Source organism: Kitasatospora sp. NPDC004799 (assembly GCF_040609095.1).
GTDB lineage: Bacteria > Actinomycetota > Actinomycetes > Streptomycetales > Streptomycetaceae > Kitasatospora.
Map to the genome: position 1 here is coordinate 1 of NZ_JBEXJK010000001.1, position 56244 is coordinate 56244.

At 72.4% G+C, this 56244-nt stretch carries 54 protein-coding genes and 1 pseudogene (1 of these 55 only partly in view); 15 read left to right on the plus strand and 40 right to left on the minus strand.

The annotated features are described in order from the left end of the window. The 3 genes and pseudogenes from ABZW03_RS00005 to ABZW03_RS00015 all read left to right on the plus strand — a co-directional run. A pseudogene (locus tag ABZW03_RS00005) lies at positions 1–415 on the plus strand (hypothetical protein); the annotation flags it as partial. A 300-nt stretch (positions 416–715) separates the two neighbouring features. Next, the gene (locus ABZW03_RS00010) at positions 716–2551 is read left to right on the plus strand and encodes a 5'-nucleotidase C-terminal domain-containing protein (protein WP_355249730.1); all 1836 of its coding nucleotides are present in this window, start codon (positions 716–718) and stop codon (positions 2549–2551) included. Between the two features lie 73 nt (positions 2552–2624). Then, positions 2625–3194 (plus strand): Uma2 family endonuclease, encoded by a 570-nt coding sequence (locus ABZW03_RS00015; RefSeq protein ID WP_355249732.1) that lies wholly within the window; start codon positions 2625–2627, stop codon positions 3192–3194. A gap of 56 nt (positions 3195–3250) precedes the next feature. Here the strand turns inward: ABZW03_RS00015 and ABZW03_RS00020 are convergent, their stop codons facing one another. The 21 genes from ABZW03_RS00020 to ABZW03_RS00120 form a co-directional block, all read right to left on the minus strand. Next, entirely contained in the window at positions 3251–4708 is a 1458-nt protein-coding gene (locus ABZW03_RS00020) for an aldehyde dehydrogenase family protein (RefSeq protein WP_355249734.1), read from the minus strand. Between the two features lie 49 nt (positions 4709–4757). Then, on the minus strand, positions 4758–5624 hold the full coding sequence (locus tag ABZW03_RS00025) for a helix-turn-helix transcriptional regulator (RefSeq protein WP_355249736.1): 867 nt from the start codon (positions 5622–5624) through the stop codon (positions 4758–4760). A 358-nt stretch (positions 5625–5982) separates the two neighbouring features. After that, complete coding sequence (locus tag ABZW03_RS00030) at positions 5983–7443, minus strand: glutamate synthase subunit beta (RefSeq protein WP_355249738.1); 1461 nt, start codon at positions 7441–7443, stop codon at positions 5983–5985. Beyond that, complete coding sequence (gene gltB / locus ABZW03_RS00035) at positions 7436–12064, minus strand: glutamate synthase large subunit (RefSeq protein WP_355249740.1); 4629 nt, start codon at positions 12062–12064, stop codon at positions 7436–7438. Before gltB ends, ABZW03_RS00030 begins: the two co-directional genes overlap by 8 nt. Positions 12065–12468: 404 nt before the next feature. Next, positions 12469–13206 (minus strand): VIT1/CCC1 transporter family protein, encoded by a 738-nt coding sequence (locus ABZW03_RS00040; protein WP_355249742.1) that lies wholly within the window; start codon positions 13204–13206, stop codon positions 12469–12471. 147 nt (positions 13207–13353) lie between these two features. Further along, positions 13354–14421, minus strand: a complete 1068-nt coding sequence (gene lgt / locus ABZW03_RS00045; protein WP_355249744.1) for a prolipoprotein diacylglyceryl transferase — start codon at positions 14419–14421, stop codon at positions 13354–13356. 119 nt (positions 14422–14540) lie between these two features. Then, positions 14541–15404 (minus strand): thioredoxin domain-containing protein, encoded by an 864-nt coding sequence (locus ABZW03_RS00050; protein ID WP_355249746.1) that lies wholly within the window; start codon positions 15402–15404, stop codon positions 14541–14543. Between the two features lie 51 nt (positions 15405–15455). Beyond that, positions 15456–15914 (minus strand): MauE/DoxX family redox-associated membrane protein, encoded by a 459-nt coding sequence (locus ABZW03_RS00055; RefSeq protein ID WP_355249748.1) that lies wholly within the window; start codon positions 15912–15914, stop codon positions 15456–15458. A 195-nt stretch (positions 15915–16109) separates the two neighbouring features. After that, complete coding sequence (locus ABZW03_RS00060; protein WP_355249753.1) at positions 16110–16313, minus strand: hypothetical protein; 204 nt, start codon at positions 16311–16313, stop codon at positions 16110–16112. A 251-nt stretch (positions 16314–16564) separates the two neighbouring features. Next, the gene (trpA, locus tag ABZW03_RS00065; RefSeq protein ID WP_355249755.1) at positions 16565–17374 is read right to left on the minus strand and encodes a tryptophan synthase subunit alpha; all 810 of its coding nucleotides are present in this window, start codon (positions 17372–17374) and stop codon (positions 16565–16567) included. A gap of 2 nt (positions 17375–17376) precedes the next feature. Continuing rightward, a complete protein-coding gene (gene trpB, locus ABZW03_RS00070; protein WP_355249757.1) occupies positions 17377–18645 on the minus strand; it encodes a tryptophan synthase subunit beta in 1269 nt (422 codons plus the stop codon). Positions 18646–18891: 246 nt separating this feature from the next. Continuing rightward, positions 18892–19698, minus strand: coding sequence for an indole-3-glycerol phosphate synthase TrpC (trpC, locus tag ABZW03_RS00075; RefSeq protein WP_355249759.1), 807 nt, complete (start codon positions 19696–19698; stop codon positions 18892–18894). A gap of 242 nt (positions 19699–19940) precedes the next feature. Then, the gene (locus tag ABZW03_RS00080) at positions 19941–20381 is read right to left on the minus strand and encodes a DUF2752 domain-containing protein (RefSeq protein ID WP_355249761.1); all 441 of its coding nucleotides are present in this window, start codon (positions 20379–20381) and stop codon (positions 19941–19943) included. 102 nt (positions 20382–20483) lie between these two features. Continuing rightward, entirely contained in the window at positions 20484–20747 is a 264-nt protein-coding gene (locus ABZW03_RS00085; protein WP_355249763.1) for an HGxxPAAW family protein, read from the minus strand. A gap of 167 nt (positions 20748–20914) precedes the next feature. Beyond that, positions 20915–21502 (minus strand): TIGR02234 family membrane protein, encoded by a 588-nt coding sequence (locus ABZW03_RS00090; protein ID WP_355249765.1) that lies wholly within the window; start codon positions 21500–21502, stop codon positions 20915–20917. 58 nt (positions 21503–21560) lie between these two features. Continuing rightward, complete coding sequence (locus ABZW03_RS00095) at positions 21561–22052, minus strand: Uma2 family endonuclease (RefSeq protein ID WP_355249767.1); 492 nt, start codon at positions 22050–22052, stop codon at positions 21561–21563. A 21-nt stretch (positions 22053–22073) separates the two neighbouring features. Continuing rightward, on the minus strand, positions 22074–23597 hold the full coding sequence (locus ABZW03_RS00100) for an anthranilate synthase component I (protein WP_355249769.1): 1524 nt from the start codon (positions 23595–23597) through the stop codon (positions 22074–22076). A gap of 40 nt (positions 23598–23637) precedes the next feature. After that, a complete protein-coding gene (gene hisI, locus ABZW03_RS00105) occupies positions 23638–24009 on the minus strand; it encodes a phosphoribosyl-AMP cyclohydrolase (protein WP_355249771.1) in 372 nt (123 codons plus the stop codon). Between the two features lie 39 nt (positions 24010–24048). Continuing rightward, on the minus strand, positions 24049–24618 hold the full coding sequence (locus tag ABZW03_RS00110) for a hypothetical protein (RefSeq protein WP_355249773.1): 570 nt from the start codon (positions 24616–24618) through the stop codon (positions 24049–24051). A 566-nt stretch (positions 24619–25184) separates the two neighbouring features. Then, the gene (locus tag ABZW03_RS00115; RefSeq protein WP_355249775.1) at positions 25185–25682 is read right to left on the minus strand and encodes an NUDIX domain-containing protein; all 498 of its coding nucleotides are present in this window, start codon (positions 25680–25682) and stop codon (positions 25185–25187) included. Between the two features lie 30 nt (positions 25683–25712). Then, positions 25713–27065: a tetratricopeptide repeat protein gene (locus tag ABZW03_RS00120; RefSeq protein ID WP_355249777.1), complete on the minus strand. Its 1353-nt coding sequence runs from the start codon at positions 27063–27065 to the stop codon at positions 25713–25715. A 192-nt stretch (positions 27066–27257) separates the two neighbouring features. Here ABZW03_RS00120 and ABZW03_RS00125 point away from each other — a divergent pair, with 192 nt between their 5' ends. From ABZW03_RS00125 to ABZW03_RS00140, 4 genes are all read left to right on the plus strand, one after another. Further along, positions 27258–27974, plus strand: a complete 717-nt coding sequence (locus tag ABZW03_RS00125) for an ATP-binding protein (protein WP_355249779.1) — start codon at positions 27258–27260, stop codon at positions 27972–27974. Between the two features lie 72 nt (positions 27975–28046). Continuing rightward, positions 28047–29165, plus strand: coding sequence for a radical SAM protein (locus ABZW03_RS00130; protein ID WP_355249781.1), 1119 nt, complete (start codon positions 28047–28049; stop codon positions 29163–29165). A gap of 2 nt (positions 29166–29167) precedes the next feature. Continuing rightward, on the plus strand, positions 29168–29365 hold the full coding sequence (locus tag ABZW03_RS00135; protein ID WP_355249783.1) for a hypothetical protein: 198 nt from the start codon (positions 29168–29170) through the stop codon (positions 29363–29365). A gap of 85 nt (positions 29366–29450) precedes the next feature. Further along, positions 29451–30296 carry a GNAT family N-acetyltransferase gene (locus ABZW03_RS00140; RefSeq protein ID WP_355249785.1) on the plus strand — a complete coding sequence of 282 codons (846 nt, stop codon included), beginning with the start codon at positions 29451–29453 and terminating at the stop codon, positions 30294–30296. A 54-nt stretch (positions 30297–30350) separates the two neighbouring features. On the opposite strand, the gene ABZW03_RS00145 is transcribed toward ABZW03_RS00140, so the two are convergent. Then, positions 30351–30965 (minus strand): GNAT family protein, encoded by a 615-nt coding sequence (locus tag ABZW03_RS00145; protein ID WP_355249787.1) that lies wholly within the window; start codon positions 30963–30965, stop codon positions 30351–30353. Between the two features lie 230 nt (positions 30966–31195). Here ABZW03_RS00145 and ABZW03_RS00150 point away from each other — a divergent pair, with 230 nt between their 5' ends. Continuing rightward, positions 31196–31864, plus strand: coding sequence for a TIGR03085 family metal-binding protein (locus ABZW03_RS00150; RefSeq protein WP_355249789.1), 669 nt, complete (start codon positions 31196–31198; stop codon positions 31862–31864). A 121-nt stretch (positions 31865–31985) separates the two neighbouring features. Then, entirely contained in the window at positions 31986–32765 is a 780-nt protein-coding gene (locus ABZW03_RS00155) for a VOC family protein (protein ID WP_355249791.1), read from the plus strand. A 56-nt stretch (positions 32766–32821) separates the two neighbouring features. Here the strand turns inward: ABZW03_RS00155 and hisF are convergent, their stop codons facing one another. From hisF to hisD, 8 genes are read right to left on the minus strand one after another with little or no spacing between them, the layout of a single operon-like run. Beyond that, a complete protein-coding gene (gene hisF / locus ABZW03_RS00160; RefSeq protein ID WP_355249793.1) occupies positions 32822–33592 on the minus strand; it encodes an imidazole glycerol phosphate synthase subunit HisF in 771 nt (256 codons plus the stop codon). Beyond that, positions 33589–34047 (minus strand): RidA family protein, encoded by a 459-nt coding sequence (locus ABZW03_RS00165; protein ID WP_355249795.1) that lies wholly within the window; start codon positions 34045–34047, stop codon positions 33589–33591. The genes hisF and ABZW03_RS00165 overlap by 4 nt, the downstream gene beginning before the upstream one ends. Next, positions 34044–34769, minus strand: a complete 726-nt coding sequence (priA, locus tag ABZW03_RS00170) for a bifunctional 1-(5-phosphoribosyl)-5-((5-phosphoribosylamino)methylideneamino)imidazole-4-carboxamide isomerase/phosphoribosylanthranilate isomerase PriA (protein ID WP_355249889.1) — start codon at positions 34767–34769, stop codon at positions 34044–34046. Before priA ends, ABZW03_RS00165 begins: the two co-directional genes overlap by 4 nt. Positions 34770–34786: 17 nt before the next feature. After that, positions 34787–35422, minus strand: a complete 636-nt coding sequence (gene hisH / locus ABZW03_RS00175) for an imidazole glycerol phosphate synthase subunit HisH (RefSeq protein WP_355249797.1) — start codon at positions 35420–35422, stop codon at positions 34787–34789. Positions 35423–35452: 30 nt separating this feature from the next. After that, a complete protein-coding gene (locus ABZW03_RS00180) occupies positions 35453–35590 on the minus strand; it encodes a hypothetical protein (RefSeq protein WP_355249799.1) in 138 nt (45 codons plus the stop codon). Positions 35591–35601: 11 nt separating this feature from the next. After that, positions 35602–36195 carry an imidazoleglycerol-phosphate dehydratase HisB gene (gene hisB / locus ABZW03_RS00185; protein WP_049650368.1) on the minus strand — a complete coding sequence of 198 codons (594 nt, stop codon included), beginning with the start codon at positions 36193–36195 and terminating at the stop codon, positions 35602–35604. Positions 36196–36200: 5 nt separating this feature from the next. Further along, positions 36201–37367, minus strand: a complete 1167-nt coding sequence (locus ABZW03_RS00190) for a histidinol-phosphate transaminase (protein WP_355249801.1) — start codon at positions 37365–37367, stop codon at positions 36201–36203. Beyond that, a complete protein-coding gene (hisD, locus tag ABZW03_RS00195) occupies positions 37364–38671 on the minus strand; it encodes a histidinol dehydrogenase (protein WP_355249803.1) in 1308 nt (435 codons plus the stop codon). Before hisD ends, ABZW03_RS00190 begins: the two co-directional genes overlap by 4 nt. Before the next feature lie 91 nt (positions 38672–38762). Here hisD and ABZW03_RS00200 point away from each other — a divergent pair, with 91 nt between their 5' ends. From ABZW03_RS00200 to ybaK, 3 genes are all read left to right on the plus strand, one after another. Then, a complete protein-coding gene (locus ABZW03_RS00200; RefSeq protein ID WP_355249805.1) occupies positions 38763–40343 on the plus strand; it encodes an oxidoreductase in 1581 nt (526 codons plus the stop codon). Positions 40344–40429: 86 nt separating this feature from the next. Beyond that, positions 40430–41158 carry an LON peptidase substrate-binding domain-containing protein gene (locus ABZW03_RS00205; RefSeq protein ID WP_355249807.1) on the plus strand — a complete coding sequence of 243 codons (729 nt, stop codon included), beginning with the start codon at positions 40430–40432 and terminating at the stop codon, positions 41156–41158. 40 nt (positions 41159–41198) lie between these two features. Next, positions 41199–41693, plus strand: coding sequence for a Cys-tRNA(Pro) deacylase (ybaK, locus tag ABZW03_RS00210; protein ID WP_355249809.1), 495 nt, complete (start codon positions 41199–41201; stop codon positions 41691–41693). 90 nt (positions 41694–41783) lie between these two features. Here the strand turns inward: ybaK and ABZW03_RS00215 are convergent, their stop codons facing one another. The 6 genes from ABZW03_RS00215 to ABZW03_RS00240 all read right to left on the minus strand — a co-directional run bounded on the left by ABZW03_RS00215 (position 41784) and on the right by ABZW03_RS00240 (position 48311). Next, on the minus strand, positions 41784–42461 hold the full coding sequence (locus tag ABZW03_RS00215) for a hypothetical protein (RefSeq protein WP_355249811.1): 678 nt from the start codon (positions 42459–42461) through the stop codon (positions 41784–41786). A 166-nt stretch (positions 42462–42627) separates the two neighbouring features. Further along, entirely contained in the window at positions 42628–43437 is an 810-nt protein-coding gene (locus ABZW03_RS00220) for an ABC transporter permease (protein ID WP_355249813.1), read from the minus strand. Then, the gene (locus tag ABZW03_RS00225) at positions 43434–44432 is read right to left on the minus strand and encodes an ABC transporter ATP-binding protein (RefSeq protein ID WP_355249815.1); all 999 of its coding nucleotides are present in this window, start codon (positions 44430–44432) and stop codon (positions 43434–43436) included. Before ABZW03_RS00225 ends, ABZW03_RS00220 begins: the two co-directional genes overlap by 4 nt. 193 nt (positions 44433–44625) lie before the next feature. Beyond that, positions 44626–45942 carry an NYN domain-containing protein gene (locus ABZW03_RS00230; protein WP_355249817.1) on the minus strand — a complete coding sequence of 439 codons (1317 nt, stop codon included), beginning with the start codon at positions 45940–45942 and terminating at the stop codon, positions 44626–44628. 334 nt (positions 45943–46276) lie between these two features. Next, positions 46277–47308, minus strand: a complete 1032-nt coding sequence (locus ABZW03_RS00235) for an aspartate-semialdehyde dehydrogenase (protein WP_355249819.1) — start codon at positions 47306–47308, stop codon at positions 46277–46279. Between the two features lie 115 nt (positions 47309–47423). Beyond that, positions 47424–48311, minus strand: coding sequence for a dihydrodipicolinate synthase family protein (locus ABZW03_RS00240; protein WP_355249821.1), 888 nt, complete (start codon positions 48309–48311; stop codon positions 47424–47426). Between the two features lie 116 nt (positions 48312–48427). Here ABZW03_RS00240 and ABZW03_RS00245 point away from each other — a divergent pair, with 116 nt between their 5' ends. Further along, the gene (locus ABZW03_RS00245; protein WP_355249824.1) at positions 48428–49315 is read left to right on the plus strand and encodes a LysR family transcriptional regulator; all 888 of its coding nucleotides are present in this window, start codon (positions 48428–48430) and stop codon (positions 49313–49315) included. Positions 49316–49373: 58 nt separating this feature from the next. Here ABZW03_RS00245 and dnaE read toward each other — a convergent pair whose 3' ends face one another. After that, entirely contained in the window at positions 49374–52907 is a 3534-nt protein-coding gene (gene dnaE / locus ABZW03_RS00250; RefSeq protein ID WP_355249826.1) for a DNA polymerase III subunit alpha, read from the minus strand. A 157-nt stretch (positions 52908–53064) separates the two neighbouring features. Beyond that, a complete protein-coding gene (locus ABZW03_RS00255; RefSeq protein WP_355249828.1) occupies positions 53065–53865 on the minus strand; it encodes a hypothetical protein in 801 nt (266 codons plus the stop codon). A 154-nt stretch (positions 53866–54019) separates the two neighbouring features. Between ABZW03_RS00255 and ABZW03_RS00260 the strand changes: the two genes are divergently transcribed. Both ABZW03_RS00260 and ABZW03_RS00265 read left to right on the plus strand, forming a co-directional pair. Further along, positions 54020–54439 carry an I66 family serine proteinase inhibitor gene (locus ABZW03_RS00260; RefSeq protein WP_355249830.1) on the plus strand — a complete coding sequence of 140 codons (420 nt, stop codon included), beginning with the start codon at positions 54020–54022 and terminating at the stop codon, positions 54437–54439. Between the two features lie 95 nt (positions 54440–54534). Next, a complete protein-coding gene (locus tag ABZW03_RS00265) occupies positions 54535–55233 on the plus strand; it encodes a hypothetical protein (RefSeq protein ID WP_355249832.1) in 699 nt (232 codons plus the stop codon). A 49-nt stretch (positions 55234–55282) separates the two neighbouring features. On the opposite strand, the gene ABZW03_RS00270 is transcribed toward ABZW03_RS00265, so the two are convergent. Beyond that, positions 55283–55948, minus strand: a complete 666-nt coding sequence (locus ABZW03_RS00270; protein ID WP_355249834.1) for an MOSC domain-containing protein — start codon at positions 55946–55948, stop codon at positions 55283–55285. Between the two features lie 45 nt (positions 55949–55993). Continuing rightward, positions 55994–56244, minus strand: the final stretch of a protein-coding gene (locus tag ABZW03_RS00275; RefSeq protein WP_355249836.1) for an Imm1 family immunity protein. It continues 274 nt past the right edge of the window; only the last 251 of its 525 coding nucleotides appear in the window; its start codon lies beyond the right edge, outside the window; it ends in the stop codon at positions 55994–55996.

The window sequence follows — 56244 nt, forward strand, 5'->3', positions numbered from 1 at the left end:
GTACGGGGTGGGCGCGCTGCTGACGCCCGCCCCGGGGCCCGGCCGGGGGTCCGACCGGGGCCGGCCGACGGCGCTCGGCGGGAGCGCGGCCGCCGGGCCGCCCGTGGAGGCGCGGGAGGCCCGGGAGGAACCCGCGCGTCCGGAGCCCGCGCCCGACCCGGAGCTGGTGGCGCTGGCCGCCTACCTGGACACCGTGCCGCTGCCGCCCTCGGCGGGGGTGGACGGCCTGCTGGCGGCGCTGCGCGCGGCCGGCCCGGGCCCGGTGGCGGAGCGGATCGTCCGGCACCGGCTGCCGGTCGCGGTGGCCGGCTACCTGCGGGCGCGGACCTGGCAGCCGTGGGCGGGGCCGGACGATCCGGACCCGGCGGTGGAGCTGGGCCGCGAGGTCGAGCGGCTGGTGGGCGAACTGCCCTGACCGGCCGTCGGCACCGGACCCACCGAGCCGGCCAGGCCGACCGGGCCGACCGGGCCGACCGGGCCCACCGAGCTGGCCAGGCCGACCGTCATACCATCAGGCTTCTCCCCCGCTCCCGTCACGAACGAGTCGCCAAGATCTCACCTCCCGGACAGGTCAGGGGGCTATTCAGCACCCCGGCCCGCACGGCACACTTCTACGCGCGTCCCTCTACGCGCGTCGACGCGTGCACGCGCACTTCTGTTCACGAACCACCAGTTGACGGTCGATCCGCCGTCGCCCCACTCGGGAGAGTCGTCCATGCCCCTGAACCGCCGTGACTTCGTCACCCGGTCCGCCGCCACCGCCGCCGGCGCCGCCCTGGCCGGTGGCACCGTCCTGGCCGCCGCCCCCTCCGCCGCGGCCGCCCAGCCGGACACGGCGGCCGCCAAGGGCCCGCAGCGCAAGCCGCGCAAGCAGGCCTTCACCGTCATGGGCACCACCGACCTGCACGGCCGGGTGCTCAACTGGGACTACTTCACCGACGCGGTGTACAGCGACAAGGCCCACAACGCGGTCGGCCTCGCCAAGATCTCCACCCTGGCCAACCAGGTGCGCGAGGAGAAGGGCTGGAACCGCTGCCTGCTGATCGACTCCGGTGACACCATCCAGGGCACCCAGCTGTCCTACTACTACGCCCGGGTCGAGTCGATCGACACCGAGGCGAACACCGTGCCGGACCACCCGATGGCCGTCGCGATGAACCTCATGGAGTACGACGCCGCCGCGCTCGGCAACCACGAGTTCAACTACGGCATCCCGCTCCTGAAGGCCTACGAGGACCAGCTGGAGTTCCCGCTGCTGGGCGCCAACGCGCTGCACGCGAAGACCGAGAAGCCGGCCTTCAAGCCGTACGTGATCAAGGAGCTGCGGCTGGGCGAGGGCCGGCCGCTGCGGGTCGGCATCCTCGGCCTCACCAACCCGGGCATCGCGATCTGGGACAAGGCCAACGTCAGCGGCAAGATGGTCTTCCCCGGCATCGTGGAGACCGCCGCCACCTGGGTGCCGCGGATCAAGGCGGCGGGCGCGGACGTCGTCGTGGTCTCGGCGCACTCCGGCTGCGACGAGGCGACCACCTGGGGCGACCAGCTGCCGTGGGCCGAGAACGTCTCGGTCGCGCTGGCGGAGACCGTCCCGGACATCGACGCGGTGCTGGTGGGCCACGCCCACAAGGAGGTCCCGCAGCGCCTGGTCGTCAACAAGAAGACCGGGAAGACCGTCGTGCTGTCCGAGCCGCTCTGCTACGGCCAGCGGCTGACCTGCTTCGACTTCGAGGCCGAGTTCGCGGCCGGCGTCTGGACGGTCACCTCGGTCTCCGCCCGGCTGCTGAACTCCAACACCGTGCCGGAGAACCCGGAGATCACCGACGCGGTCGCCGAGCAGCACAAGAAGGTCGTCGCGTACGTCAACCAGACCATCGGCACCAGCAGGATCGAGCTGTCGATCGCCGACGCCCGGTTCAAGGCCACCCCGATCATCGACCTGATCGGCAGGGTCCAGGCCGACACCGTCAAGGCCGCGCTGGCGGGCGGGCAGTACGCCAAGCTCCCGGTGCTGGCCCAGGCCGCCCCGTTCAACCGCACCGCGGTGATCCCGTCCGGCCAGGTCAAGCTGCGCGACGCCGCGGGCCTCTACATCTACGAGAACACCCTGGAGGCCCGCATCCTGACGGGCGCCCAGCTCAAGGACTACCTCGAGTACTCGGTGAAGTACTACAACCAGCTCGCCCCGGGCGCCCCGGTCGACAAGGAGGCCCTGACCGGCGCCGAGGCCACCCCGGACTACAACTACGACTCGGTCTACGGCCTGAGCTACGACATCGACATCGCCCAGCCGAAGGGCTCGCGGATCGTCAACCTGTCCTTCCAGGGGAAGCCGATCGACCCGGCGGCCGAGTTCGTCCTCGCCGTCAACAACTACCGCGCCAACGGCGGCGGCAACTTCCCGCACGTCGCCAAGGCCAAGCTGGTCTGGTCGAACTCCGACGAGATCCGCAACGCCATGATCGCCTGGGTGAAGGCCAAGGGCACCATCGACCCCGCCGACTTCTTCACCGACTCCTGGCGCCTCGTCCGCGCCGGCCAGCCCGTCTTCTGACCGCCGCTCCCCACCGGAAGGCCGTCGCCCCTCGGCGACGGCCTTCCAGCCTTCCCGGTGGAAGAATGGCGCCATGAGCGAGTTCCAGATCCCAGACCGCCACGCCCGGCTGCTGGCTTACGCGCAGAGTCTGACGCCTCCCAACGGGTGGAAGATCGAGATCTCCGGCGACGAGATCATCATGATGGCCGGCCCCTCGGTGATCCACCAGCGCAACCTGCTGCTCATCCGCAGGCAGTTCGAGGCGCACGAGCCCGCCGGGATGATGCCGAGCGAGAACACCGACCTCACGTCCCCGAACGTCGGCAAGCTCCGCAACCCCGACCTGACGTACATCCCCCTCTCGGCGCTGGAGGAGGGCGGCAACCAGGTCCCCGCCGAGCAGGCGGCCATCGCGGTGGAGATCGTCTCCCCGTCGAACCCGGAGAACGACCTGGTCGGCAAGGTCCGCGACTACCCGCTCATGGCCATCCCGCTGTACCTGCTGATCGACCCGCGGGAGGGCGATCTGACGCTCTACTCCGAGCCGTCCGGCAGCGGCTACCACCGGCAGTGGAACGGCAAGTTCGGCGACCCGGTCCCGGTCCCGGCCCCCTTCGGCTTCGAACTCGCCACCGACGGCCTGCTCCGCTACCCCGCTTGACACCACGGGCCTCCCGGCGGCGACCGCCGGGAGGCCCGTGCCAGCGCACCCCCGGGTCAGAAGGGGAAGACCGCGCGCTCGTGCTGGACGGAGATCCACTTCAGGGTGGTGAAGGCGTCCACCGTGGACTCGCCGTTGAGGCGGCCGACGCCGGAGTTCTTCTCACCGCCGAAGGGCACGCCCGGCTCGTCGGCGATGGTGCCGCCGTTGACGTGGATCATGCCCGTCTCGATCCGCTGGGCGAGCCGCACGCCGCGCTCGACGTTCGCGGTGTGCACCGCGCCGCTGAGCCCGAAGGGCGTGGCGTTGGCGAGCCGCACGGCCTCGTCCTCGCCGTCGAAGGGCACCAGCAGCACGACCGGGCCGAAGAGTTCGTTCCGCAGGATCGGCGCGTCCTCGGCCAGGCCGGTGAGCACCGTCGGCGCCATCAGGCTGCCGACCGTGCCGCCGCGCAGCAGCGCGGTGGCGCCGGCCGCGACCGCCTGGTCGACCTGGGCGGAGAGGGCGTCGGCCTGGACGGGGTTGATCAGCGGGCCGATGTGGGTGGCCGGGTCCCGCGGGTCGCCGACGACCAGCGAGGCGACCTTGGCGACGAACTTCTCGGTGAACTCCGCCTCCACGCGGCGGTCCACCAGCACCCGGTTGGCGGCCATGCAGACCTGCCCCTGGTGGACGAAGCGGCTGAACACCGCGGCGTCCACGGCGTGGTCCACGTCGGCGTCGTCCAGCACGATCAGCGCGCTGTTGCCGCCGAGCTCCAGGACCGTCCGCTTGAAGTGCGCGGCGGCGACGGTGGCGACGTGCCGGCCGACCTTGTCGGAGCCGGTGAAGGAGATCACCTTGGGCACCGGGTGCTCGAGGAAGGCGTCGCCGATCTCGGCGATGTCGGTGATCACCACGTTCAGCAGGCCGGGCGGCAGCCCCGCGTCCTCGAAGAGCTTCGCGATCAGCCCGCCGCCGACCACCGGGGTCTCCTGGTGCGGCTTGAGGACGACGCCGTTGCCGAGCGCGAGCGCCGGGGCGACGGCCTTGAGCGCCAGGAACAGCGGGAAGTTGAACGGGCTGATCACGCCGACCACGCCGACCGGCAGCCGGTAGAGCCGGTTCTCCCGGCCGTGGGCGGGCGAGGCCAGCAGCCGGCCCTCGGCGGCCACCGACAGGTGCAGGCACTCCCGCAGCACGTCCTTGACCAGCGACAGCTCGAAGCCCGCCTTCAGCGCGGTGCCGCCGAGTTCGGCCATGATCGCCTGGACGATCTCCGGCTCGCGCTCCTCCAGCAGCCGCAGCGCGCGCTCGAAGACCAGCCGCCGCTGGTACGGGTTGGCGGCGGCCCACGCCTTCTGGGCGCGCTCGGCGGCGCGGTAGGCCAGGTCGACCTCGTCGACGGTGGCGACGGTGATGGTGGCGAGCTTGTCGCCGGTGTAGGGGTCGACGTCGACGATGTCCCAGGAGCCGCTGCCGCTGCGCCACTCGCCGTCGATGTACTGCAGCGCCAACTCGGAGAAGTACGACATCTGATCCCTCTCATGCACCGACCTGATGGGGAATCATCGTACTGACCTACTACAGCTCCTGGCGCATCGCGTACAGCAGGTCGCGGGTCCGCTCCGGCATCAGGCTGTCGGCGACCAGGTCGTCCATCGCCTGCCGGTACTCGGCCACCTCGGCCGGCTTGTCGAGGTAGAGCGCGGTGGTGAACTGCTCCAGGTACACCACGTCCGCCAACTCGGTCTCGGCGAAGCCCAGGACGGTGAAGGCGCCGCTCTCCGCGCTCAGCCCGGCGTTGCCCAGCGGCAGCACCTGGAGCCGGACGTTGGGCAGTTCGCCGAGCTCCAGCAGCCGGTCCAGCTGGCCGCGCATCTGCTCGGGCCCGCCCCAGGGCCGGCGCAGCGCGGCCTCGTCCAGCACCGCGACCAGCTGCGGTGCCCGCTCGCCGGTCAGCACCGCCTGCCGCCTGAGCCGGACGTCGACCCGGCGCTCGATCTCCTCCGGCCCGTTGGCGTGGCAGCCGGCGGTGACCACGGCCCGGGCGTAGTCGGCGGTCTGGAGCAGCCCGTGGACGAACTGGACCTCGTAGCTGCGGATCTCGGCCGCGGCCTCCTCCAGGCCCAGGTAGTTCTGGAACCAGCCGGGCAGCACGTCCCCGTACTCGTGCCACCAGGAGCTGGCGTTGGCGTCGCGCAGCAGCCCGAGGACGGTGGCGCGCTCCTGTTCGGCCTCGACCCCGTACAGGGTCAGCAGGTCGGCGACGTCGCGCTCCTTGAAGCCGACCCGGCCGAGCTCCATCCGGCTGATCTTGGATTCGGAGGCGCGGATCGAGTACCCGGCCTCCTCGCGGCTGACGCCTCTGGCCTCCCGGAGCTTGCGCAGCTGGGTGCCGAGCAGCAGCCTCCGTACGGTGGCGCCCCCGCCTGCCTGAACCGTGCCCATCGACGTCATCCTCCGCACTCGCCCAGCCCCCCGGCCGTCGGCCGCAGTCTGCCACCTGGCACCGACGAACAACAGCCCACTGTTCGGAAGCCGCCACGGCGGCGGAGAACTCCGACCGTCAGGCCTCGCCGGGCGCCCCCGGAAGGCCCCGCAGGACGCCCCCGGAAGGCCCCGCGGGACGCCCCCGGCGAAGGCCGTCGGGGAACGCGACGGCGCCCGCCCTCCAACTGGTCGGGGAAGAGGGCAGGCGCCAGGAGACCGCGTTGGCCCGGCGACTCTGACGGGGGCAGCGGGTTGAGCTCCCGGCGATGCGGCGCCGGGGGTTCAGGGGTGGGCCGGTCGGAGCGTCCGGGGCCCGTCAGACCACCAGCGGGCGGTCGGTGGGCCGGATCGGCGCGGGAAGCGGGGTCTTGCCGCCGAGGTACCTGTCCACCGCGGCTGCGGCCGAACGGCCCTCCGCGATGGCCCAGACGATCAGCGACTGGCCACGGCCGGCGTCTCCGCAGACGTACACGCCATCGACATTGGTGGCGAACCGGCCATCGCGGGCAATGTTACCGCGCGCGTCGAGGTCCGCTCCCAGCTGCTCCACCAGCCCGTTCCGCACGTCCGTCCCGGTGAAGCCCATGGCCAGGGTGACCAGCTGGGCCGGGATCGCCCGCTCGGTGCCGGGCACCGGCTCGAACCGGCCGTCCTTGAACTCCACCTCGACGAGGTGCAGTTCCTGGACGTTGCCGTCCTCGTCGCCGCTGAAGCGGGTGGTGTTGACGGAGTAGATCCGCTCGCCGCCCTCCTCGTGCGCGGAGGTGACCTTGTAGGTCATCGGCATGGTGGGCCACGGCTGGTGCCCGGGCCGCTCCTCGCCGGGCCGCGGCATGATCTCCAGCTGGGTGACGGAGGCCGCCCCCTGCCGGTGGGCGGTGCCGACGCAGTCCGCGCCGGTGTCGCCGCCGCCGATCACGACCACGTGCTTGCCCTTGGCGCTGATCGGGGACTCCACGAAGTCGCCCTCCTGCACCTTGTTGGCCAGCGGCAGGTACTCCATGGCCTGGTGGACGCCCTTGAGCTCGCGCCCGGGCACCGGCAGGTCACGGGCGGTGGTGGCGCCGGCCGCGACCACCACGGCGTCGAAGCGCTCGCGCAGCTGCTGCCCGGTGATGTCCTCGCCGACGTGCACGCCGGTGCGGAACCGGGTGCCCTCCGCGCGCATCTGCTCGATGCGGCGGTTGATGTGGCGCTTCTCCATCTTGAACTCGGGGATGCCGTAGCGCAGCAGCCCGCCGATCCGGTCGGCCCGCTCGTACACCACGACGGTGTGCCCGGCCCGGGTGAGCTGCTGGGCGGCGGCGAGGCCGGCCGGGCCGGAGCCGACCACGGCAACGGTCTTGCCGGACAGCCGCTCGGGCACCTGCGGGGTGACCCCGCCGCGGTCCCAGGCCTTGTCGATGATGGTGACCTCGACGTTCTTGATGGTCACCGCGTCCTGGTTGATGCCGAGGACGCACGCGGACTCGCACGGAGCCGGGCACAGGCGGCCGGTGAACTCCGGGAAGTTGTTGGTGGCGTGCAGCCGCTCGATCGCGCCGGTGAAGTCGTCCCGGTAGGCCAGGTCGTTCCACTCGGGGATGAGGTTCCCGAGCGGGCAGCCGTTGTGGCAGAACGGGATTCCGCAGTCCATGCAGCGGCCGGCCTGCTTGGTGATGATCGGCAGGAGGCTGCGCTCGACGTAGACCTCGTTCCAGTCCTTGATCCGGACGTCGACCGGGCGGCGCTCGGCCAGCTGCTTGGGCGTGGTCAGGAAGCCCTTGGGGTCAGCCATTAGCCGCCTCCATCATCTTCGCGGTGGTCTCGGCCTCGGAGAGGCCATCGCGCTCAGCGGCGTCCTTGGCGGCGAGCACTGCCTTGTAGTCGGTCGGCATGATCTTGGAGAAGCGGGAGACCCCGCTGCCCCAGTCCGCCAGGAGTTCGGCGGCGACGGTGGAGCCGGTCTCCTCGTAGTGCTGCTGCACGGTCTCGCGCAGCCAGTCGCGGTCGGCGGCGGTGGGGGCCTCGATGCCCACCATGCCGTCGTTGACGTTGGCGGGGCGCAGGTCCAGGACGTACGCGATGCCGCCGGACATGCCCGCCGCGAGGTTGCGCCCGGTCTCGCCGAGGACGACGACCCGGCCGCCGGTCATGTACTCCAGGCCGTGGTCGCCCACGCCCTCGACCACCAGGGTGGCCCCGGAGTTGCGGACGGCGAACCGCTCACCGGCCTTGCCGCGCAGGTGGATCCGGCCCGAGGTGGCGCCGTAGCCGATGGTGTTGCCGGCGATGACGTGGTTCTGCGCGTCGTTGCCGATGGCCGCCGCCTCGCGGGCCGGGCGGACGATCACCACCCCGCCCGAGAGGCCCTTGCCGACGTAGTCGTTGGCGTCGCCCTCCAGCCGCAGCGTCACGCCGCGCGGCAGGAACGCGCCGAAGGACTGCCCGGCGGAGCCGGTGAAGGTGACGTCGATGGTCCCCTCCGGCAGGCCCTCGCCCCGGTACCGCTTGGTCACCTCGTGGCCGAGCATGGTGCCGACGGTGCGGTTGACGTTGCGGATCGGCAGCTGGATGCGGACGGCGTCGCCGCGCTCCAGCGCGTCCTCGGCCAGCTCGATCAGCTGGTTGTCCAGGGCCTTGTCCAGCGCGTGGTCCTGGGCGGTGGTGCGGTGGCGCGCCGCGCCCTCGGGCAGCGCCGGCACGTGGAACAGCGGGGCGAGGTCCAGCCCGGCCGCCTTCCAGTGGTCGATCGCGGCCCGGGCGTCGATGTGCTCGGCGCGGCCGACGGCCTCCTCGATCGAGCGGAAGCCCAGCGAGGCCAGGATCTCCCGGACCTCCTCGGCGATGAACTCGAAGAAGTTGACGACGAATTCGGGCTTGCCGGAGAACCGCTCGCGCAGCACCGGGTTCTGGGTGGCGACGCCGACCGGGCAGGTGTCCAGGTGGCAGACGCGCATCATGATGCAGCCGGAGACGACCAGCGGGGCGGTGGCGAAGCCGAACTCCTCGGCGCCGAGCAGCGCGGCGATCACCACGTCGCGGCCGGTCTTCAGCTGGCCGTCGGTCTGGACGACGATGCGGTCGCGCAGCCCGTTGAGCAGCAGGGTCTGCTGGGTCTCGGCGAGGCCGAGCTCCCAGGGGCCGCCCGCGTGCTTCAGCGAGGTGAGCGGCGAGGCGCCGGTGCCGCCGTCGTGGCCGGAGACGAGCACCACGTCCGCGTGCGCCTTGGAGACGCCCGCGGCGACCGTCCCGACGCCGACCTCGGAGACCAGCTTCACGTGGATGCGGGCCGCCGGGTTGGCGTTCTTGAGGTCGTGGATCAGCTGGGCCAGGTCCTCGATGGAGTAGATGTCGTGGTGCGGCGGCGGCGAGATCAGGCCGACGCCCGGGGTGGAGTGCCGGGTCCTGGCGACCCACGGGTACACCTTGTGGCCGGGCAGCTGGCCGCCCTCGCCGGGCTTGGCGCCCTGGGCCATCTTGATCTGGATGTCGTCCGCGTTGACCAGGTACTCGGAGGTGACGCCGAACCGGCCGGAGGCGACCTGCTTGATCGCCGAGCGGCGCTCCGGGTCGTACAGGCGGTCCGGGTCCTCGCCGCCCTCGCCGGTGTTGGACTTGCCGCCGAGGCGGTTCATCGCGATGGCCAGGGTCTCGTGCGCCTCGCGCGAGATCGAGCCGTACGACATGGCGCCGGTGGAGAAGCGCTTGACGATCTCGGAGACCGGCTCGACCTCCTCGACCGGGATCGGCTCCCGGCCGAGGCCCTCCAGCTGGAACAGACCGCGCAGCGTCATCAGCCGCTCGGACTGCTCGTTCACCCGGTCGGTGTACTGCTTGAAGATGTCGTAGCGGCGGTTGCGGGTGGAGTGCTGGAGCCGGAAGACGGTGTCCGGGTCGAACAGGTGCGGCTCGCCCTCGCGGCGCCACTGGTACTCGCCGCCGATCTCCAGCGCGCGGTGCGCGGCCGGGATGCCGGAGGCCGGGTACGCCTTGGCGTGCCGGGCGGCGGTCTCCTTCGCGATCTCCTCCAGGCCGATGCCGCCGAGCTTGGTGGTGGTGCCGGCGAAGTAGCCGTCGACGAGGTCCTGGGAGAGGCCGATGGCCTCGAAGACCTGGGCGCCGCGGTAGGAGGCGACGGTCGAGATGCCCATCTTGGACATCACCTTGAGCACGCCCTTGCCGAGCGCCTTGATCAGGTTCTTGATCGCCTTCTCGGGCTCGACGCCCTCGATGAACACGCCCTGGGCGACCAGGTCCTCGACCGACTCCATCGCCAGGTACGGGTTGACCGCCCCGGCGCCGTAGCCGATCAGCAGCGCGACGTGGTGCACCTCGCGGACGTCGCCCGCCTCGACCAGCAGCGACACCTGGGTGCGCTGCTTGGTGCGGATCAGGTGGTGGTGGATGGCGGAGGTGAGCAGCAGCGAGGGGATCGGCGCGTGCTCGGCGTCCGAGTGCCGGTCGGAGAGCACGATGATCCGGGCGCCGTCGGCGATCGCCGCGTCGGCCTCGGCGGCGATCCCGGCCAGCCGGGAGGCCAGGCCCTCGCCGCCGGAGGAGACCTTGTAGAGGCCGGAGAGCGTGACGGCCTTCAGGCCGGGCTGGTCGCCGTCGGCGTTGATGTGGACGAGCTTGGCCAGCTCGTCGTTGTCGATCACCGGGAAGGTGATGCCGACGGAGCGGCAGGAGGCGGCCTCGGCGGCGAGCAGGTTGCCCTCCGGGCCGAGGTTGGACAGCAGCGAGGTGACGAGCTCCTCGCGGATGGCGTCCAGCGGCGGGTTGGTGACCTGCGCGAAGAGCTGCACGAAGTAGTCGAACAGCAGGCGCGGCTTCTCGCTCAGCGCGGCGATCGGCGAGTCGGTGCCCATCGAGCCGAGCGCCTCGGCGCCGGTGCGCGCCATCGGCGCGAGGACGACCCGCAGCTCCTCCTCGGTGTAGCCGAAGGTCTGCTGGCGGCGGGTGACGGAGGCGTGGGTGTGGGCGATGTGCTCGCGCTCGGGCAGCGTGGCGAGCTGGATCTGCCCGCCGTCGACCCACTCCTGGTAGGGGTGCTCGGCGGCGAGGGCGGACTTGATCTCCTCGTCCTCGACGATCCGGCCCTCGGCGGTGTCCACCAGGAACATCCGGCCAGGCTGGAGGCGGCCCTTGCGGGCGACCTTCTCCTGGTCGATGTCGAGCACGCCGACCTCGGAGGAGAGGACGACCAGGCCGTCCTCGGTGATCCAGTAGCGGGCCGGGCGCAGGCCGTTGCGGTCGAGCACGGCGCCGATCTGGTTGCCGTCGGTGAAGGTGACGCAGGCCGGGCCGTCCCAGGGCTCCATCAGGTTGGAGTGGTACTGGTAGAAGGCGCGGCGGGCCGGGCTCATGGTGGCGTGGTTCTCCCACGCCTCCGGGATCATCATCAGCACCGAGTGCGGCAGCGAGCGGCCGCCGAGGTGGAGCAGCTCCAGGACCTCGTCGAAGGAGGCGGAGTCGGAGTGGTCCGGGGTGCAGACCGGGAAGATCCGCGAGAGGTCGCCGGGGATGAGGTCGGTGGCGAGCTGCGACTCCCGGGCCCGCATCCAGTTGCGGTTGCCCTTGACGGTGTTGATCTCGCCGTTGTGCGCGACGAAGCGGTAGGGGTGGGCGAGCGGCCAGCTCGGGAAGGTGTTGGTGGAGAAGCGGGAGTGCACCAGGCCGATCGCGGACGCGTAGCTGCGGTCCGACAGGTCGGGGAAGAAGGGCTCCAGCTGGCCGGTGGTCAGCATGCCCTTGTAGACGATGGTGCGCGCGGACAGCGACGGGAAGTACACCCCGGCCTCGCGCTCGGCCCGCTTGCGGACCACGAAGGCGATCCGGTCCAGCTCGATGCCGGCCTTGCCGTCCTGCGCGAGGCTCTGCTCGACGGGCGCCGACGCGAGGAAGAGCTGCCGGAACCGCGGCATCACGCCGCGCGCGGTGGCGCCGAGCAGGTCGGGGGTGACCGGGACGTCGCGCCAGCCGAGGACGGTCAGGTCCTCCTCGGCCGCGATGGCCTCGATCCGCGCGACGGCGGCGGCGTCCTGCTCGTCGTCGTCCGGCAGGAAGGCGATGCCGACGGCGTAGGAGCCGGCCGCCGGGAGCTGGAAGGAGACCTTGCCGCGCAGGAAGGCGTCCGGGATCTGGGTCAGGATGCCCGCACCGTCGCCGGAGTCCGGCTCGGCGCCGGTGGCGCCGCGGTGCTCCAGGTTGCGCAGGACGGTCAGCGCCTGCTCGACGATGGTGTGGTCGGCGATGCCGGTCAGCGTGGCGACGAAACCGACGCCACAGGCGTCGTGCTCGTTTCGCGGGTCGTACAGGCCCTGAGCAGCAGGTCGCGCATCCGGCACGAGCGCGTACGGCTGGCGCGCGGCGCCGGCCTGGGGCTCGTTGGCGGAGTGCATGGATGCAGACAGCATCGGCTCTCCCGTCGTCGTCTTTCGGCAAGTTGGTGCAAGTAGGGACGACGTTGGCCCTGATGCGATGGTGCGGTGTCGTGCAAGTTACATGATGCCCGCGATCCCGAGAAGCGGAATGTCCCGTCCACATGGCGGGACGACGCGCAGGTCAGGAGGGGTGTGAAGAGGACGTGCCACAGTGCACGTCCCGACGATTGTGCCCAACGCTCCACGGCCTGAAACAGGGGCGAAACCGGATCGCCACAGAAGCCGATCATGGCCGCCTGGGATTCCCATCCCGGGAGCCCGTCCGCGGATGCGAATCCGCGGCTCGGGGGCCCGGATGATGAGACAGTGCCAGGCGCCGTCGGACGTCCATGTGTGAAACGTCACGCACTGCCCAGCATAACCATGCAGCGCCCCGGCTACCCGATCTGCCCGCCGATCAGCCACCCGAGCAGGTAGGTCACCCCCGCCGCCGCGCCGCCCAGGACCAGCTGCCGCAGCCCGCTGAACCACCAGCTGCGCGCCGTCACCCGGGCCACCACCGCGCCGCACAGGAACAGCCCGGCCCCCGCCAGCAGCAGGGCGGGCAGCAGCGTGGTCGCCCCCAGCAGGTACGGCAGCAGCGGCAGCAGCGCGCCGAGCGCGAAGCACAGGAACGACGAGCCGGCCGCCACCAGCGGCGAGGGCAGGTCGGTGGGGTCGACGCCCAGCTCCTCGCGGGCGTGCACCTCCAGGGCCAGCTCCGGGTCGGCGGACAGCTGCCGGGCCACCTCGTGGGCCAGCTCCGGGTCCACCCCGCGCGAGACGTACAGCTGGGCCAGCTCGGCCAGCTCCCCGTGCGGGTTGCGGCTCAGCTCCAGCCGCTCGACCTCGATCTCGGCCTGCACCAGCTCCCGCTGCGAGGCCACCGAGGTGTACTCCCCCGCCGCCATCGAGCAGGCGCCGGCCGCCAGGCCCGCGAGCCCGGTCAGGATCACCGTCCCGTTGGACACCGCGCCGCCGACCACCCCGGTCATCAGCGCGAAGTTGGACACCAGCCCGTCCACCGCGCCGAACACGGCCGGCCGCAGCCAGCCGCCGTTGACGTCCCGGTGGTGGTCGGCCGCGGGTATCCGGGGCTGGTGCCCGGCGTCGGCTCCCACAGTGATCACGCTCATCGTCGTTCCCCTCCGTCGTCGTTCGTCAGCCCCGAACGTAGCCCGCCTGACCTGGGCATTTCCAGCAAAGTAAGGCTGTCCGAACACGACTGGGGCCACCCTTCGCGGCGCTCGCGAAGGGTGGCCCCAGTCGGGGGAATCCCCTGGTCAGATCGGGTTCTTGGCGTCCTCGTCGGCCTTCTCGTCGACCTTCACGGCGGCCTTCTCGTCAGCCTTCACGGCGGCCTTCACGGCGGTCGGCTCGGCGTCCGCGGGCCCCGCGGGCTTCCGCGACACCGGCTTGTCCGCGGCCTTCGCCGGGACCTTCTCCGCGGCCTTGCCGTCGCCCTTGCCGTCGTCCTTGCCGTCGCTCCGGCCCTCGGCCGGGGCGTCCTCGGCCAGGTGCGCGGCCGGGTCGATGCTCGCCGGGTCCTCCCGCCCGGGCCGCTTCCTGCCGACGATCACGAAGTACGCGACGGCGCCGATGAACACCCCGATGGACACCCAGTCGTTCAGCCGCAGGCCGAAGTAGACGTGCGCCTCGTCGATCCGCAGCCACTCCGTCCAGAACCGGCCGACCGTGTAAGCGGCCACGTACAGCGCGAACGCCCGGCCGTGGCCCAGCTTGAAGCGGCGGTCCGCCCAGATCACCAGCACCGCGACCCCGACGCACCAGAGCGACTCGTACAGGAAGGTCGGGTGGTAGACGCCCTTCACGACCTCGCCGTTGGGCAGCGTCTTGTCGATCTCCAGGCCCCAGGGCAGGGTGGTCGACCGGCCGTACAGCTCCTGGTTGAAGTAGTTGCCCCAGCGGCCCAGCGCCTGCGCGAGCGCGATGCCCGGCGCGATGGCGTCGGCGTACGCGGGCAGCGGCACGCCCCGGCGGCGGGCGCCGATCCAGGCGCCGACCGCGCCCAGCGCGACGGCGCCCCAGATGCCGAGGCCGCCCTCCCAGATCTTGAGGGCGTCCCAGGGGTTCTTCCCCTCGGCGAAGTACAGGCGGCCGCCGTCGGTGATCACGTGGTACAGGCGTCCGCCGACCAGGCCGAACGGCACGGCCCAGACGGCGATGTCGCCGACGGTGTGCTTGGCACCGCCCCGGGCGACCCAGCGCTTGCTGCCGAGCCAGACGGCGACGACGACACCGAGAATGATGCAGAAGGCGTAGGCGCGCAGCGGGATCGGTCCGAGGTACAGGACGCCCCGCGACGGGCTGGGAATGTAGGCGATATCCATGGCAGTTCCGACGCTACAGGGTCCGACGGCCCGCTCGGGCAGCCTTGTGGTCACAGAAACCGAACGACGGGCGGCGCCGCCCCCTCCGGACGGGGAGGGGGCGGCGCGGCGGAACGGGCTCAGCCGGCCGTCGGCGACGGGTTGTTGGCCTCCGAAGCAGTGCTGGTCGGCGCCGGGGTCTGCCCGTGCGAACCCGCCGTGCCCAGCTGCTTGCCCTGGTTCGCGGCGTCCACCCACTTCACCAGGTTGGCCGGGGTGATCTCCTCGGTGCCGTTCTTCGGGTAGACCGGCTGGCCGTTGAGCAGCACCGTCGGGGTGGACTTGAAGCTGGACTTGTCGAAGTCCTGCTGCACCGCGGACACCCACCCGCTGAACTCGCCGTCCTTGACGCAGGACTGGAACGCGGGCGTGTCCAGGCCGTTGACCTGCTTGGCCAGGCTGAGCAGGACGGCCTTGTCGCCGAAGGCGTCGTTGGTCTCCTCCGGCTGGTTGCGGTACAGCACGTCGTGGAAGTCCCGGAAGTGCCCGGCGTCCTGGGCGCAGCCCAGCGCGTTGGCGCCGGTCCTGGAGCCCTTGCCCGGTACGGCCCGGTCGATGAACGACACGATGTGGTAGTTCGTGTAGATCTTCCCGGCGTCCTCCAGCTGGTCGATCGTCGCCGAGAACTCGCGCTCGAAGGTGCCGCAGGCGGGGCAGCGCGGGTCCTCGTAGACGGTGAGGACGGCGGGCGCGTTGTCGGCGCCGACCGGGATGACCAGGTTCTTGTCGCCGATCGTCCCGGCCGGGGCGGCGGTCGGCGTCTCCGGCTTGGAGCGCTGGTCCTGCACCACGACGCCGACGATCACCGCGGCGGCGATCACCGCGAGCACGGAACCGCCCACGATCAGCTTCTTCTTGCGCCGGGAGGAGGCCTCGTCGGCCGCCCGCTGCTCCAGCATCCGCTCGCGGGCGGTGCGCTTGCCTTCTCGGTTCTTCTCGCTCATTGCCTTGACATCCACGGTCGGGGGCCTTCGTCGGGTGCAGGGATGTGGTGGTCAGCTCGCCAGCCAGGCGTCTGCCGACAGCCGGGTGCGGGGCCGCCACAGCAGCCACCCGGCCAGCAGCAGGAAGCCGGTGTCGCGCAGGATCTCCTGGAGGTACTTCGTCTGGGACTCGTCGACCTGCCCGCCGCCGCCGAAGCAGCCGCAGTCGATCGAGATGCCGCGCGCCCACGCGGAGGCGATCCCGGCGATGAAGACCAGCAGCAGGAGCGCGGAGACCCCGGCCACCAGCCGGACGCCGAGGCCCACCACCAGCAGCAGGGCCAGGGCCAGCTCCAGGAAGGGCAGGCCGTGGCCGATCGGCTTGACCAGACCCTCGGGGAGGATCTCGTAGGCCCGGACGGCCTGGGCGGCCTCGGCCGGATCGGCGACCTTCGCCAGTCCGGCCCACCCCCAGACGACCGCGAGGGCGAGCCGGACCGCCGTGCCGAGCCACTCACTCCAGGCCGGCACCGGCCGCCCCGCCGGAGGCGTGGGCGTGGGCGCGGAGCCACCGGGCTGCGCGGCCATCAGGGAACCCCCCTCGGGAAACTCGTTCACTCCCTGCTGAACCGCCCGGGCCGAAGGGTGGTTCTTCCGGATCCGGGAGTGAAGCCGGACGAGTGACGCCCCGTCCGAACGAAGCGGACCGGATCGAACGCCCGTACGTCAGCGGCACCCCGCGAGCCATCCGGCCTCGAACAGGTCGGGGTGCCGGGCCGCCTCCGCGCACGCCACCGCCTCCCGCTCCGCCCGCTCGGCTCCCCGCTTGGCCAGCGCCTGCCCCACCTCGACGTGCACCCCGACCGCACCGCCGAGCACCACCACGGCCGCCGCCGCCCGCAGCAGGACGGCCCGCTGGAGACTCCGCACCGGCTCACCCCTTCCGCTCGCCCCCGCAACCGTTCGTGCACTCCTCCCTCCACTCAACGTCCGCCGACCCCGGCTGATGCGTGTCCCCACCCCTTGTTCACCCGTTCGGGTCCGCACTCCGGTCGGAGCGCGGGGGCGCGACCGCGCGCCCCACCCGCGCCCCACCGGCGGCCCGCGGAAACGGGCGGAAAGCCGACGGCCCCCCACTCCCGAGGAGTGGGGGGCCGTCCGTCAACCGTTCCTACCGCGCGTCAGCGCCTGCGCACGCCCTCGGCCAGCTCCCCGGCCAGGGCCCGTACGGCGTCCAGCGCCGCCGCCTCGTCCTCGCCCGCGGCCAGGATCCGCTTCACGAACGCCGACCCGACGATCACGCCGTCCGCGAACCGGGCGACCTCCGCCGCCTGCGCCGCGTCCGAGACGCCGAGCCCGACGCAGACCGGCAGGTCCGTGGTGGCCCGGGTCCGGGCGACCAGGTCCTCGGCCATCGACCCGACGGCCGACCGGGTCCCGGTCACGCCCATCACCGCGGCCGCGTACACGAACCCGCTGCCCGCCGCCGTGACCTCCGCCAGCCGCGCGTCCTTGCTGCTGGGGGCGACCACGAACACGGTGTCCAGCCCGTGCTCGTCCGCCGCCTTGCGCCACTCCTCGGACTCCTCCACCGGCAGGTCCGGCAGGATGCACCCGGCCCCGCCCGCGGCCGCCAGGTCCGCCGCGAACCGCGCCACGCCGTAGCGGTCGACCGGGTTCCAGTACGTCATCACGAGCACCGCCGCCTCGGGGTGCGCCGAGGCGACCTCCTGGACGGTCCGCAGCACGTCCTTGATCCGCACACCGCCGCGCAGCGCGATGTCGTCGGCGGTCTGGATGACCGCGCCGTCCAGGACCGGGTCGGAGTGCGGCAGGCCGACCTCGACCACGTCGCAGCCGCCCTCGATCAGCGCCTTGATCGCCCGGATGCCGCCGTCCACGGTCGGGAACCCGGCCGGCAGGTACCCGATCAGCGCGGCCCGGTCCTCCGCCTTGGCGGCGGCCAGCCCGGCACTCAGCTTCGAAGCCATGATCACTTACCCCCCTCGGCGGAACCGGCGCCGCCGGCCGAACCGGCCCCCGGCTCGTCGTACAGGCCGAAGTACTCGGCCGCGGTGTGCATGTCCTTGTCCCCGCGTCCCGACAGCGAGACCAGGATGGTCGCCTCCGGCCCGAGCTCGCGCCCCAGCTCCAGCGCCCCGGCGAGCGCGTGGGCGCTCTCGATGGCCGGGATGATCCCCTCGGTGCGGGACAGCAGCCGCAGCGCCTGCATCGCGGCGTCGTCGGTGACCGGCCGGTACTCCGCCCGCCCGGTGTCCTTCAGCCAGGCGTGCTCCGGCCCGACCCCGGGGTAGTCCAGCCCCGCCGAGATCGAGTGCGACTCGATGGTCTGCCCGTCCTCGTCCTGGAGGACGTACGTCCGGGAGCCGTGCAGCACGCCCGGGTCGCCCTTGGTGAGGGTGGCCGCGTGCCGGGGCGTCTCGGCGCCCTCGCCGGCCGCCTCGCAGCCGAGCAGCCGCACCCCGGCGTCCGGGATGAACTCGTGGAAGATCCCCATCGCGTTGGAGCCGCCGCCCACGCAGGCCACGACGGCGTCGGGCAGCCGCCCGGTCCGGTCGAGCACCTGCTGGCGCGCCTCGACGCCGATGATCCGGTGGAAGTCCCGGACCATCATCGGGAACGGGTGCGGCCCGGCGACGGTGCCGAACAGGTAGTGGGTGGAGTCGACGTTCGCGACCCAGTCCCGGAACGCCTCGTTGATGGCGTCCTTGAGCGTCCGGCTGCCGGACTTGACGGCCACCACCTCGGCGCCGAGCATCCGCATCCGGGCGACGTTGAGCGCCTGGCGCTCGGTGTCGACCTCGCCCATGTAGATGGTGCAGTCGAAGCCGAACAGCGCGCAGGCGGTCGCGGTGGCCACGCCGTGCTGGCCGGCGCCGGTCTCGGCGATGATCCGGGTCTTGCCCATCCGCTTGGTGAGCAGCGCCTGGCCCAGCACGTTGTTGATCTTGTGCGAGCCGGTGTGGTTGAGGTCCTCGCGCTTGAGCAGGACGCGCGCGCCGCCCGCCTCGGCGGAGAACCGGTGCACGTCGGTCAGCGGGCTCGGGCGGCCGGTGTAGTCCTTGAGCAGCCCGTCGAGCTCGGCGGCGAAGGCCGGGTCGGCCTTGGCCTTCTCGTACTCCTCGGCGACCTGCTCGACCGCGGCGACCAGCGCCTCGGGGATGAAGCGGCCGCCGTACGCGCCGAAGTAGCCGCGCGCGTCCGGCACCTGGGCACCGGGCAGGTAGTCCTTTTCGGACATGGTGGTATCCCTAGAACGGAGGTGGACAACGATGACGTCCGGGTCGGCCGATCCCGCTCGGCGGCTGTCGGTACAGCCGGGCCGGATTCAGCCGGACGTCACGCGCCATCGCCGCCCCGGCACCTGCCCGGGCTCGCACCCGATGACGTACCGCACCCGACGCCCCAGCACCCGGCGTGCGGGTGCGCGGCAGCCGCGCGGGCGGCAGCCGGGGGCGAGTCGGGCGGCGATCTTCATCGGGTGGTGTCAGTCCTTGTGCCGGACGGCGGGGTGGGCCCCGGCGGCGACCAGGTCGGCGACCGCGGCGCGCGGGTCCTTGCCGGTCACCAGGGATTCGCCGACCAGCACCGCGTCGGCGCCGAGGTTGGCGTAGTTGATCACGTCCAGCGGGCCGCGCACGCCGGACTCGGCGATCTTGACGATGCCCTCCGGGATGGCGTGGGCGACGTTCTCGAAGGTGTTGCGGTCCACTTCGAGCGTCTTGAGGTTGCGGGCGTTGACGCCGATGATCCGGGCGCCGGCGTCCACCGCGCGCTTGATCTCCTCCTCGTCGTGCACCTCCACCAGCGGGGTGAGGCCGATCGACTCGGCGCGCTCGATCAGCGACACCAGGGCCGGCTGGTCGAGGGCCGCGACGATCAGCAGCGCGAGGTCGGCGCCGTGCGCGCGGGCCTCCCACAGCTGGTAGGCGGTGACGATGAAGTCCTTGCGCAGCAGCGGGGTGTCCACCGCGGCGCGGACGGCGTCCAGGTCGGCGAGCGACCCGCCGAAGCGGCGCTGCTCGGTCAGCACGCTGATCGCGGCGGCACCGCCGGCCGCGTAGTCGACCGCCAGGGCGGCCGGATCGGCGATCGAGGCCAGGGCGCCCTTGGACGGGCTGGAGCGCTTCACCTCGCAGATCACCCGGACCCCGTCGCCCTTGAGGGCGGCGACGCCGTCCTTGGCCTCCGGGGCCTTGGCGGCGAGCTCCTTGAGCTCGTCCAGGGAGACCCGGGCCTGCCGCTCGGCGAGGTCCTCGCGGACCCCTTCGATGATCGAGTCGAGCACACTCACTCAGGAGCCCCCATCTTTTCTGCCGGTTGGCCGACCGGTCTGCCGGTCGGCCGGCGCGAGCCGGCGGGCGACGGCCCACCGGCTCTTCGATGGTATCGGCACCCGGGGGCGGGGGGCGCACCGGTTCGAGTCGCGCCCCCTGGATCGGACACCCGTTCCGACCGTCCCCAGCTGCGGCTTCACCGGTCCCGCACCGGTTTTCGGACGGTCTTCGGGCCGGTTTTCCCACCCTGGCCGCCGGATCAGACCAGCGGCGGTGCCAGTCCCGCGCCGATCGGCGAGTTGCGCACCACCGTGAAGACCAGCACCAGCAGGGCGATCAGCGCCCAGCGCCGGGCCCCGACGGTGACCCTGGGCGGCGGCCCGCCGGTCAGCGCGGCCCAGCCCCAGCGCAGCCAGAGCACCCCCAGGACGCCGAACAGCAGCACGGCGACGGCGTTGTCGTGCAGGGCCCCGGTGAGGTCCCCGTGGGTCAGCGCGTGGACGCAGCGCAGCCCCCCGCAGCCGGGGCACCACCAGCCGGTGGCGGTCAGGAACGGGCACTCGGGGTAGTGCCCGGAGGTGTTGGGGTCGACCACGGAGACGAACGCGGTGGGGACGGCCACCGCCGCCAGCGCGGTCAGTGGCGGGCTCAGCCGGCGCAGCACGGGCAACGGGGCGGAGGCGGTGGGGACGGAGGTCACGCCCCGATTCTGCCCGGGTCGGGCCCGGACACGACGAAACGGCGGGCGTGGCGCGCCCGCCGTTCCGATGTACGACAAACGTGTGGTGCGACGAGCGCGCCGTCAGGCGGCGACGGCGGCGCGGGCCTCACGGGCCGCGAGCTGCTCCTCGGCCGACTTGTAGACGTGGGGGCTGGCCTGCTTGCCCATGCCCGCGAGGGACATGGCCTTGCCGACCACGCCGCCGGCCAGGATGACCGCCAGGCCGACCCAGACGAGCAGCACCGACGGCAGGATCATCGCGACGCCCGCGACGCCGAAGCCGACGAAGGAGATGACGACGCCGGTCCAGGCGGCGGGGGTGTGGCCGTGTGCTGCTGCTGCCATCTGAATGGTGCTCCTTGGCTCTCGGGGCCCGGCCGGGCCTGCGGGGCCGCCGGCGGGTTGACGGGTTCCATTGTGCCGGGCCACACACCGGTGGCCCAAAGCGGGTGGCGGGTCTATCGCGTCACATGCGCGCGACCCCTCCGGAGATCACACCGCTCGCCCGGAGATCACCCCGCGGTGGGGTCCTCGCCGCGGTCCAGCGCCTTCCACAGGTCGCCCGGCGTGTCGGCCTTCGCCGGGGCCTTGCGGGTCGGCGCCTCGTAGCGGCTGCCCATGGCCGGCCAGCCCCGGCCGTAGCGCAGGGTGAGCAGTCCGGCCAGGGCCAGCAGCGCTCCGCCGACCAGCGCGACCCAGGGCCAGGCGGTGTGCGAGACCTCGGTGGCCGCCGAGCCGGTCAGCGCCAGCTTGCGGGCGGCCTCGGCGTCCAGCGCGGCGGTGTCGCCCGCCCCGGCCACCGAGGCGGCGGCCGCGCCGAGCCCGGCCAGCAGGGTCAGCGCGCCGACCGCCAGCCGGCCGGCGCCGCGCACCGCGAACACCGCGACGGCCGCGGCGAGGCCCACCAGGGCCAGCCCGCCGGGGAGTTCGGAGATCCTGCCGCCGGTGACGGACACGTCCAGGGTGCCGGCCCGGCCCTCGGCCCAGGTCCGCCCGACCGCGGTCAGCACCAGCACGGCGCTCAGCACGGTCAGCAGCAGCATCACGCCGAGGGTGCGGCGGCTGGGGGTGGCGGGGGCGGGGGTCTGCTCAGCGGTCACCCGTCCACTATCCCCCGGCCGACGCCGGGGTCCGTACCCGGGGTGGGGGCGGGGTCGCTCATGCCACGGGGAACTCGTCCGTCCGCAGCACCGCCGTGCGGCCGCCGAGCGGCAGGAACAGGTCGTTGCCGAACGGCACCCGCTCGGCCTCCCGGTACACCCCCTCGGGGGACGGCGCGGTGTGCACGGTGCAGACCGCCGCCGCCGGATCGACCACCACGTACAGCGGCACGCCGCCGCGCGCGTACGCCCTCGCCGCCTCCGCCAGGCCCGGCCGGGCCACCTCCAGCACCGCCTCGACCGCGGCCGCGGCGAACCGGCCCCGCCCGCCCCGCACCGCGTCCCGGGCGAGCACGGCCAGGTCCGGGGCGAGCACCTCCGGCTCCTCCCCGCCCCGGGCGGCGGGGCCGCCGGGGGCCGCCGGGAAGTCGACCGCCACCCCGGACAGCACCCGGCCGTGGCCCGCCGGCTGCTCGCCGAGCTGTCCGGCGGCGCCGAGCACGACCGCCCGGCGCAGTTCGTCGTACGGCACCTCGGGCAGGTCGGGCATCCCGGCCGCCTCCCTCACGCCTCAGGACAGTTCCGGCCTCCGCAGCGTATTGGCGGTGGCGACGGCCCGCAGCACGGCGGCCGCCTTGTTGCGGCACTCGGTGTCCTCGCCGTGCGGGTCGGAGTCGGCCACCACGCCCGCGCCGGCCTGCACGTACGCGGTGCCGTCGCGCAGCACCGCGGTGCGGATCGCGATCGCGGTGTCCGAGTCCCCGGCGAAGTCCAGGTAGCCGACGCAGCCGCCGTACAGGCCGCGCCGGGTGGGCTCCAGCTCCTCGATGATCCGCATCGCCCGGGGCTTGGGCGCGCCGGAGAGGGTCCCGGCCGGGAAGCAGGCGGTCAGCACGTCGAAGGCGGTCCGGCCCGGGGCGACCTTGCCGGTCACCGTCGAGACGATGTGCATCACGTGGCTGTAGCGCTCGATCTGCATGAAGTCGACCACCTCGACGCTGCCCGGCACGCAGACCCGGCCGAGGTCGTTGCGGCCCAGGTCCACCAGCATCAGGTGCTCGGCCCGCTCCTTGGGGTCGGCGAGCAGCTCGGCGGCCAGGTCGGCGTCCTCGTGCGGGGTGGCGCCGCGGTGCCGGGTGCCGGCGATCGGGTGCAGCATCGCCTCGCCGTCGGTGACCTTGACCAGCGCCTCCGGGCTGGAGCCGACCACGTCGAAGCCGCCCTCGGCACCGCCGTCCGGCCCGGGGAAGCGGAACAGGTACATGTACGGGCTGGGGTTGGTGGTGCGCAGCACGCGGTAGACGTCCAGCGCGGAGGCCGGGCAGGGCGCCTCGAAGCGCTGCGAGGGCACCACCTGGAAGGCCTCGCCGGCCCGGATCCGCTCCTTGATCTCCTCCACCGCGGCCCGGTACGGCTCGCCGCCGAACGGCGAGTGCACCTCGCCGGGGCCGGCCGGGGTGAAGGTGGCCAGGCCCGGGTCGACCGGCTTGTTCAGCGCGGCCTCCATCGCGTCCAGCCGGGCCACCGCGTCCGCCCAGGCCTCGTCCACGCCGCTGGCCAGGTCGTTGTGGTTGACGGCGTTGGCGATCAGCAGCACCGTGCCGTCGACGTGGTCGAGCACGGCGAGGTCGGTGGCGAGCAGCATGGTCAGCTCGGGCAGGCCCAGGTCGTCCGGGTTGAGGTCGGGGAGCTTCTCCAGCCGGCGGACGATGTCGTAGCCGAGGTAGCCGACCAGGCCGCCGGTGAGCGGGGGCAGGCCGTCGTCCTCCTGCCGCGGGGTGTGCAGGGCCTGCAGGGCGGCGCGCAGCACCTCCAGCGGGTCGCCGGTGGTGGGGATGCCGACCGGCGGGGTGCCGAGCCAGCGGGCCCCGCCGTCCGGGCCGACGGTGAGCGCGGCGGCGCTGCGCACGCCGACGAAGGAGTAGCGCGACCAGCTGCGGCCCTGCTCGGCGGACTCCAGCAGGAAGGTGCCGGGCCGCTCCTCGGCGAGGCTGCGGTAGAGGCCGATCGGGGTGAGGCCGTCCGCGAGGAGCCTGCGGGTGACGGGGATGACCCGGGTGTCGACGGCGAGCTTGCGGAAGGCTTCGAGATCCATGCGGGGCGGCACCTTCTTGAGTTCTGGGGGTTGACGGGGGTCAGGACAGCGGGAGCACGTCGGCGTCGAAGCAGGTGCGGTCGCCGGTGTGGCAGGCCGCGCCGGTCTGGTCGACCTTGACCAGCAGGGTGTCGCCGTCGCAGTCCAGGGCCACCGACTTGACCGCCTGGACGTGGCCCGAGGTGTCGCCCTTCACCCAGTACTCGCGGCGGCTGCGGCTCCAGTAGGTGCAGCGGCCCGTGGTGAGGGTGCGGTGCAACGCCTCGTCGTCCATCCAGCCGAGCATCAGCACCTCGCCGGTGTCGTACTGCTGGGCGATGGCCGGGAGCAGCCCGTCCTCGGTGCGCTTGAGCCGCGCGGCGATCTCGGGCGCGAGGGCGGTGCTGCCAGGAGTGGCGGGTGTGGTGGACATGCCCCCCATTGTGTCAGCCCGCCCCGCCGGCCCCGGCCGTCACGGGCGCAGCTGCCCGGTGAGCTTGGGGCCGCCCTGCTTGTTGCTCGCGGTCAGGGTGCAGGTGTAGTCGCGCCAGCCCTGCTGGTAGTTGGCCATGGCCGGGCCGAACTGGCGGCCGTAGTAGGTCTTCCCGTCGGCCTGCCGGGCCTTGGCGGCGGCCTCGGCCTCCTTGCAGCCGTCCCGCATCGCGAGGGCGAGCGGGATGTCCCCGGTGATGCCGTCGGCGAGCTTGAGGTCGGCGATCACCTCGCCGTCGTGGTCGCCGGCGCAGGGCCGCTCCTCGGGCTTGGTGATCACCGGGCTCAGCTGCGGGTGGTCGAAGCAGGCCCCGACCGGGAAGAAGGCGTACGGCGGCTGCGGCCTGGTCGGCGTAGGAGTCGGCGTCGGCGTCGGGGTGGCCGTGGGGCTGGGGCTGGGCGGCGGCGCGGCGGCCGGCTCCTTGTCGTCCGGCCAGAGCACCGCGGTGGCCACCACCGCGAGCAGGACGACCAGCACGGCGGCAACGGTGAGGACCAGGCCGCGGGACGGGCGGGAGCCGGCTGCGGGCGGCGGCTGCTCGGAGGTCATGGCCACGAGGATGGCCCACCCGACCCCCACCCGGCAGCCACTTCGCCGAACTCACCCCGCACCGGCGGCATGTGGCGACACCTCAGAACATCATCCCAGAATGACAAAAAAGACTTAAACATGAACAGAGAAAGACCCCGGAGAGAAAGTGCGACACAAGAAGAAATCCGACCACCCAGAACATTCAGCGGCGCCCTCCTCCAGCGAGGAGGGCGCCGCCGACGACACCTCTGCCGCAGGTCACCACCGAAACCACCCTCCCATCGGACCAGGAAGCCAAGATGCAAAGACAGAAAAGAATTTCATACAGAAAAATAAAGAAGCAGAAAACTTGGTGGTTCCTCTCGGCACACCGAGAGGAACCACCCAATCCAATCAGTTCCGCGCGCCTCTCCCATTGAGAGGCACGCGGACGCAAAGACGAAATCCAGGAATCTCGATTCCGTCCTCCTCTACCGATAAGGGCGGGATTCAGAAGACAACGGAACTTCCAGTCGGTGGTGGCGCTCCTCGGCATGCCAAGGAGCGCCACCATAGAGAAACGTACTGGCCGACCCAATCGACAGTTATCCCTGCCACGAATCAAGGGAAACGTTCTGACCATGAGTGAGGTAGCTAGTCAAAGCCACCCTGGTCGTGGAGACGAATTCCTCCGGCACGGCATCAATGTCAACCCATGCGACTTCCGAATGCTTGGCAGGCTCCCCGTTCACGAGTTCACCCGACCAATGATGAGCAGCGAAGACGACGGTCAGGAAGCCGTTGGGCGCCTCGACGCCCCGGGCCCCGTGGATGACGTGGGCAAGGTGAAGGTCTGCAGGGCTGACGACGAGCCCTGTCTCCTCCTCGAGTTCGCGCACCGCGGTCCCCGTGATCGGCTCACCGGGTTCGTTCTTGCCGACCGGTAGATCCCACATGCCTTGCGCGAACTTCGCTTTGGGACCCCGCCTCAGGAGAGCGACCCGCTGAGCTTCGAGATCGTGGACGATGACAGCCGCAACCAGCAAGGTCATCGACTCAGTGGCCGGTTCGAGTGCGGTCTGATCAGTGGTCGGGTGAGCCACGTCGGTCGGATCCTTCCTGCGGTGCGGCTGTCATGTCAGTGCCTCGCGTGCACGGTGTTCCAAGTCGACGGCTCCTGGGACACCACGCCTACGGTAGACCGCCAAGCAGGGGCGGATCGATGCGATCGCCTTTCTCGTCCGATCCGACGTCATGCCGTCCATGAGGTCGAGCGCACGCCCCCAAATCGTCACCGCTTCGTCCGCCCGAGCCTGAGCAGCGAGACTGTCACCGAGATCGGCGTAGGTGAGGACATGGACGCGTTTGTACCTCTCAGCATCCCAACGGATCAATGCGGCGCGGTGCTGCAGTTCCGTTCCCACATGGTCTCCGAGGTCGGTGAGAGTACGGGCCATATGGCTGGCAACGGTGCCGGCTGCCGGTCCGCTGACGAGTGAGAAGCTGGGCTGCGGATCGCCGTCACGGGTAAGCGAATTCTCCGCCGCGAGGAGAGACTTGGCCGCCGCAGGCTTGTCACCAATGGCGGCGAATGCGCGCGCGTGCGTGATATGGAGCAGCGCTTCGGTCTGACCGTCCACACGGCCGAGACTTCGGGCAAGCGCGTTCTCGATCAGGGCCACGCAGTGGTGGGGCTGCTTGAGACTGAGCGCCTGGTGGGCCAGCGCACGCATCATCCATCCGGCATGGCCGTGCGGATCGGCCTCAACGGCTAGCTGAAAACCGACCTGATAGTAGTGCTGGGCCGCGCCCTCTTGACCGAGGTCGTGGTGTTTCCATCCGGCGAGGTAAGCGAGTTCAGCCACGGCCCCGAAGGCTCGACGCCGTGTGATTTCGTCGGGGAAGCGCCCATTGAGCATGGGGGCGGCGGTGTCGGCGAGGTAGGCGGTCACAGTGGTCAATCCGTGCCCGCCGCCAAGCCGTTCGTCCACCGCACTGAACACGGCAGTGATCTGCCGGACGACCTCGACTTCCTCCGCGCCGACGCGGGCCGTGCCGGTTCGAGCCCGCATCAGACACGAGACGGGCTCGGGGTCGTAGAGCAGCGGCATGGCCACGCCCGCGGTGGTGAATGCGGCAACAGCCAGGAAGGCGCGGTGTTCGACATCCGCGCGACCAAGGTTGGCGACCGCTTCAACCGGATCGCTGCTCGCCGCCAAGGACTCCTCCGGGGAGGCGAAGCCGAGTTCGGCCAAGGTGATCCGACGCCCGGAACGGCGGGAGAGCGCCTCGGCGACATACTGGCCCGACTGTCCCGTCGGCTGCGCACCGTTGATCCAGTGGGCCACCGCGGACTTGTTGGTGAAGAGCGTCTCGCCGTTCTCCGCGCCGATCCGCCGCACGGCGTTGGCCAACGCCTCGTACGTCCATCCGGCGGTTGAAATCGCTTCTCTGAGGCGCTGGTTGGGTTCCCTGCGTGTGGCCACGATCGATCTCCCGAGGTGGAGCGGTAAACCGCGTAAACCACTCTACGTGTCGGCAAGCATACCGATCGTGCCGTCTGGTCGGTTCTACTGGCTGCGAAGCCCGCCCGGGACACCGTGCTCCGGCTTCTCGTGGCCGGATCGCCGGCGGCTGATTGCCGCCGCACTGATCAACTCCTCAGTCTGGGAGAGCTGATGAAGTCCAACGACTGCGCTGTGGTGCTGCCGCTGGTGAAGAGCTGGGACTTGCAGCCGAACACGGCCGCGGTCCAGTCGGCACGACGGTCCGTGGTGCACGCAGCCCGATCGTGGTCAGTCCCGCTCTCCGAGGCGACGCTGGGCGACGTGGGACTGTGCGTTGACGAGTTGCTGACCAATGCCGTCGAGTACGTGCAGGAGCGTTGCCACCTCACCGTTCTGTGGACCGGAGCCTGCCTGCGGGTCGAGGTCGCGGACCGGAGTCCGCAGCCGCCGGTCAGGGACACGCCCGACGACATGGCCACCCACGGCCGCGGCCTCCTGCTGGTGGAAGCACTGACCCACGCCTGGGGCTGGCACCCTGCGGAGAAGGGCAAGGTGGTGTGGTTCGAAGTGACACCCGACCAAATCGGGACAGGAGAAGCGCAGTTCATCGCACCCGACTTCGCGTCTCGGCCCGCTGCTCAGCAGCAGGGGCAGACCTCTCCGAACGACCTGGCGGGAGGTCGTGCGGTGACTGTCCCCTCCCCCTCGTCCCGATACGAGATTCGCCTGATCGACTCGCGCAGCCCCCACTTTCTCTTGCTGGAGTGCTGGGGGATCTATGACCGCGAGCGGCACGACTACGTGCGCGCGCCGGGCGATCCGAACCGGCTCAGGCGCTTCTACACCCTGTCGGCCGCCGAGGCTCGCCTGCGCCACTCCGACACCTGACCGACTGGGATTGCCCAGGTCCTTCAGCCCGCCACCGGCGGCATCTTCCGATTTCTCAGTGAAGGAGGAAACGTGCACAACCTCATCGCCAGTCCGTTCCTGGACGAGTACCTGTTGGTGCGACCGGGCAGCCGTGGCGGTCTGCGACTCCCGCAATCCGACTACGAAGAACTGCGCGCCCACGACCCCGCCATGCCGGCTCCCTCCTGGCTTGTGGACGCCGTGGGCACGCAATGGGCCGACCTGGAGGTCGCCGGCCGGCCGGCCGGCGAGTTCCTGCTCGTCCGCGAGCCCTCCCCGTGGGGCTACTCCCGGGCGTCGTGGGAGATCAATCTCGGCTGCAACTACACGTGCAAGCACTGCTACCTGGGGCTCAAGGTCAACTCGGGCATGCCGTTGACCGACAAGCTGAAGTGTCTGCGGATCATGGCCGAAGCCGGCGTGCTGTGGCTGCAGATCACTGGGGGCGAACCCACCGTGGACAAGGACTTCATCACCTCCTACCGAACCGCCTTCGAGCTGGGCATGATGATCACGGTCTCGACGAACGCCTCGCTGTTGTGGCGCGAGAACCTGCTCGGCCTCTTCCGGGACTGCCCGCCCTACCGAGTCACGGTGTCGATGTACGGCGCCACGAAGGCCAGCTACGACGAGCTCACGCAACGGCCGGGCGCCTGGGACCTGTTCGTCCAGGGAATGAACGCCGCGCGACATGCCCGGCTTCCGCTGCGGATGAGCGTTGTCGTCACCAACGACAACGCTCACGAGGAGCAGGCCATGATCGACCTGTGTCGGTCGTGGGGGCTGGAGTACAACGTCTTCACCACCATGACGCCGACGATCTACGGCGGCGCCGAGCCCCTGACCGCGCAGTCCAAAGAACACCTGCGCATGCGCAAGGCGTTCGCCGGGTGCAACGCGGGCCACACCTTCTTCCACACCGACCCCTACGGTCTGGTGTCCATCTGCAAGATCGGCCGTGACGATCAGATCAGCCTGCCCGCCGAGGGGATCGACGGTCTTGCCCGGCTCGGCGCCATCGCCGACCGCCTCATGCTTCGCACCGGTGGCTGCTCCGGCTGCCAGCTCTCCGGGTCGTGCACCGTGTGCCGGCCCCTGGCCAAGCACTACCAGGAAGCGAAGGCACCACTCAGTTCCTACTGCCAGCACGGAACCAAGAAAGCAGGTTGAACATGACTGCTGTCGCTGTCGAGATCTCCCCGAGGCGGCCGCTGCCGGGCGACGGCCCGACCCAGCGCCTGCCGTACCTGACGCGGCCCGTCGAGGCCCCCGCGCGGCCCGCCACCGAGATCACGACCGTCGCCGACCTCGACGACCTCATGGAGTCGATCAAGTGCTCGTGCTCCGCGGGCGACGACAACCCGTACTGATCGCGGTAGATCAGTGAGCCTCGGGCCCTGACGCAGGTTCGCGTCGGGGCCCGAGCCCAGTGGAGCAGCCGAGTAGCGTGGGGGCATGGGATTCCGTTGGGACTGGATGCACCCCCACATCTCAGTGCCGTATCTGCCGACGCTTGGACCCCTACACCCCGAGGTGATGGGCCCGGAACTTCTGAACGACGTGTTCGCCGTCGCGGATACCGGCGAGTTCCTCCCCCACGACAAGGACCGGCGTTGGTCGGACCGCAAGGAGGAGCGGGTCCTGGTCGAAGAGATCATCCAGGACCACGAACGCACATTGATCCCGACGATCACCGGCCGCAGGATTCTGCGGCTGCACCTCTACGGAGCCTCGGAGCACCTGCCCGAGGCCCGGGAGACCGCCAGCGGGCTTGCGGCGCGCCACAGGGCAGCGAAGGCCCGCGTCGTGTGGTTCCAGAGGACCCCGAACGGCACCGCCGCGTCCACCCGCATCCAGCTCAGGGCGTTCGACAGCCCCGCTCCCGCTGTCGACGGAGTCGAGGCCCTGTCCGGGACACCCGCCGAGGTGGCGGGGACCTTCGGGGCCTTCGCCGAGAAGCTGGCAGGTGAGGGGTTCGCCTTCCTGAACTCCAGGCTCGACACCGTCGGACCTGTCCTGGTCGTCGTGCGGGACGGGCGGGTGGCCGGCGCCATCGGCCCGATGGAGACCATGGCCGACCCGATCGGGCGAGTCCGGCTGCTGCCCCAGTACTTCGGTGTCCTGCCGGACTACCGGGGGCTCGGACTCGGGCGCTGGCTGTGGCGGGCGGCCATGCACTGGGGCCGGGAGCACGGCGCCGATTACCAGTTGCTGCAGACCACGGTCGGCGGTGCGTCCGACCACCTCTGCCGCAGTGAAGGGCTCACCGATCTCGGGATCGTCTGCACCTCGGACGCCTGAGACCGTACCGCCGCGCCACGCACCGTTTGGCGCGGCCGCGCAGCCGAGGCGAGTTCACCTCACCGGTTCGGTCGCGCCGCCCGGGGCCGTATCCGGATTGCGGGTCGTGCTCGTTGTGGCGAGGCCGGTGATCGGCACCCACTCGTGGTCCAGGATCGAGTAGGTGATGGAGTCACGCCAGGCGCCGTGGACGAAGACGTGGTCACGGATCCGGCCGTCCTCGGTCATCCCCGCCCGCAGCAGGGTGCGGGCCGAGGCCTCGTTGAGCGGGGAACGGGCGGCCCAGATGCGGTGCAGGCCGAGGACGTCGAAGCCGAGGGCGCAGAGCAGGTGGACGGTCTCGGTGCCGAAGCCCTTGCCCCACGCGGCCGGGTGGAGGGCGAACCCGATGGTGGCGGCCTGCTGCGGCTCGGTGGCCAGCCGGGCGTAGCCGATCAACGGCCGCTCCCCGCGCCGAGTGACGGCCAGGCCGTACTCGGTGCGCGGAGTGACGTGCGCGGAGTCGATGGAACGGGCGGTGATCGCTTCGACCTGCTCGCGGGTGCGGGGTTCGAAGCTGAGGTGCCGGGTGGCCTCGGGGTCGCCGTAGATGGCCAACAGGTCGTCGGTGTCCCCGGGTTCGACCTCGCGGAGCGCCAGGTTCGGGCCGGTCAGGTGAACGGGCGTCATGCTGCGGAGCCTACCCCCGGGGCCTGCCCGGGGCCGGGGTGTTGGTCGAGGCCGCGGCGAGGGCCAGGTCGGCGGGGTCTGGCGGTAGTGCCGGGGCTCCCGGTGCCGTTCCACGAGACCACGTGACAGGGCGGGCCGCCATCACCGCCCAGGAGGAGGCCGGTGGCACACGAGCCGTCCGCACGGAGGCGTGCGCGGAGGCGAGATGGGACAGGCCCTAGGCTGGCGCCATGTCGAACCACGCCCTCGCCGAACGCCACCGCCTCGCCCAACTCCTCACCGCCGCCGGACCGGACGCCCCGACGCTCTGCGCCGGCTGGACCACCCGGGACCTCGCCGCCCACCTGGTGATCCGGGAGCGCCGCCCCGACGCCGCGGCCGGCATCCGGGTCGGCGCGCTGGCCGGCTGGACGCAGCGGGTGCAGGACGAGTACGCCGCGCGGCCGTACGAGGAGCTGGTGCGGCTGTTCCGGGCCGGGCCGCCGGTCTACTCCCCGTTCGCCCTGCCCGGCGCCGACGAGGCGGCGAACACCGTCGAGTACTTCGTCCACGCCGAGGACGTCCTGCGCGCGGCCGAGGACTGGACCGCGCAGCCCGTCCCGTCCGGCCGGTCCGAGGCGCTCTGGCGCCGCCTGCCCCTCATCGCCCGGCTGGAGGCCGGCCGCCGCTCCCCCGTCCGGCTGGCCCTCGTCCACCCCGACGGCCGCTCCCTCACCGTCGGCCCCGCGGGCTCCCCCACCGTCCGCCTCACCGGTGAACCCGCCGAGCTCGTCCTCTTCACCTACGGCCGCGGCGCCCGGACCGCCCTCGCCGTCGACGGCACCCCGGACGCCGTCGAGGCCCTCCGCCACGTCCTGCCGCTGCCCCCGAAGCCGTCCCCGGAGCAGTCCCCGGAGTAGGTCACCGTCCTCCGGCTGCGGATGTCAGTGCCCGGGTGCAGACTCGCAGGTGGCCGGGAGGGGGCGTGCGCGCGCCCGACGGAACCGTCCCGGTCACTCTCCGTCGAAGGGCACCTCGCACATGCTCACCACCGACTTCCCCATTGGCTCGCCCTGCTGGATCGACCTGGGCAGCCCGGACATCCCCGCCACCGCCGAGTTCTACCGGAAGGTGTTCGGCTGGACCTTCCAGGAGGTCCCCGGAGCCGGCGGCTACGGGTTCCTCCAGCTCGACGGCAGGACCGTCGGCGCCATCGGCAACCTCGACGAGGGCGCGCGGTCCGCCTGGACGACGTACTTCCGCACGGCCGACGCGGACGCCACCGTCAAGGCCGCCGAGCAGGCCGGCGCCATCGTCCGGGTGCCGGCGACGGACGTCATGCAGGAGGGCCGGTTCGCCGCCCTCACCGACCCGACGGGCGCCGAGTTCGCCGTCTGGCAGGCCGGCGGCACCACGGGGCTGGACCTCGTCTCCGACGAGGGCGCGCTGGTCTGGTCCGAACTGCACACCTCCGGCCAGGACCTCGCCCTCGCCTTCTACGAGAAGCTCTTCGGCTGGCGGACGGAGCACTTCGAGCCGTCGCCGGGCATGGACTACCGGGTGCTCTCCACCGCCGAGGGCGACCAGCAGGCGACCAGCTTCGGCGGCATCGCCCCGACCATGGACCCGGCCCAGCCGTCCGCCTGGACGCCGTACTTCGCCTCGGCGGACGTGGACGCGCGGGTGGCCGCCGCCACGGCGGCCGGCGGCTCGGTGCTGATGCCCGCCGAGGACGTGGAGAACGTCGGCCGGATCGCCTGGCTGGCGGATCCGAACGGAGCCCCGTTCGCACTGATCAAGGGCGAGCCGCGCGAGTCCTGAGCCGGCCGAACGGTGCTTGTCCGGGTTCGCGAACCCGGACAAGCACCGCAAGAAAATCACCGCACCGGGTGCCCGGCCTCCCGCAGCGCGCCCTTGACCTCGCCGATCCGCAGGTCCCCGAAGTGGAACACGCTGGCGGCCAGCACCGCGTCCGCGCCCGCGTCCACCGCCGGCGCGAAGTCGGCGAGCTTGCCCGCGCCGCCGGAGGCGATCACCGGCACCGAGACGGCCTTGCGCACGGCCCGGATCATGTCCAGGTCGTAGCCGTCCTTGGTGCCGTCCGCGTCCATCGAGTTGAGCAGGATCTCCCCCGCGCCCAACTCGGCGGCGCGGCCCGCCCATTCGACGGCGTCCAGCCCGGTGCCCCGGCGCCCGCCGTGGGTGGTGACCTCGAAGCCCGAGGGCGTCTCCACGCCGGCGGGGCACCGCCGGGCGTCCACCGACAGCACCAGCACCTGCCGCCCGAACCGCTGGGCGATCTCGCGGACCAGCTCCGGCCGGGCGATGGCCGCGGTGTTGACGCCGACCTTGTCCGCGCCGGCCCGCAGCAGCTTGTCGACGTCCTCGACGGCCCGGATGCCGCCGCCCACCGTCAGCGGGATGAAGACCTGCTCGGCGGTGCGGCGGACCACGTCGTAGGTGGTCTCCCGGTCGCCGGAGGAGGCGGTGATGTCGAGGAAGGTCAGCTCGTCGGCGCCCTCGGCGTCGTAGAGCTTGGCCATCTCGACCGGGTCGCCGGCGTCGCGCAGGTTCTGGAAGTTGACGCCCTTGACCACCCGCCCGGCGTCCACGTCCAGGCAGGGGATGACACGTACTGCGAGGGTCACGGCTGTTCGCCTTCCAGGGCTTCCGGAGCCGCCAGGGCTTCCAGGGTCTTTGCCAGCCCGGATCGGTGCGCGTCGAGCTCGACCTCGACCATCATCCGGGAGTCGATCAGTCCCTCGACCACCACCATGGTGGCCACCGGGCGTGCGGCGTCGAAGAGTTCGCGGTGGGCGCGGCCCACCTCCTCGGCGTCGCGGACGTGGGTGATGTACATCCGGGTGCGGACCACGTCGTCGGCGGTCAGACCGTACGCGGCCAGGGCCTTGAGCCCGACGCCGAACGCGGCGAGGGTCTGCCGGTACGGGTCGCCCTCGTGCTCGATCCGGCCGTCCACCCAGGCGGTGGAGCCGGCCACGTGCACGTGGTCGCCCGCGGCGACCGCCCGGGAGTAGCCGAACTCGTCCTCCCAGGGGGAGAATCCGCCGACCCTGCCGCGTACGATCCGACCGTCCGTCATCCTGAAACCGCCTCCAGGGCCTCTTCGAGGGTGAACTTCTGCTCGTAGAGTGCCTTGCCCACGATGGCGCCCTCGACACCCTCGCCGACCAGCGAGGCGATGGCGCGCAGGTCGTCCAGCGAGGAGACGCCGCCGGAGGCGACCACGGGCTTGTCCGTGGCGGCGCAGACGTCGCGCAGCAGCTGGAGGTTGGGGCCGGTCAGGGTGCCGTCCCGGTTGACGTCGGTGACGACGTAGCGGGCGCAGCCCTCCGCGTCGAGCCGCGCCAGCACGTCGAAGAGCTGGCCGCCGTCGCGGGTCCAGCCGCGGCCGCGCAGGGTGGTGCCGACGACGTCCAGGCCGACGGCGATCTTGTCGCCGTGCTCGGCGATGGCCTTGGCGACCCACTCGGGGGCCTCCAGGGCGGCGGTGCCGAGGTTGACCCGGGTGCAGCCGGTGGCGAGCGCGCGGGCGAGCGACTCGTCGTCGCGGATGCCGCCGGACAGCTCGACCTTGATGTCCAGCTGCCCGGTGACCTCGCGCAGCAGCTCGTAGTTGCTGCCGGTCCCGAAGGCGGCGTCCAGGTCGACCAGGTGGAGCCACTCGGCGCCGGCGTTCTGCCAGGCGAGCGCGGCGGCCAGCGGCTCGCCGAAGGAGGTCTCGGTGCCGGAGGCGCCCTTGACCAGGCGGACGGCCTGACCGTCGCGGACGTCGACGGCGGGCAGAAGTTCGAGGCTCATCAGAACCAACTCTCAGACAGTCAGAGGGTGTTGACCCAGTTGGTCAGCAGGGCGGCGCCGGCGTCGCCGGACTTCTCGGGGTGGAACTGGGTGGCCCACAGCGGGCCGTTCTCGACGGCCGCGACGAACGGCTGCCCGTGGGTGGCCCAGGTGACCAGCGGCGGGTTGATCCGCGCGCTGTGGGCCTCCAGCTCCCAGTGCCGCACCCCGTAGGAGTGCACGAAGTAGAAGCGGGTCTCCGGGTCGAGGCCGGCGAACATCCGGCTGCCCTCGGGCGCGTCCACGGTGTTCCAGCCCATGTGCGGGACGACGGGGGCCTCCAGCGGCTCCACGGTGCCCGGCCACTCGTCGCAGCCGGGCGTCTCCACGCCGTGCTCGACCCCCTTCTCGAAGAGGATCTGCATGCCGACGCAGATGCCCATGACCGGTCGGCCCCCGGAGAGCCGGCGGCCGATGATCCAGTCCCCGCGGACGGACTTGAGCCCGCGCATGCAGGCCTCGAAGGCGCCCACGCCGGGGACGAGCAGGCCGTCCGCGGCCATCGCGGTGTCGTAGTCGGAGCTGACCGTGACGTCCGCCCCGGTCCGCTCCAGGGCGCGCTGCGCCGAACGGAGGTTGCCGGAGCCGTAGTCGAGGACGACGACGTTCTTGCCCATGTTCAGGTGTCCAGTCTCTCTACGGCGGGTCTACAGGCGCATGAGGCCGGAGGCCAGGCACATCACGGAACCGAAGGCCAGCACCAGGATGACGCTCTTGGAGTGCTTCTGCTTCCAGAAGGAGATGACTCCGCCGGCCAGGAAGAGGCCGACGAAGATGAGGATCATCGCACTATTGCTCACAGCGCACCCTTGGTCGACGGGAGGATTCCGGCCGCGCGCGGGTCGCGCTCGGCCGCGTAGCGCAGTGCCCGGGCCAGCGCCTTGAACTGGCACTCCACGATGTGGTGCGCGTTGCGCCCGTACGGCACGTGGACGTGCAGCGCGATCTGCGCCTGGGCCACGAAGGACTCCAGGATGTGCCGGGTCATCGTGGTGTCGTACGAGCCGATCATCGGCGCGATGCCCTCGGGCTCGGTGTGCACCAGGTACGGCCGGCCGGAGAGGTCCACGGTGACCTGGGCGAGCGACTCGTCCAGCGGCACCGTGCAGTTGCCGAAGCGGTAGATGCCCACCTTGTCGCCGAGCGCCTGCTTGAAGGCGGCGCCGAGCGCGAGGGCGGTGTCCTCGATGGTGTGGTGGGTGTCGATGTGCAGGTCGCCGTCGGTCTTGACGGTGAGGTCGAACAGGCCGTGCCGGCCGAGCTGGTCGAGCATGTGGTCGTAGAAGCCGACGCCCGTGGAGATGTCGGTCCTCCCGGTGCCGTCGAGGTCTATCTCGACCAGGACCGAGGTCTCCTTGGTGGTGCGCTCGACGCGTCCGATGCGGGACATGGGGGTTACAGCTCCTTGATCACAGTACGGACGGCGTCCAGGAAGGCGTCGTTCTCGGCGGGCGTGCCGGCGGTGACCCGCAGCCACCCGGGGACGCCGTTGTCGCGGACCAGGACGCCCTGGTCGAGGATGGCCCGCCACACCGCGTGGGTGTCGGCGAAGCGGCCGAACTGGACGAAGTTGGCGTCCGAGTCGGTGACCTCCAGGCCCATCCCGCGCAGCGCGTCGACCAGCCGGTCGCGCTCCTCCTTGAGCCGCCCGACGTACCCGAGCAGGGTGTCGGTGTGCTCCAGGCAGGCCAGCGCGGTGGCCTGGGTGACGGCCGACAGGTGGTACGGCAGGCGCACCAGCTGCACCGCGTCCACCACGGCCGGGTCGGCGGCCAGGTAGCCCAGGCGCAGCCCGGCCGCGCCGAAGGCCTTGGACATGGTGCGGGAGACCACCAGGTTGGGCCGGCCCTCGATCAGCGGCAGCAGCGAGGCGCGGTGCGAGAACTCGACGTACGCCTCGTCCACCACCACCAGGCTGGGCCGGGCGGCCTGCGCGGCCTCGTACAGCCGCAGCACGGTGCCGGCGTCCACGGCGGTGCCGGTCGGATTGTTGGGCGAGCAGATGAACACCACGTTCGGGCGGTGCTCGGCGATCGCGGCGACGGCGGCGTCCACGTCGATCGTGAAGTCGTCGTTGCGCGGGCCGGAGATCCAGGCGGTGCCGGTGCCCCGGGAGATCAGCGCGTGCATCGAGTACGAGGGCTCGAAGCCGAGCGCGCTGCGGCCGGGGCCGCCGAAGGTCTGCAGCAGCTGCTGGAGCACCTCGTTGGAGCCGTTGGCGGCCCACACCTGCCGGCGCTCGACCGGGAAGCCGGTGGTCTTCGCGAGGTACCCGGCGAGGCCCTCGCGCAGCTCGACCGCGTCCCGGTCGGGGTAGCGGTTCAGCCCGCGGGCGGCCTCGGCGACGCGCTCGGCGATCCGGGCCACCAGCTCCTCGGGCAGCGGGTACGGGTTCTCGTTGGTGTTCAGCTGGACGGGCACGTCCAGCTGCGGCGCGCCGTACGGGGACTGGCCGCGCAGCTCGTCCCGGATCGGCAGGTCGTCGATCCGGACCGCCGCAGCCGAAGAGACCGCCGCAGCCGAAGCAGCCGAAGAAGAAGTGGAAGGAGTCGAAGGAGTCACGAGCCGGGCACCGTCCAGTCGAAGCGGGCCTTGATGGCGTCCCCGTGGCCGGGCAGGTCCTCGGCGTCGGCCAGGGTGACCACGTGCGCGGCGACGTCCGCCAGCGCGTCCCGGTCGTACTCGACGACCTGGACGCCGCGCAGGAAGGTCTGCACCGACAGCCCGGAGGAGTGGCAGGCGCAGCCGCCGGTCGGCAGCACGTGGTTGGAGCCGGCCGCGTAGTCGCCCAGCGAGACCGGGGTCCAGCGGCCGATGAAGATCGCGCCGGCGTTGACGACCTTCGCCGCCACCGCGTGCGGGTCGCGGGTCTGGATCTCCAGGTGCTCGGCCGCGTACGCGTTGACCACGGCGAGGCCCTGCTCCAGGTCGTCGACCAGGATGATGCCGGACTGCCGGCCGCCCAGCGCCTCGGCCACCCGCTCGCCGTGCTTGGTCCGGGCGACCTGCACGGCCAGCTCGGCCTCGACCGCGTCGGCCAGCGCCGGGGAGTCGGTGACCAGCACCGAGCCGGAGGTCGGGCCGTGCTCGGCCTGGCTGATCAGGTCGGCGGCGACGTCGGAGGGCAGCGCGCTGTCGTCGGCGAGGACGGCGATCTCGGTCGGGCCGGCCTCGGAGTCGATGCCGATCCGGCCGGCGAAGTAGCGCTTGGCGGCGGCCACGTAGATGTTGCCCGGGCCGGTGACCATGTTCACCGGCGCGCACTCCTCGGTGCCCAGGGCGAACATCGCGACCGCCTGGGCGCCGCCGACGGCGTAGACCTCGTCCACGCCGAGCAGCGCGCAGGCCGCCAGGATGGTCGGGTGGACCCGGCCGCCGAACTCCTTCTGCGGCGGCGAGGTGATGGCGATGCCCCGCACGCCCGCCTCCTGGGCCGGCACCACGTTCATCACCACGGAGGACGGGTAGACCGCCAGCCCGCCCGGCACGTACAGCCCGACCCGCTCGACCGGCACCCAGCGCTGGGTGACCGTGCCGCCCGGCACCACCTGGGTGGTGTGCCCGGTGCGGCGCTGGTCCGCGTGCACGGCGCGGGCCCGGCGGATCGACTCCTCCAGCGCGGCCCGCACCTTCGGGTCCAGGGTCTCCACCGCCGCGGTCAGCTGCTCGGCCGGGACCCTGGTCGACTCCAGCCGGACGCCGTCGAAGCGCTCGGTGATCTCGATCAGCGCCGCGACCCCGCGATGGCGTACGTCCTCGGCGATCGGCCGCACCTTCTCCAGGGCGGCCGCCACGTCGAACTCGGCACGGGGCAGCAGGTCACGCGGGTCGTCCAGCGAGCCGCGGAGGTCGATTCGAGAGATCACGCCACCCAGTGTAAGGAGTGGCCGGAACCGCTGGTCCCGCATTTCAGTCCGTGATACGAAAGGCGAGACGACCGGGGGGACGGGGAAAACCATGGCGGAGCGCGCTCCGGAGAGCTGGACCGAGACCGAACGCGCGCTCTGGGAGGCCTACCGCCAGGGCGAGATCCTGGACCTGCGAACGGGTGACGCGGGCACCGACGACGCCTTCGGCGACGCCGTCTGGGGCGCCGAGCGCACCGTCCGCGCCGACGTGCTGGCCCACCTGCTGCTGGCCGGCCCGGAGCCCGCGCCCGGGCGGGTCGCCTCGCTGCGGCTCAGCGGGGTGCTGGTCACCGGCGCGCTCAAGCTGGCCGGCGCGAGCATCGACCGCTACGTCGAGCTCCACGACTGCCGCTTCGACCAGAAGATCCTGGTCTCCGAGGCGGCGGCCTCGACGCTGCGCTTCGTGGGCTGCCTGATCCCCCGGCTGGAGGCCTCCCGGCTCTCCACCACCGGCGACCTCCACCTGGCCCGCTGCCGGCTGCCCGACGGCATCCGGCTCACCGACTCCAGGATCGGCACCGACCTGCTGCTCAACCAGACCGTGGTCGGCGGCGACCGCCACGGCCGTGCTGTCTCCGCCGACGGGATCACCGTCAACCAGGACTTCGAGGCGGAACGCCTGGAGACGACCGGCGAGCTGAGCATCCGGACGGCCCGGATAGGCGGCCGGCTGTCGCTGCGCGGCGCCCAGCTGCGCGCCGTCCCGGAGAAGACCCGGATCTGCCTCAACGCCGTCCGGGTCACCGTCGGCCACACCCTGTACCTGACCGGCTCCGCCGACCTCGGCTGGAGCGGCTCCCGCGGCTACTACGGCTCCGGCTACGGCCAGGTCCCGCCGTCCGACGGCCCGGTCACCCCGTTCCGCGCCTACGGCCAGGTCCGGCTCTCCGACTCCCGCTTCGAGGGCGCCTGCCTGATCTCCGGCGAGTTCCACCTGGAGGGCGAGGACGAGCTCTCGCTGCGCCGCATCCATACCCCGGAGCTGCGCTTCTCCTGCAAGTTCCGCCCGACCGGCACCGTCTCGCTCTCCCGCGCCCGGGTCGGCAACCTGGTCGACGACCCGGACGCCTGGCCGCTCGGCCGGCACCTGAGCCTCACCGGTTTCGTGTACGAGAACCTGCGCCCGATCGGCACCTTCACCGTCCAGCAGCGGATCGCCTGGCTGGAGGGCTCCTCGGTGGACTTCCAGCCGGAGTCCTACGAGCAGCTCGCCGCCGCCCTGCGCCGCGACGGCGCCGACGACGACGCCCGCGAGGTGCTCTACGCCAAGCAGCGCCGGCGCCGGCGCACCCTGCCGCTGCCCGCCCAGGTCTGGGGCGCCGTCCAGGACGCCACCGTCGGCTACGGCTACCGGCCCGGCCGGGCGGGCCTGTGGCTGCTGCTCGCCTGGATCCTCGGCAGCCTCTGGTTCGCCACCCACCCGCTGGAGCCGCTCAAGGCCGACGAGCGCCCGCACTGGAACCCAGCGCTGTACACCCTCAACCAGCTGCTGCCGATCGTGGACCTCAACCAGGGCGGCTGGAACCCCGGCGGCCTCACCCAGTGGATCTCCGCCGGGCTGGTCGTGATCGGCTGGCTGCTCGCCTCCACGGTCGTCGCCGGCGCCACCCGGATGCTCCAGCGGGGCTGAGCCGGGCCCCTCGGCCCGCCGGGCCGAGGGGCGTGGCCTGTTAACCCCGCGACAAGGCCCCCGTCCGGGGAACTACGCTGTCCGCCGTGACAGAACGGCTGCCGCTCTTCCCGCTGAACACCGTGCTCTACCCGGGCCTGGTGATGCCCCTGAACGTCTTCGAGGAGCGCTACCGCCGTCTCGTCGCCGATCTGCTCGAACAGTCCGAGGACGCCCCCCGGCGGTTCGGCGTGCTCGCGATCAGGGACGGCCGGGAGACCGCCCCGGTCAGACCCGAGGAGGGCCCGGCCGGTCCGCTGGACGGCCTCGGCACCGTCACCGGGGACCCGCTGGAGGCGCTCTTCCCGGTCGGCTGCGTCGCCGACGTCGCCTCCGTCCAGCACCAGCCGGACGGCCGCTACGAGCTGCTGGTCACCGGCACCACCCGGTTCCGGCTGCACGAGGTGGACGCCTCCGGCCCGTACCTGACCGGTGAGATCGAGCCGATCGAGGAGCGCCCGGGCGAGGGCTCGGGCGCGCTGGCCTCCGAGGTCGAGCGGGCGTTCCGGGTCTACCAGAAGCGCCTGGCCGGCGCCCGGGAGGCCAGCACCGTCGGCCACCAGGACCTCCCGGACGACCCCCAGGTGCTCTCCTACCTGGTCGCCGCCGCCTCGGTGTTCGAGACCCCGGTCAAGCAGCGGCTGCTCGCCTGCCCGGACAACGCCCAGCGGCTGCGCGCCGAACTCGAGCTGCTGCGCCGCGAGACCGCCGTCCTCAGCTGGCTGCCCTCGCTGCCCGCCGTCGACCTCACCCGCCAGTCCTTCAGCCCCAACTGACCGAGGACCGCAAGGACCTCAAGGCCCCCGAGGACCCCGCATGGCCAAGAAGACGAAGAAGGGCGGCCAGGGCACACCCGCCACCGTCGCCCTGGAAGCCGCCGCCGTCCCGTTCACCGTGCACGCCTACGACCACGACCCGGCCGCCGCCTCGTACGGCGGGGAGGCCGCCGAGGTCCTCGGCATCGCCCCCGACCGGGTCTTCAAGACCCTCGTCGCCGAGGTGGACGGCACCCTCACCGTCGGCGTGGTCCCGGTCGCCGGGCAGCTCGACCTGAAGGCCCTGGCGGCGGCCGTCGGCGGCAAGCGCGCCGCCATGGCCGACCCGGCCGCGGCCGAGCGCAGCAGCGGCTACGTCCGCGGCGGCATCTCACCTCTGGGCCAGCGCCGCCCGCTGCGCACCGTCGTCGACGCCAGCGCGCTCGACCACCCCACCGTCTACGTCTCGGCGGGCCGCCGCGGCCTCGAGGTCGAGCTCGCCCCCGCCGACCTCGTCGCCCTCACCGGGGCCCGCACCGCCGCCATCGCCCGTTGAGCACCGACCGCTGAGCACCGCCGCCATCGCCCGCCGAGCACCGGCCGCTGAGCACCGCTCCCCGCGCCGTGGCGGCGCGGGGGGACACGGTCAGTGGCCCGGGCCGCTCTCCGGCCCGGCCGTCCACGGCCCCACCGGAGCCTGCGCCGGAGGCAGCCCCGCCGGAGCCCCCCAGTACGGCGGCGGGTCCTCCTCCCGCTTCCCGAACGCCGCCGAGAGCAGGAGCAGCACCACCATCGCCGTCATCGGCCAGACCAGCAGCGCCCCCAGCGCCCCCAGATCGATGTTCGCGTCGAAGTGCCCGCCGTCGCCGACCCGCCGGGCCGTGCCGATCAGGTCGTCGCCCGGGCCGAGCCACCGCCCGATCCGCCAGGCCCCGATCGAGCCGAGCAGCCCGCCGACGGCCAGCCCCAGCGCGACCGCGATGCCGCCGCCGCGCCGCCGGGTGACCAGGAAGGCCCCGAGCGCGGTCACGATCCCGGCCCCCAGGCCGACGAGCACGAACACCGCGTCGGCCCCGGCCCGCTGCTCCCCCTCGGGGTCGGCGTAGAGGATGCGGTCCCCGTCCACCAGCAGCGGCACCTTCGGCGCCAGCCAGGCCCACAGCCCGGCCACCACCAGCCCGGCCACCAGACAGGCGACCACGACCCCGGCCCCGACCCGCACCTCCGGCAGCAGCCGCTGCGCCAGCGGGGTCGGTGTCCCGTGCCCGAGGGCGGTGGCACCGAGCGGCGGCGGCGCGAACGGGTCGGACGCTGCGTCCGGCACCGCCCGCACATCGGCGGCGGCGGGATCCGGAGGTGTGTTCGGTACGGTCACAGGCCCCATCGTTTCACGACGGCCACTCGAACGACCCACCACCGCCTCCACCGGCCCCGGGCCCCGCCGCGCGACGACCGCCCCGGCGGGCCGGCCCGGGCCGGCCCGGGGCGGCCTACCGCGAGACCGCCCGCCGGTACGCCCAGGTGGCGACGGCGAGCGACGCCACGCCCACCCCCGCGCACACCGCCAGGTCCCCGAGCACCGCCGCCCAGTCCGGATCCGGCGTGAAGGTCCGCGCGAAGGCGTCCACCCCGTACGTGGACGGCAGCAGGTCCCGCAGCCACTGCACCGGCTGCGGCAGGTGGTCCACCGGCAGCACGCCCAGCAGCAGGGCGGCCGACATGCCGAGCTGGCCGAGCATCGTCGCGATCTCCTGCCGCGGCGCGAGCAGCCCGCAGGCCGCCCCCAGCCCCGACAGCGCGGCCCCGGCCAGCGGCACCACCGCCAGCAGCACCCACAGCTGGCCCAGCGGCAGCCCGAACAGCACCGCCCCGAACACCGCCGTGGCGAGCGTCCCGGGCAGGGTGAAGGAGGCGTACGCGGCGGCGGCCCCGAGCACCACCGAGGCGGCCGGCACCGGCAGCGTCGCGTAGTGGTCCAGCCCGCCGGTGGCCCGCAGCCTCCCGAAGTACTGGGCGAGCAGGTTCAGCGCGACGAACGCCACCACCAGCACGCTCGACCCGGCGACCACCGACCGCGCCGCCGAGGACTGCCCGGCGTCCACCACGCCCCGCATCATCACCAGGATGCCCACGGACTGGAAGGTGGCCACGAACAGCAGCGGGATGCGCGCCACCCGCGCCCGGGCGAGCTGCGCCCGGTAGACCGCCGCGAGCGCCGGCAGCAGCCCGGCCGCGGGGGCGAGCGGAGCGGGGGCGGCGGCGGACCGGTCGGCCCGCGGGGGCACCGAGAGCAGCGTCACTTGGCCAGTCCTCCGTGGCGGCCGCCCAGCTTGAGGTACGCGTCCTCAAGGCTCGGGGTGGCGAGGGTGAAGTCGTCGAGGGCGGCGAAGGCCGGGCCGGTGGTGACGGCGGCGACCAGTTCGCGGGCCTGCTCGGGGGTGGTACGGACGGTCCAGCGGCGCCCGGTGCACTCGGCCCGTTCGCGCAGCGCGGCGACGGCGGCCACGCCGAGCGGCGCCTCGTCCCGCCAGACCAGGTCGAGCCGGACGTCGCCGTCCACCAGCGCCTTGAGGCCGCCGGGCGTGTCGCAGGCGATCACCCGGCCGTCGTCCACCACGGCGACCCGGTCGAGCACCGTCTCCGCCTCGATCACGTTGTGGGTGACCAGCAGCACCGTCGTCCCGTGCTCGGCGCGGCGCCGGTCCACGGCGCTCCACACCGCCCGCCGGGCGACCGGGTCCATGCCGGTGGTGGGCTCGTCCAGGACGAGCAGCGGCCGCTCCCCCACCAGGGTGGCCGCGAAGCAGGCGAGCCGCCGCTGTCCGCCGGACAGCTTGGCGAGCGGCCGGGCGGCGATCGGCTCCAGCCCGAGTTCGGCCAGCACCTCCTCGGCCGCGCCGCGGGCCCGGGCCCGGGTGAGCCCGCGCAGCCGTCCGGTGGTCTCGGCGGCGAGCGCCACCGTCAGCTCGTCCAGCGCGGTGGACTCCTGCCCGAGGTAGCCGAGCAGCCGGGCGGCCCGCTCGGGGTGCCGCACGATGTCGTGGCCGAAGAGTTCGACGGTCCCCGAGTCGGGGCGCAGCAGTCCGGTGAGCTGGCGCACCAGCGTCGACTTCCCGGCTCCGTTGGGCCCGAGCAGCCCGAAGATCTCGCCCTGGCGGACGGTGAGGGTGATGCCGTCGTTAGCCCGGATCTCGGTGGCGGCCGCGCCGCGCCCGCTGCGGTAGGTCCGGACCAGGTCGCGCACGGCAACGCACGGCTGGGGTTCCTCGGGTGCTCGCCCGGCCGTCTCGTTCACGACCGAAGACTCTACGCGCTCGTACGGGCGAACCGGACAACGGGGCCCTGCCGGCGTCCGGGCCGCCGACCGGTCGGCGCAGCGGCCGGGCCGGGCCGCCGGTCGGGCCGGCCCGGCGGGCCGCTGAAGCACGTCGGCCCGGCGCGTCGGCTCAGCGGACCGGGTCAGCGGACCGACCGGTGGCCGGCCCGGCTCAGTCGTCGACGACGACCATCGACCCGCCCGGCACCCGCGCGGCCAGTTCCTTCCAGAACCCGGCCCGGATGGCGTAGCGGTCGTGCTCGTCGATCTGGTCGTCCTTGTGCGCCAGCAGCCCGAAGCGGGCCGCGTAGCGCAGCAGCTCGCCGTCCACCCGGTGCGGGATGCGCGGGTAGTCGGGCCAGAGCACGGTGAGCTTCTCGGCGTCGCCGACGCGGTCGCTCCAGCGGCGGGCGAAGACCTGCCCGACCTCGTGGGCGTCGCCGCCGATGGAGGTGATGTCCTCCTCGCGGTCGGCCCAGCGCTGCTCGGCGGTGGTGAGCTGGGCGAGCGTGGGCAGGCTGTCCCCGGCGGTGACGGCGGGCTCCGGGGCGGGCCGGTCCACCCAGCCGCGGTCGGATGACCACCGCAGCACCGGTCCGGCCTGCGCGACGGCCCCCTGCCCGTTGGCCCCGTGCCCGTTCGCGCCGTGGCCGTTGGCGCCGTTCGCCACCGGGGTGATCGGGGTGACGGAGGGGGCGCGCCCGGCCAGGTCCTTCGGCGTCGGGACGACCTTGAGCGCGGCCGCGGCCGGCTGCGGCCGTCCGTTGACGGCGGGGGCTGCCGGGGCGACGGCCGCCGCGGCTTCGGCTCCGGCCGCCGCCACCGGGCGGACCACCGGCGGCACCACGGCGGGCAGCCCGGTGGGCGGCGCGGCCGGCGGGGCGGCGAGGATCTTGGCGATCTCCTGCCGGGCCCCCGGGGCCGGGAAGACGCTGGAGTGCTCCCGCAGCGAGAAGGACCCCTCGATCCACTCCCGGTCCAGCACCCGCCGCTCGTCCGCCTCGCCGACCAGGTCCTCGGACTGGTTGAAGTCGCCGTCGGCGGCCTGCAGGGCCCACAGGTGGACGGCCACCCCGTGCTCCTTGGCCGTCATCATGCCGGGCAGCAGGTCCCCGTCGCCGGTGATCAGCACGACGTCGGCGCAGGCCCGGTTGCGGGCGAGTTCGGAGAGTTCGGCGTGCATCGCGGCGTCCACGCCCTTCTGCACCCAGCGCCCCTCGGCCCGGGTGAGCGCGCCGAGCCGGACGGTGACCCGGGGCAGCACCCGCAGCCGCCGGTGCTCGGGCATCGGGCGCCGGTCGGGCGCGGCGTCGAACCAGTAGATCCGCAGCAGCGGCAGTCCGGTCTCGGCCTCGGCGCGCTCGCGCAGGGCGGTGATCAGGGCCGTGTGGTTCACGGTGACTCTGGACCGGGACGGATCCCCTGCGAGCAGGCTGGCGGCGGCGCCCAGCAGATATCCGGCGTCCACCAGGACGACACAGCGGTCCATCGCGCACCTCTTTTCGCTCGCCCTCGGAATCAGTCGGGTGAATCGATTCGGTCTGGGCGGTCAGCCCGTCGTCCGGGCGTGCCGAGGTGAGGGGCCCCCGTCGTCGCCCGATCGTTGGGTCACCTTTTACCCGCGGTTCGCCCGCCGAACCTCGCCGGTTGTGCCGGTACCGCGACAGCGGCCCGAGCGCGGCGGGAACGAAAGCGAAGGCGGGCCCCGTACAACGACGGGGCCCGCCCGAGGTCACGCGGCGGTGTTCCGACCGGCGGGCACCGGGTGCCGACCGGGGCGCCCGGTGGGTGGCGCGCCCAGTGGCCGGGCTCGGTGGCCGCGCTCAGCCCTTGAGCTCGGCGGCGACCAGCTCGGCCAGCTGGACGGCGTTCAGGGCGGCGCCCTTGCGCAGGTTGTCGTTCGAGACGAACAGCGACAGGCCGTTGTCCACCGTCTCGTCCGCCCGGACGCGGCCGACGTAGCTCGGGTCCTGGCCCGCGGCCTGGAGCGGGGTGGGGATGTCGGACAGCTCGACGCCCGGGGCGCCGCTGAGCAGCTCGACGGCGCGCTCGGGGCTGATCGGGCGCTCGAAGCGGGCGTTGATCTGCAGCGAGTGGCCGGAGAAGACCGGGACGCGCACGCAGGTGCCGGAGACCTTCAGCTCGGGGATGCCGAGGATCTTGCGGCTCTCGTGGCGGAGCTTCTGCTCCTCGTCGGTCTCGTTGGAGCCGTCCTCCACGATCGCGCCGGCCAGCGGCACCACGTTGAAGGCGATCGGCCGCCGGTAGACCTTGGGCTCCGGGAACTCGACGGCGCCGCCGTCGTGGGCGAGCCCGGCGGCGCCCTGCTCGACGACCTTGGCGGCCTGGTCCTGCAGCTCGGCCACGCCGGCCACCCCGCTGCCGGAGACGGCCTGGTAGGTGGAGACGACGAGCGCGGCCAGGCCGGCCTCCTCGTGCAGCGGGCGCAGCACGGGCATGGCGGCCATGGTGGTGCAGTTCGGGTTGGCGATGATGCCCTTCGGACGGTCCGCGATCGCCTCCGGGTTGACCTCGGAGACGACCAGCGGGACCTCGGGGTCGCGGCGCCAGGCCGAGGAGTTGTCGATCACGACGGCACCGGCCGCGGCGACCTTGGGGGCCAGGGCCTTGGAGGTCGAGCCGCCGGCCGAGAAGATCACGATGTCCAGGCCGGTGTAGTCGGCCGTGGCCGCGTCCTCGACGGTGACCTCGGTGCCCTGCCAGGGCAGCGTGCGCCCGGCCGAACGGGCCGAGGCGAACAGCCGCAGCTGCTCCACCGGGAAGTTGCGCTCCGCCAGGATCTCGCGGACCACGCCGCCGACCTGTCCGGTGGCACCGACAATGCCGATCTTCATCTCCGACTACTCCTCTGCATGGTGCTGTTCACGGCCGCACTCCGCCCATCATGCCTTGTCACGCGGGTGGGGCGGCCCGGTGTTCCACGGTGTGAGAGGCCGCCCGGACTGACTGCTACCGGTCCAGACCACTGGCGAGGTCCAGCGCAGCGCGGACCTCCGCCTCCCCGGCCGGCAGCAGCGGCAGCCGGACGTCCGGGGTGGGGATGCGGCCCTGGGCGTGCAGCACGCCCTTGGTCACCGACGGGTTCGGCGCCGTGAAGGCGGACAGCGCCAGCCCGGTCAGCCGGTGCCCGAGCGCCCTCGCCCGGGCCACGTCCCCGGCCCGCCAGGCCTCGGCCAGCTCGACGAACCGGGCGGTCGCCAGGTGGGCGGAGGCGAGGATGCCGCCGGCCGCGCCGAGCGCCAGCATCGGCGACAGGTAGGCGTCCTCCCCGGTGAGGAACGCGAACCCCTCGGGGGCGTCGGCGAGCAGCTCGGCGGCCGTCTGGTCCAGCCCGCCGGTCGCGTACTTGACGCCCACCACGCCGTCGATCGCGGCGAGTTCGCGCAGCGCGGCGGTGGAGAGCTGCTGCCCGGTGCGGTACGGGATGTGGTAGACGAGCAGCGGCAGCGGGCTGCTCGCGGCCAGCGCCCGGAAGTGCGCGACCGTCCCGGCCTCGCCGGCCCGGACGAAGGACGGCGTGGTGACCAGCGCCGCCGCCTGCGGCACCCGCGCGCCGAGCACGGCCAGCGCCTCGCCGACGGTCCGGGTGTCCCCGCCGGAGGCACCGACGGTCAGCTGCGCCCCGCGCGCGGCGCAGGCGGCGGCGACGACGTCCACCACCGCGTCCTTCTCCTCGGCGGTCAGCGCGGCCGGCTCGCCGGTGGTGCCCAGCGCGCACAGCCCGGCCGCCCCGGCGTCCAGGAGTTCGTGCGCGAGCTTCTCCAGCGCGTCCAGCGCGACCGAGCCGTCGGCGGCGAAGGGGGTGATCAGGGGGACGTGGATGCCCGTGAGTTCCATGCCCACGATCCTGCGGCCGGTCGATCACCCAGGTCCAGTTCACATTTCCGACGCTTCTCGTAAGCTGAGCCGATGCTCGAAGGGGGAAGGGCGCGGAAAGCCCGTAGTCTGGCCTGATGCTGGACGTCCGACGCCTGCGCCTGCTGCGCGAACTCGCCCACCTCGGCACCATCGCGGCCGTCGCCGAAGCGCTCTCCTTCAGCCCCTCGGCGGTGTCCCAGCAGCTGTCCGTCCTGGAGAAGGAGGCGGGCGTGCCGCTGCTGGAGCGCACCGGGCGGCGGGTCACCCTCACCCCGTCCGGGCGCACCCTCGTCCGGCACGCCGAGGCGGTGCTCGCCCTGCTGGAGCAGGCCGGCGCCGAACTCGCCCACGCCAAGCGGGGGTTGGCCGGCCCGCTGCGGATCGGCACCTACCCCTCGGCGGCCCGGGCGATCATCCCGGCGGTGCTCGCCGAGCTGGCCGGCTGGCACCCGGGGCTGGAGCCGATGGTCACCGAGGTGGACCCGGCGGCCGTCGGCGCGGCGCTGCGGGCGGGCGAGCTGGACGTGGCGCTGGTGCACGAGTACGACCTCGTCCCGACCGACCCGGAGCCGGGCCTCGCGACGACCCGCCCGGTCTTCACCGAGCCGATGTACCTGGCCGCCCGCCACCCGGGCACCGTCGCCGAGCAGCGCGGCGCGCCGTGGATCATGTCCCCGCCCGACACGCTCTGCCACACCATGGCCGTCCGCGCCTGCGAGGCGGCGGGCTTCGCGCCCCGCATCCGGCACCAAATCGACGACTTCACCACCGTGCTGGCCCTGGTGGCGGCCGGCCAGGGCGTCGCGCTGGTCCCCCAGCTGGGCACGGCCGGGGCCCCGCCCGGCGTCGTCCTCACCCGGCTGCCGATGTACCGCCGCACCCGCGCCGCGTTCCGCGCCGGGGCGGGCTCCCACCCGGCCATCTCCGCCTTCGTCTCGGCCCTGCACACGGCCGTCCCCCCGGGCCTGGGCGGCGGCAGCTGAGAAGCCCGTACGGGAAAGGGCCCGGGCGCCGAACCCCGGGCCCCTCCCCGCTCCCGCGTCAGCCCGCCAGGCAGCTCGGCCCGAGCAGCTGCTTCAGGTCCCCGAACAGCGCCGGGTCCGACTTCACCCGGTGCCGGTCCAGCCGCAGCACCGTGGTCTTGTTGCGGCTCTCCAGCCGCACCCGCACCTCGGTGGTGCCGCGGTGGCTGCCCAGGACCTCGCCGAGCCGGGCCACCAGCGGCGGGGTGACCTTCCCGCTCGGGATGTTGATGGTGATCGGCGCCTCGGCGTGCGCGTTCGACAGGTCGGGGACGGACAGCTCCATGCCCATCAGCCGCGGCACGTCCTCCCGCTTGTCCAGCTTGCCGCGCACGAAGACGACGGCGTCCTCGACCAGCTGGGAGGAGACCAGCTGGTAGCTGGCCGGGAAGAACATGCAGTCGATCGAGCCCGCCAGGTCCTCGACGGTCGCGATCGCCCAGGCGTTGCCCTGCTTGGTCATCTTCCGCTGGAGGCCCGAGATGATGCCGCCGATGGTGACGATCGTCCCGTCCGGCCGCTCCGCGAGGTCGGCCACCGCGCAGTCCGCCTTGTCGGCGAGCACGTGCTCGATGCCGTGCAGCGGGTGCGAGGAGACGTACAGGCCGAGCATCTCCCGCTCCTGGGTGAGCAGGAAGGACTTCTCCCACTCCTCCTCGGAGAAGACGACGTCCAGCCCGAAGCTCGGCTCGTCCGTGGTGGCGTCGCCGCCGAACAGGTCGAACTGCCCCTCGGCCTCCTTGCGCTTCACCCCGACGACGTTGTCGATCATCGGCTCGAACTGCGCGCTGAGGCCCTTGCGGGTGTGCCCGAGCGAGTCGAAGGCACCGGCCTTGATCAGCGATTCGACGGTCCGCTTGTTGCAGACCACCGACTCCACCTTGTCCAGGAAGTCGGGGAAGGACGCGAACTTCCCCTTCGCCTTCCGGGTCCGGATCATCGAGTCGACCACCGGCCCGCCGACGTTGCGGATGGCGGTGAGGCCGAAGCGGACCAAGGTGTCACCGTGCGGGGTGAAGTCCGAGTCTGACTCGTTGACGTCCGGCGGCAGCACCTGGATGCCCATCTTGCGGCACTCGTTGAGGTAGACCGCGGACTTGTCCTTGTCGTCCTTGACGGAGGTGAGCAGGCCGGACATGTACTCGGCCGGGTAGTTGGCCTTGAGGTAGGCGGTCCAGTACGAGACCAGCCCGTAGCCGGCGGTGTGCGCTTTGTTGAACGCGTAGCCGGAGAAGGGGACCAGGACGTCCCACACGGCCTGGATGGCCGCGTCGGAGTAGCCGCGCTCGCGGCAGCCCTTCTGGAAGGGGACGAACTCCGCCTCCAGGATCTCCTTCTTCTTCTTGCCCATGGCGCGGCGCAGCAGGTCGGCCTGGCCGAGCGAGTAGCCGGCCAGGATCTGCGCGGCCTTCTGCACCTGCTCCTGGTAGACGATCAGGCCGTACGTCGGCCGGAGCACCTCCTCCAGGGGCTTCTCCAGCTCCGGGTGGATCGGGGTGATCTCCTGCTGGCCGTTCTTGCGCAGGGCGTAGTTGGTGTGGGAGTTGACGCCCATCGGGCCCGGCCGGTACAGCGCCAGAACCGCGGAGATGTCCTCGAAGTTGTCGGGCTTCATCAGCCGCAGCAGCGAGCGCATCGGGCCGCCGTCGAGCTGGAAGACGCCGAGCGTGTCGCCGCGCGCCAGCAGCTCGTAGGTGGGCTTGTCGTCCAGGGGCAGATCAAGCAGGTTGATCTTGATGCCCTTGTTCTTCTCGATCGCCTTGACGGCGTCGTCCATGATCGTCAGGTTGCGCAGGCCGAGGAAGTCCATCTTGAGGAGGCCGAGGCCTTCACAAGTCGGGTAGTCGAACTGCGTGATGGTGACGCCGTCGGTGTGCCGGGTCCAGACCGGGATGTGGTCGGTCAGCGGCTCGGCGGACATGATGACGCCGGCGGCGTGCACGCCGGGCTGGCGGATCAGGCCCTCGATGCCGCGCGCGGTGTCGATGACCTTCCGGACGTCCGGGTCGGTCTCGTACAGCCCGCGGATCTCGCCGGCCTCGCTGTAGCGGGGGTGCGAGGGGTCGGTGATGCCGGAGAGCGGGATGCCCTTGCCCATGACGTCCGGCGGCATCGCCTTGGTGATCCGGTCGCCCATCGCGTACGGGTAGCCGAGGACGCGCGAGGAGTCCTTGATGGCGGCCTTCGCCTTGATGGTGCCGTACGTGACGATCATGGCGACCTTGTCGGAGCCCCACTTCTCCGTCACGTAGCGGATCACGTCACCGCGCCGGCGCTCGTCGAAGTCGATGTCGACGTCGGGCATGGAGATGCGCTCGGGGTTGAGGAAGCGCTCGAAGATCAGGCCGTGCGGGATGGGGTCGAGGTCGGTGATGCCCATCGCGTACGCGACCAGCGAGCCGGCCGCCGAACCACGGCCGGGGCCCACCGCGATGCCCTGGCTCTTGGCCCACATGATGAAGTCCGCGACCACGAGGAAGTACGCCGGGAACCCCATCTGGATGATGGTGTCCATCTCGTACTCGGCGAGCTTCTTGTGCTCCTCGTCGTACCCGCCCGGGAAGCGCCAGTCCATGCCCTCCCAGACCTTGGACCTGAAGAAGTCCGCCTCGGACTCGAAGCCCTCCGGGATGGGGAAGCGGGGCATCAGGTTCTTGAACTTGAACATGCCCTCGGTGTCGACCCGGGAGGCGACCAGCAGCTGGCTGTTGCGGCAGCCCTCCTGCCAGGCGTCCGAGGAGTCCAGCGCGTACATCTCGGCGGCGGACTTGATGTAGTAGCCGGTGCCGTCGAAGCGGAAGCGGTCCGGGTCCGAGAGGTTCTTGCCGGTCTGCACGCAGAGCAGGAGGTCGTGCGCGCCGGCGTCGGCCTCGGTGGTGTAGTGCGAGTCGTTGGTGACGACCGGGGGGATGTCCAGCTTCCTGCTGATCTCCAGCAGCCCGTCGCGGACCCGCTTCTCGATGTCGAGGCCGTGGTCCATCAGCTCCAGGAAGTAGTTCTCCTTGCCGAAGATGTCCTGGTAGTCGGCGGCGGACTTCAGGGCCTCGTCGAACTGGCCGAGGCGCAGCCGGGTCTGCACCTCGCCGGAGGGGCAGCCGGTGGTGGCCATCAGGCCGCCGGAGAGCTCGGAGATCAGCTCCTTGTCCATCCGGGGCCATTTCACCAGCCAGCCCTCGGCGTAGGAGCGCGAGGTCAGCTTGAAGAGGTTGTGCAGGCCTTCCTTGTTGCGGGCCCAGATGGTCTTGTGGGTGTACGCGCCGGACGCGGAGACGTCGTCCCGCTTCTGGTGCGGCTGGCCCCACAGGATGCGCTTGGTGTTGGAGCGGGACTCCGGGGCGACGTACGCCTCGATGCCGATGACGGGCGTGATGCCGGCGGCGGTGGCCTGCTTGTGGAACTCGGCGGCGCCGTACATGTTGCCGTGGTCGGTCATCGCCACGTGGGTCTGGCCGAGGCGCTCGACCTCCTTGAACATCTGCTTCAGCCGGGCGGCACCGTCCAGCATCGAGTACTCGGTGTGGACGTGCAGATGCGCGAACGGCTGGTCGCTCAAGGCGGGGCCTCCGGAGGCTCTGGTGCTGGTCTGGTGGGCCGGCGAACGTGCTGGTCACAGGGAGATGCCCTGGAAATGGATGTGGCCCGGAGCACCTGTCGGGGCCCGGACCATCACTCACACGTTCACGCGTCTACTCTAGCCCCCTTTCGAACAGCTACCCCGTCCGCCGCGAGGGCGCCCCGGCCGCCCCGGCGAGTCGCGCCCCGGCGGCCGCGCGGACCTCCGGCTCCTCCATCGGATCGTCCCGGAGGTGGGCGATCCGCCGCAGCTGGTACGGCCGGTCGGGGGCGTGCCGGACGGCGAGCAGCCGGGCTCGCGGTTCGCAGTCGTACAGCGACTCGGCGTACACCTCGGGCATGCCCGGGGCGCCGATCGCCGACAGCGCCTCCAGGTAGTCGGCCCGCTCGTACGAGTGCGGGGTGGCGAGCCAGAAGCGGCGCAGCAGGGAGACGGCCCCGGCGGCCTCCGGCCCGAACCGCGCCAGCCCGCGCGCCAGCTCGTCCGGGCCGCACCAGACCCGCTCCACCCACCGCCGCTCCAGCTCGGCGACGAGCTCCGGGAGGTCCCGGTCGGGGGCGGGGTCGGGCCGCTCCGGGCGGTGCGCCGGCGGCCGGACCTCCTCGGGGGTGCGGTCCGGCAGCGCCCGCCGGGCCTCCGCCGAGCCGCCGCGGGCCAGGCGCTCCAGCACGGCGGCGGCCCGGTCCCGGGTGCCCTCGTCGCCGGACAGCAGGTCCACCACCGGGGCGAGCGGGAGCTCCAGGTCCCGGATCAGCCGGGCCAGGTAGAGGTCCCGGTGGTCCGCCTGCCGGTCCCACCGCCACTCCCAGCGGATGCAGCCGTGGACCAGGTCGGCGACCGTCGAGCGGTCCTCGGCGGCGATCAGCGCGCCCTGGCCCCGGCCGCGCTGGAGGAGGCCGAGGAGGGTGGTCGGCGGCGCGTAGTGGTCGTCGTGCATGGGCCCCATCGTGCCTCAGCCCCCCGTGCCCGGCGTAGCTCGTTCAGGTGATGGCACGCCGAGGCCCCGCCCACGGCTTCCTCCGAGCACGTACAACGGTCCTGCACCTCGCCCGCCCCGCCCGTCTCGCTTGCCCCACGAAGGGATGACCGCCATGGCCCAGCTGGAGTCCGGCCTCTACACCATCCGGAGCGGCGACGCCACGATCGGCCGCGCCCGCCACGAAGCCCTGGACCTCTCCCCCAAAGCCGTCTTCGCCCACACCGACGACCAGGACGCCGTCTGGGTCGTCGAGGCCTACCCCGACGACCGCTACCGGCTCTACGCCAAGGGCGCCCCGACCGCCGTGGCGGACCTCGGGCCCGCCGGTCCGCTGGTCTCCCTCCTCCTCGACCAGGGCGACGCCCCCGAGTGGAAGCTGGTCCCCGTCGACGGCGCCCCGGCCACGTACCGGATCACGTCCCCGCAGGGCTCCTCGTGGACCGTCCTCGAACCCGGGAAGCAGAGCCAGATCGAGGTCATCCCCGTCCTCGAGGGCTCCACCGCCTTCACCTTCCGGCGGATCGGCCACTGAGCCCTGGCACCCCCCGATGCGGGAACTCGGCCCACCCGGCGTGTCGCGTACGATCCCTGATGATCGTTTACGGGGACACGAAAGGCGGCGCACAGGTGCGCACATGGGGGATTCCGGCAGCGGCCCTGGTTCTGGGGACGCTCGTCGCAGGCTGCGGGTCGGGCCAGGGGGACGGCGGCGAGCCGGCCGCGGCACCGAAGGCGGAGAAGCTCGCACCCGACACCGGGACGCGCTACACCCAGGTCACCGTCCCGCAGTTGGACGGACTGACCTGCGCGGAGGGCAACGGCGGTTTCAAGTTCGGCAACGACCTGGACATGGGCGTCTACGGGGTCGACGACCTGCCCGTCCTGAAGATCGACGGGGAGGAGGTCGACGGCAAGGCGTCGTGCTTCGGGAACCCCCGGATCACCCTGAGCAAGGGGACGCACAACGCGACGGTGCCTCACCTCACCGCGCGGACCAGCCTCTTCACGCAGGTCGCCGACCCCCAGGGCGCGCTCGACAAGTCCTTCGAGCACTCCATGAAGCTGAGCAAGGACTACGGCCGCTCGCTCGTCGGCGAGCCCAAGGCGTACTCCACCAAGGCGCTGGTGATGAAGTGCCAGCAGAACGTCACCGACGGCTTCCCGATGACGACCTGCTTCTGGGCGAACTACAGCGGGGTCGGCGAGATCGACTTCTACCCGCCGAACAACCAGCACGTCCCGCTGGACCAGGCCGCGGAACGCACCCGCGCCTTCGCCACCGCGGCCCTCACCACCCGGTCCGCCACCGGCACCGCCACCCCGTGACGCCCGCGCGGGAAGTCGGCCCGCCCGGCTTCCCGCGCACCGCCGCTCCCTACGCTCCGGTCCGCCGGCGCACCAGCTCCTTGACCTCCTCCGGGAGCGCCTCCGCCGCCAACAGGCTGGGCAGCAGCCCGGGTTCGGTCGTCACCGCGCGGAACGACCGGGCCACCGTGACGTCGTGGTCCGGGCGGTGCACCACCTCCACCGGGTCCCCGGCCCGCAGCTCGCCCGGGACGACCACCCGCAGGTAGGCGCCCGGCAGGGCGGCCTCGGTGAAGCGCCGGATCCAGCCCTCGCGCTCCAGCCAGCCCTGGAAGGTGCCGCAGGGGATGCGCGCGCAGGACACCTCCAGGACCACCTCCGGGCCGATCCTCCACCGTTCCCCGATCAGCGCGCCGTTCACGTCCAGCCCGGTGGTGGTCAGGTTCTCGCCGAAGGAGCCGTTGCCCAGCTCCCGGCCCAACTCCGCCTGCCAGCCGTCCAGATCCTCCCGGGCGTAGGCGTACACCGCCTGGTCGTCGCCCCCGTGGTTCCTCACGTCGTACACCCGGTCCCCGGCCAGCCCGACCGCACCCGCCCCCTTGGGCCCCGGCGCGGCCACCGCCACCGGGCCCGCCACCGGCCGCTTGTCGATGCCGGTGAGCCCGACCCCCTTCTTCCACGGATTCGGCCGGGGCCTGCCGACATTGACCGAGAGCAGTCGCGCCTGAACGTCCATACCCCGACCGTACGCCGAACCAGCCCGCCGCGAGCCCAGTACGGCCTACTCCCGGGGAAGATCCCCCGGGCCGAAACGCTCCATCACAGCACCCAGTACCGAGTCCCAGTCCGTGGAGGATTCCGGGACGGGGGTAGCCGCCGGGCCCAGCTCCACGCGGCTGCCGTTCAGGTGGCCCTTGACCCAGCCGACACAGGTCGGCCTGTCCCCGGTCCCCTCACGGCAGAACTCCTCGAGCGCCTTCCGCACCTCGGGCAGCGGAAGGACGGTCGCTGGCTCCATGAACACCGGGGTCC

Bases quoted from the DNA above. Each gene is read 5' to 3' on its own strand.
- ABZW03_RS00010 (WP_355249730.1), top strand. From the start codon at position 716: ATGCCCCTGAACCGCCGTGACTTCGTCACCCGGTCCGCCGCCACCGCC.
- ABZW03_RS00015 (WP_355249732.1), top strand. From the start codon at position 2,625: ATGAGCGAGTTCCAGATCCCAGACCGCCACGCCCGGCTGCTGGCTTAC.
- ABZW03_RS00020 (WP_355249734.1), bottom strand. From the start codon at position 4,708: ATGTCGTACTTCTCCGAGTTGGCGCTGCAGTACATCGACGGCGAGTGG.
- ABZW03_RS00025 (WP_355249736.1), bottom strand. From the start codon at position 5,624: ATGGGCACGGTTCAGGCAGGCGGGGGCGCCACCGTACGGAGGCTGCTG.
- ABZW03_RS00030 (WP_355249738.1), bottom strand. From the start codon at position 7,443: ATGGCTGACCCCAAGGGCTTCCTGACCACGCCCAAGCAGCTGGCCGAG.
- gltB (WP_355249740.1), bottom strand. From the start codon at position 12,064: ATGCTGTCTGCATCCATGCACTCCGCCAACGAGCCCCAGGCCGGCGCC.
- ABZW03_RS00040 (WP_355249742.1), bottom strand. From the start codon at position 13,206: ATGAGCGTGATCACTGTGGGAGCCGACGCCGGGCACCAGCCCCGGATA.
- lgt (WP_355249744.1), bottom strand. From the start codon at position 14,421: ATGGATATCGCCTACATTCCCAGCCCGTCGCGGGGCGTCCTGTACCTC.
- ABZW03_RS00050 (WP_355249746.1), bottom strand. From the start codon at position 15,404: ATGAGCGAGAAGAACCGAGAAGGCAAGCGCACCGCCCGCGAGCGGATG.
- trpA (WP_355249755.1), bottom strand. From the start codon at position 17,374: ATGGCTTCGAAGCTGAGTGCCGGGCTGGCCGCCGCCAAGGCGGAGGAC.
- trpB (WP_355249757.1), bottom strand. From the start codon at position 18,645: ATGTCCGAAAAGGACTACCTGCCCGGTGCCCAGGTGCCGGACGCGCGC.
- ABZW03_RS00085 (WP_355249763.1), bottom strand. From the start codon at position 20,747: ATGGCAGCAGCAGCACACGGCCACACCCCCGCCGCCTGGACCGGCGTC.
- ABZW03_RS00095 (WP_355249767.1), bottom strand. From the start codon at position 22,052: ATGCCCGACCTGCCCGAGGTGCCGTACGACGAACTGCGCCGGGCGGTC.
- ABZW03_RS00100 (WP_355249769.1), bottom strand. From the start codon at position 23,597: ATGGATCTCGAAGCCTTCCGCAAGCTCGCCGTCGACACCCGGGTCATC.
- hisI (WP_355249771.1), bottom strand. From the start codon at position 24,009: ATGTCCACCACACCCGCCACTCCTGGCAGCACCGCCCTCGCGCCCGAG.
- ABZW03_RS00110 (WP_355249773.1), bottom strand. From the start codon at position 24,618: ATGACCTCCGAGCAGCCGCCGCCCGCAGCCGGCTCCCGCCCGTCCCGC.
- ABZW03_RS00125 (WP_355249779.1), top strand. From the start codon at position 27,258: ATGAAGTCCAACGACTGCGCTGTGGTGCTGCCGCTGGTGAAGAGCTGG.
- ABZW03_RS00135 (WP_355249783.1), top strand. From the start codon at position 29,168: ATGACTGCTGTCGCTGTCGAGATCTCCCCGAGGCGGCCGCTGCCGGGC.
- ABZW03_RS00140 (WP_355249785.1), top strand. From the start codon at position 29,451: ATGGGATTCCGTTGGGACTGGATGCACCCCCACATCTCAGTGCCGTAT.
- ABZW03_RS00145 (WP_355249787.1), bottom strand. From the start codon at position 30,965: ATGACGCCCGTTCACCTGACCGGCCCGAACCTGGCGCTCCGCGAGGTC.
- ABZW03_RS00150 (WP_355249789.1), top strand. From the start codon at position 31,196: ATGTCGAACCACGCCCTCGCCGAACGCCACCGCCTCGCCCAACTCCTC.
- ABZW03_RS00155 (WP_355249791.1), top strand. From the start codon at position 31,986: ATGCTCACCACCGACTTCCCCATTGGCTCGCCCTGCTGGATCGACCTG.
- ABZW03_RS00165 (WP_355249795.1), bottom strand. From the start codon at position 34,047: ATGACGGACGGTCGGATCGTACGCGGCAGGGTCGGCGGATTCTCCCCC.
- hisH (WP_355249797.1), bottom strand. From the start codon at position 35,422: ATGGGCAAGAACGTCGTCGTCCTCGACTACGGCTCCGGCAACCTCCGT.
- ABZW03_RS00180 (WP_355249799.1), bottom strand. From the start codon at position 35,590: ATGATCCTCATCTTCGTCGGCCTCTTCCTGGCCGGCGGAGTCATCTCC.
- hisB (WP_049650368.1), bottom strand. From the start codon at position 36,195: ATGTCCCGCATCGGACGCGTCGAGCGCACCACCAAGGAGACCTCGGTC.
- ABZW03_RS00200 (WP_355249805.1), top strand. From the start codon at position 38,763: ATGGCGGAGCGCGCTCCGGAGAGCTGGACCGAGACCGAACGCGCGCTC.
- ybaK (WP_355249809.1), top strand. From the start codon at position 41,199: ATGGCCAAGAAGACGAAGAAGGGCGGCCAGGGCACACCCGCCACCGTC.
- ABZW03_RS00230 (WP_355249817.1), bottom strand. From the start codon at position 45,942: ATGGACCGCTGTGTCGTCCTGGTGGACGCCGGATATCTGCTGGGCGCC.
- ABZW03_RS00235 (WP_355249819.1), bottom strand. From the start codon at position 47,308: ATGAAGATCGGCATTGTCGGTGCCACCGGACAGGTCGGCGGCGTGGTC.
- ABZW03_RS00240 (WP_355249821.1), bottom strand. From the start codon at position 48,311: ATGGAACTCACGGGCATCCACGTCCCCCTGATCACCCCCTTCGCCGCC.
- ABZW03_RS00245 (WP_355249824.1), top strand. From the start codon at position 48,428: ATGCTGGACGTCCGACGCCTGCGCCTGCTGCGCGAACTCGCCCACCTC.
- ABZW03_RS00255 (WP_355249828.1), bottom strand. From the start codon at position 53,865: ATGCACGACGACCACTACGCGCCGCCGACCACCCTCCTCGGCCTCCTC.
- ABZW03_RS00260 (WP_355249830.1), top strand. From the start codon at position 54,020: ATGGCCCAGCTGGAGTCCGGCCTCTACACCATCCGGAGCGGCGACGCC.
- ABZW03_RS00270 (WP_355249834.1), bottom strand. From the start codon at position 55,948: ATGGACGTTCAGGCGCGACTGCTCTCGGTCAATGTCGGCAGGCCCCGG.